Origin of the sequence: Duganella sp. (assembly GCF_039595735.1) — a bacterium.
Taxonomy (GTDB): domain Bacteria; phylum Pseudomonadota; class Gammaproteobacteria; order Burkholderiales; family Burkholderiaceae_D; genus Rugamonas.
Map to the genome: position 1 here is coordinate 903,095 of NZ_JBCNLB010000001.1, position 57,289 is coordinate 960,383.

A 57,289-nucleotide genomic window follows, 5' to 3' on the forward strand; every position below is an offset into this window, starting at 1 on the left:
GCGTCTCCTGAAAGAAAAGTGAAACCCATTCTATTCAGCAGCCCTGTCAATTCCTGTCAGTAGCCTGCAGTCAGCCGCGCGCCGTGTGGAAGGTGATGGCGTAGCCGTCAGGATCGGCGGCAACAAAGAAACGGCCGAAGGGGCCGTCCGCCAGCGGGCTGAGGATGGTGCCGCCGCGCTGCACGATCAGGTCGTGCAGCGCGTCGGCGTCGGCGCAGGCAATCCACAGCACCATGCCGGTCCCCAGCGGCCCCGTTTCGGGCAGCGGGCGCAGCGGCTCGCGCAACGCCAGCGGGACCGGCGTGGTCTGGAAAATCACCGCGCCCGGCGGGCAGTGCGACGAGGCTTTGAAACCGAAGGTCTCCAGATAGAACTGGCGGGAGGCGGCCAGGTCGCGCACCTGCAGGGCGATGAAGTCGGGGCCGATCGGGGTGATGGTGGTCATGGGGGATTCTTTCAAGTAATATCAGCACCCTGATACTAATGTAAGGCCCCTGATATGTCAACGGAGAAAACCGCACCGCGGCGCGGCGCCGACTGGATCGGCTATAACCTGAAGATCACGCAGCACCGGCTGCGGCAGCGGCTGGATGCGGAACTGGCGCGGCTTGGCATCACGGCGCCGCAGAACGCGGTGCTGCTGGCGGTGGCCGGCAATCCGCGCATCTCGAACGCCGAGCTGGCCCGTGCGGCGTTCGTCACGCCGCAGACCATGCAGGGAATACTCGTCAATCTGGAGCGCGGCGGCCTGATCGTGCGCAATCCGCACCCGGAACATGGCCGGGTGATCATGACCGAGCTGACGCCGGCCGGTCAGAAGGCGGTTGCCGATGGCGCGCAAGCGGCTGACGCGGTGGAGCGGCAGATGCTGTCCCGGCTGTCCGCCGACGAAGCCAGGCAGCTGTGCGAACTGCTCAAGCGTTGCGCCGCCGCCCTCGACGATTAAAAGGTGATGTGCACCGACGGCGCGCTGCGCCTGGCGTCGCCGTGGAAGACGGCTTCAATGTTGTTGCCATCCGGGTCGAGCACGAAGGCGGCGTAGTAGCCGGGGTGGTAGGGGCGTTCGCCGGGGCCGCCGTTGTCCTTGGCGCCATGGGCCAGTGCGGCCTGGTAGAAGGCGTCCACCGTGGCGCGGTCCTTGGCCTGGAAGGCCAGATGATGGCGCCCGGTCAGCACGCCTTGTGCCGCCTGGCTGTCTGCGCTGGAGACGAATAATTCATCGGCCCAGAAATAGTCAGCGCCGGTGCCGCCGATGGGAATATCCAGCACTTCAAAAACAGCCGTGTAAAACTTTTGCGATGCGGGCAGGTCGCGCACCACCAGTTGAATGTGATCAATCAAACGGCCGCGATGCAGTTCTTGCGTTTCCATGGCGTCTCTCCTTGAGTGAGGGCCGCCCATTCTAGCTCAGAGGGATTTTTGGACGCGCCACGCTAGCGGCAGCGTGAGTAGCAGGAGGGCAGCCAGCGACAGCAAGGCCACCGGCACGCCCATCACGTCGCCCACGCGGCCAAACAGCACCGGCGACAGGGCGCCAGCGCCGATGGTGCCGGTGTAGAACAGGGCAAACGCCTGCTCGCGCCTGCCCGGCGCCGCCAGTTCGGGCACGGCGCCGTACAACACGGATGAGGTGCCGTTCAGCGCCAGGCCCAGCAGAGGCAGCATCGTCATCACACCCGCCAGCGGCAGCAACACCGCCGCCACAATGCAGGCGGAAGTGGCGGACTCGGTCAGCCACACGGTCTTCATCATGCCGATGCGCGCGCCCAGGTAGCCGCACAGCAGCTTGCCAAATGCGCCGCCCACAAACAGCAGCGACAGCGCGACGCCGATGCCGGCCGTGCCGGCGCCCTTGCTTTTCAACAGGAAGGGCAGAAAGGTCAGGAAGCCCATGCGCACCGTGCTGTCCAGCGTACCGGTGGCCAGCAGCGCGCGCAGGCCGCCCGCCGAGCCGCTGCGATTGCCACGGCCGGCCGCCGCTTTGACGCGGTGCGCGGCAGACGCGGGCTGCGCTGCCGGAATGAGCCACCACAGCAGCAATGCCGCCGCCAGCCCGAGCAGGCCGATCAGGGTGACGCTGGTTTGCCAGCTGACCACCAGCAGCAGCAGGCCGACCGCGCCGGGTATCAGGGTCTTGCCGATATCGCCGGCAAAATTGTACTGCGACAGCGCCTGCTTGACGCCGCCGCCAGGCTCGTACGCATCCGTCACCAGCGACGAGGCCAGCGGATGCTGCGTGCTGGCACCCAGTCCGCCCAGCATCAGGGCGATCAGCAGCGTGGCCAGGCCGCCGGCCTGACCGGCGATCAGGTAGGCCACGCCGGCCAGCGCGGTGCCGCCGATCAGCATGCGCTCGCGGCCCCAGCGCCTGGCAAGGCGGCTGGCCAGCAGCTGGAAGCCCGCCATCACGCCCGAATACGAAGCGCGCAGCAAGCCGATCATGGCGTAGCTGATGGCAAACTGGGCCTGCCAGATCGGCAGTAAAACGTAAATCAGATCGGTGAGGCCGTCGTGCACAGCGTGGGCGCTGCTGGCGGCAAGGAGGGCGCGTTTGCGGGAGGACATTCCGTGAGTGTAACAAAAAAGCCCGCGCGGCCGAGGCCTGCGCGGGCTTTCCGATTGGCTGGCTGAAGCAGCCGGCCGGCAGAATTACATCATGCCGTCCATGCCGCCCATGCCACCCATACCGCCCATGCCACCCATACCGCCGGCTGGCTTGTCTTCCACCACTTCAGCGATCATGCAGTCGGTGGTCAGCATCAGGCCGGCGATCGAGGCGGCGTTTTGCAGTGCCGAACGGGTCACTTTGGCTGGGTCCAGCACGCCCATTTCAACCATGTCGCCATAGGTGCCGTTCGATGCGTTGTAGCCGAAGTTGCCTTCGCCTGCCAGCACAGCGTTCACCACCACCGACGATTCTTCGCCGGCGTTCTGCACGATCATGCGCAGTGGCTCTTCCATGGCGCGCAGCACGATCTTGATACCTGCGTCCTGGTCGGCGTTGTCGCCTTTCAGGTCTTTGATCTTGGCGCGGGCGCGCAGCAGGGCGACACCGCCGCCTGGCACAATGCCTTCTTCCACGGCAGCGCGGGTCGCGTGCAGGGCGTCTTCCACGCGTGCTTTCTTCTCTTTCATTTCGACTTCGGTGGCAGCGCCAACCTTGATCACGGCAACACCGCCAGCCAGCTTGGCCACGCGCTCTTGCAGTTTTTCACGGTCGTAGTCCGAGGTCGCTTCTTCGATCTGCACGCGGATTTGTTTCACGCGGGCTTCGATTGCAGCGGCCTGGCCGGCGCCGTCGATGACGATGGTGTTTTCCTTGCCGACTTCGATACGCTTGGCCTGGCCCAGTTCTTCCAGGGTCACTTTTTCCAGGGTCAGACCGACTTCTTCCGCCACCACCTGGCCGCCGGTCAGGATCGCGATGTCTTCCAGCATGGCTTTGCGACGGTCGCCGAAGCCAGGGGCCTTGACCGCCACGGTCTTCAGGATGCCGCGGATGTTGTTCACCACCAGGGTGGCCAGTGCTTCGCCTTCGATGTCTTCAGCGATGATCAGCAGCGGACGGCCCGACTTGGCGATCTGTTCCAGGATCGGCAGCAGGTCGCGGATGTTCGAGATTTTCTTGTCGCACAGCAGAACGAATGGGTTGTCCAGAGCGGCAACCTGCTTGTCCTGGTTGTTGATGAAGTATGGCGACAGGTAGCCGCGGTCGAACTGCATACCTTCAACGATGTCCAGCTCGTCGTTCAGCGACTTGCCGTCTTCCACGGTGATGACGCCTTCCTTGCCGACTTTTTCCATCGCTTCAGCGATGCGTTCGCCGATCGACGAATCCGAGTTGGCCGAGATCGCGCCGACCTGGGCGATTTCTTTCGAGGTGGTGGTTGGCTTGGCGATTTTCTTCAGTTCTTCCACCGACGCGGTGACGGCCTTGTCGATGCCGCGCTTCAGGTCCATCGGGTTCATGCCGGCGGCAACGAACTTCATGCCTTCGCGCACCAGTGCCTGAGCCAGCACGGTAGCGGTGGTGGTGCCGTCACCGGCGTTGTCCGAGGTTTTGGAAGCGACTTCCTTGACCATCTGGGCGCCCATGTTCTGCAGCTTGTCTTTCAGTTCGACTTCTTTCGCAACCGACACGCCGTCCTTGGTCACGGTTGGGGCGCCGAACGAGCGCTCCAGCACCACGTTGCGGCCTTTCGGGCCCAGGGTGACTTTGACTGCGTTAGCCAGAATGTTAACGCCTTCAACCATTTTGGCGCGCGCTGCGTCGCCGAAGATTACTTCTTTAGCTGCCATGTTATTTACTCCTGTGAGGTATTAAGTGGGATCGGCTCGACCAATTACTTGGTGACGATCGCCATGATGTCTTCTTCGCGCATGACCAGCAGTTCCTGGCCGTCGATCTTGACGGTCTGGCCGGCGTATTTGCCGAACAGGACGCGGTCGCCTGCTTTGACATCCAGCGGACGCACTTTGCCGTCGTCCAGGATCTTGCCATTGCCAACGGCCAGGACTTCGCCTTGATCCGGTTTCTCAGCAGCCGCATCAGGGATGATCAGGCCGGACGCAGTTTTGGTCTCTTGGTCCAGACGTTTGACGATAACGCGATCGTTCAAAGGGCGAAGGTTCATACAAAACTCCTTAATTTTTTAGCAATGGTACAGTATGTTGGTAGTTGGGCGTGCTGTTAGCACTCTTCCCTAACGAGTGCCAATTATAGGGACGACCTTGGGGTATTTCAAGGCAAACGCTTTGAGGAAAAGCAAAAAAGGCACGCGCACCAGCAAAAAAACCAACTCCGGGGTCAGGTCCGCCATTTCTACACGGCCTCAACCGTAGCGGACGCTACGGTTGAGGCCGTGTAGAAATGGCGGACCTGACCCCGGAGTTTTGTTACTCGTGGTACAACTGGGAGCGGCCGCCGTCGATCAGGATGTCGGTGGCGTTGATGAAGGGGGCTTCGTCACTGGCCAGGAACAGGGCGGTGGCGGCCACTTCTTCCGGTTTGCCCAGGCGCTTGCACGGCAGCAGGGCGGCCTGGCGGGCGCGCTCGGCTTCAGGATCAGGCTGGGCGGCGAAGTGGCGTTCGATCATGTCGGTGACGATCAGCCCCGGCGAGATGGAGTTGACGCGGATGCCGCGCGCCGCGTACTCCAGCCCCAGCGCGCGTGTCATGCCGATCAGGGCGTGCTTGGCCACCGGGTAGGGGAAGCAGCCGGGGATGATTTTGTGGCCGTGCACGGAGGCGATGTTGACGATGCTGCCGGCGCCCTGCGCCAGCATCGCCGGCAGCACGGCGCGCGCGCCGTTCCATGCGCCTTCCAGATCGACCGCGAAGCAGCGCTTCCAGTCTTCTTCACTCAGCGCCAGCGGATCGTCGAAGACGTTCATGCCGGCGTTGTTGATGAGGATGTCGACTTTGCCAAAGCGCTCGATGGTGCGCGCGGCCAGCGCTTCCATGGCGGCGCGGTCGGCCACGTCGGCGTGCACGAACAGGCTGCGTTCGGGGCCGAGTTCGGCGCTGATGGCGCGGGCAGCTTCGTCTTCGCGGTGGCTGTTGAGGGTGACCAGCGCGCCTTCCGCCGCAAAACGGCGGGCGATGGCCAGCCCGATGCCTTGCGTGGAGCCGGTGACGATGGCGACTTTGCCTTTGAGGCGTTCAGACATGGCGGCTCCTAAGGCGTGACGCGCAGTTGATAGACCGGGATGACGCTGACGCCGCGCACGGTGGCGATCTGCTTCGCGCCGCCGAAGTCGGGCCGCGCTTCCCTGGGCAGGTAGATCGGCGCGTCGGCGCGCAACGGCAGCACGGAGACGGTCAGCGGCTGGTCGAGCAGGGCGGCTTGCTGGCGCAGGCCGATCTGCCACTGGTAGCCGCTGTAGTACCAGTCGTCCAGCAGGCGGGTGCCGGCGTACAGGCGGCCGATGTCGCCGACGAAGTCGATTTGCAGCAGGGCGTCGTCCAGGCCTTTCAGCTGGTGGCGCGGGATGCTGATCTGCCAGGCGCCGGCGGCTTTGAAGTTTTCCGGCAGCGGCTGGATCGCGGCCTTGGCAGTGCCGCCGATGACGATCGCCGCAGCTTCCTGCGCTGCGCGCGTTGGCGTGATGCTGGCTTTGACTTCGCTGGCAGGAAGCGATGCTTCGAAGACCTGGAAGATGCCATCGTTGCCGCCCGCCCGCACGGCAACGGTGGCGGCGGGGGCGTCGCCAGCCGCGTTGGCGCCAGCGTTGCTCGGCACGGCGGTCTGTGCGGCGGCGCGGGCTGCGGCGCGGCCTGGCGCGACGCCGGTGGCGCTGTTCGCCGCGGCGGCCGGGCTGGCTGCGGCGGATGGGCGGACTGCGGCGTTTGCGGCGCCTGCGCGAGTCGCGGCGGCCCATGCGGCGGCGGTGGTCGTCGCTTTCGGCGCGGCGGCCAGTGCCGGGTAGATGGCGAAGCGGAATTTGCTGTCGCCGACCGAGCGCATTTGCAGCGCGTTGCCGTCAACGTAGGCCTGGTCGGCGGACAGCAGCAGGCGGCGCTGGCCGGCCAGCTGCACTACGCTCAGTTGCTGCGATTGTTCAGGCGTCAGCACGACGATGGTCAGCGGGCGCTGGCCGTCGCGCTGCACGGTCATTGCCGCGCCAGCGCCAGGCTGCACGCCGGTGATCAGCGTGTGGCCGCCGGCCGTGGCGATCTGCGCGCCGGCCGCACCAGCCGCGCCGGCGAGCGACACGCGCGCGCTGGCGTCGAACGACAGCTCGACCGGCACGCCGGCGCTGGCGGCAAACACGGCCACCACGCCGGCCTTGCCCTGATCGAGCAGCGTCAGCGGCTGCGCGGTGGCGTAGTGCAGGTTGGTGCCGTCGAGATCCAGATTCAGCGGCCAGATGAAGTAGGCGCCATCCGCGATGTCCACCGGCTTGCTGGGCAGTGTCATGCTCTGCCCTTGCAGCTGGACCGCAAACTGCGTGCCCTTCTGCGCCGCCATCGGATACTGGCGCACGTGGTTGTTCACGAACAGGAAGCCGCGATCGCCGTCACTGCGCACGGCAAAGCGCGCGGTCGACAGATCATCCGGCTTGGCCGGCGATACCTCCGGCTTGCGCACCGTCATCGGCGCCAGACGCGAGCCGAAGTCATGCAGGAACAGGTGGAACGGACGCAGCTTCTCCAGCACCTTGCGCTGCTGGCCATCCGGCCCCAGCGGCGCCTGGAAGTCGTAGCTGATCATGGTGGTGTCGTTGTAGCCGCCACTGAGGGTGCTTTCTTCCATGCCGGTGCCGCCCAGGCTGAGCGGATTGCGGCCGCCATGGAACATGTAGTAGCCCATCAGGTTCACGCCCGAGCCCAGCTGCACCGGCAGCATGGAGGCGATATCGTCGGCCGACACCACCGTGCGGCGGCGATACATGAACGGCAGGCCGGCGCCATATTCCGCGCCGAGGAAGGGTGTCACGTCCTTGTCGGTTTCGGCGGTGCCCGGCGCATGGGCGGCGGTCTGCGCACCGAGGTCGCCGCTGACGCGGGTGTCGAAGCGGAAGGCGTAGGTTTCTTTCGGCGGCAGCTCTTTGGTGCTCACGCCCCACGGCTCGTCGGGATAGCCGCCAAACACCGGCGTCACTTCGCCGGTCGGATAAATCGTGCCGTCCCAGCCGGTGACGGTGTAGTAGGGCACATCCATGCCCGCTTTCAGCGCCAGCTTTTTCAGCGCGGCGATGTGGGCCGCGCCCTTGCCGGGACCATCGAGGTTGTATTCATTCTCCAGCTGCAGGCCGATCACGCGGCCGCCGTCTTTCCACAGCTGGCCCTTGATCTGCTGGCCGATCTGCTGGTACAGGCGCTCGACGAACATCATGTATTGCGGATCGTTGGCGCGGGTCGGCATGGCGTTGACCACCCAGTCCGGAATGCCGCCGTAGCGCACTTCCGCGTGCGCCCACGGACCGACGCGCACCACCACATCCAGTCCGGCCCTGGCGGCCAGTTGCACATAGCGGCGCAGGTCGCGGTTGCCGGACCAGTCGAATTTGCCTTCGACTTCTTCGTGGTGATTCCACATGACGTAGCTGGCCACGATGTCGATGCCGGCCGCTTTCATCTTGCGCAGTTCCGCTTCCCACTGCGAGGCGGGCGTGCGGCTGTAATGGAATTCGCCCATCACCGGCAGCCAGGGGGCGCCGTTGCGGGTCAGGTAGCGCGCGTTGGCGCCGAGGGTGTCGCCGTTGGGGGCGGTGGCGCTGCCGAGACGGAGCGCCGCTTTCAGCGGCGCGGGATTGGGGGCGCTGGCATCGATGGCGAGCATGGCGGCGCCAGCGACATTTGCCGCCAACGCACCCGCAACCAAAGCCGCGCAGGTGCGCAGGCGGAAGATCATCGTATTACCACTCCGCGACGCTGCCGTCTTCGTGGCGCCAGACTGGATTGCGCCAGTCCGGGGCGTTCTTGCTGGCGGCGATGACGCGTTCCTCGTCCACTTCCACGCCCAGGCCCGGCTTGGTCAGCGGATTGCAGTAGCCGTCGACGATCTTGAAGTCATCCTTGTTGATGACGTAGTCCAGCAGCTCGCCGCCCTTGTTGTAGTGGATGCCCATGCTTTGTTCCTGCAGCACGGCGTTGTACGACACGAAGTCGACGTGCAGGCAGGAGGCCAGCGCCACCGGCCCCAGCGGGCAGTGCGGTGCCAGCGTGACGTCGTAGGCTTCCGCCATCGCGGCGATCTTCACGCATTCGGTGATGCCGCCGGCGTGCGACAGGTCGGGCTGCACGATGGCCAGGCCGCCGGCCGCAAACACATGCTTGAACTCGAAGCGCGAGTACATGCGTTCGCCGGCTGCCAGCGGGATCGAGGTCATCTCGGCCAGGCGCGGGTAATATTCGGCCTGCTCGGCCAGCACCGGTTCTTCCACGAACAGCGGACGGTACTGCTCCAGTTCGCGCAGCAGCGTCTTGGCCATCGGCGCGGCCACGCGGCCGTGGAAGTCCAGGCCAAACTCGATGGTGGTGCCGAAGGCTTCGCGGATCTCGGCCACACGGCGCACCGCCTCGTCGACCTTGGCCGACGTGTCCAGCATGCCCAGCTCTTCGGTGGCGTTCATCTTGAAAGTATTGAAACCGCCTTTTTGCAGGGTGCGGATTTGCTCGATGATGTCGGCCGGACGATCGCCGCCCACCCAGCTATACATCTTCATGCGGTCGCGCACCAGGCCGCCCAGCAGTTCGTAGACCGGCTTGCCCAGCACTTTGCCCTTGATGTCCCACAGCGCCTGGTCGATGCCGGCGATCGCGCTCATGAAGACGGCGCCGCCGCGGTAGAAGCCGGCGCGGTACATGGTCTGCCACAGGTCGTTGATGCGGGCCGGGTCCTGGCCGATCAGGTAGGTTTCCAGTTCCTGTACTGCCGTCTCCACGGTGCGGGCGCGGCCTTCGATGACCGGTTCGCCCCAGCCGACGACGCCTTCATCGGTTTCGATTTTGAGCAGCATCCAGCGCGGTGGAACACGGTAGGTCGTCAGTTTGGTGATTTTCATAGGATCAGGTCAGGGTGTGGTGGTTCAGGGAACAGCGCTCAGTCTAAAGCGGGTGGCTAGACTGGAAATATGATTAATTCGCAACGACCCATATCAATATCGGATAGCAGCCGCCTGCCGCCCAGCTATCCGATATCTGCATGGCTGGTAGCGGTTTATTCATAGCAGCGGTGGCAGGGGCTCGCTTAGACTGGCAGCTGTCAAAATATCATCAGGAGCCGTATGAATTCCGCCAGTGCGACCGTCACCTCCACGCCCGGTGTCATGCTCGTCCGGGTGGGGCAGGCCGGCTGTGCGCTGCGCTGGGATGTTCAGCGGCAATGCTGGCGCTGGCCGGACCCGATTGGTAGCCAACTATACGCCTGGCCGGCGCCGCCGGCGATGCCAAGCGGCGTGCGTATGTTAGAAACCGCACGCGTGATCGCATGTTGCAGTTCCGGGCGGGTGCTGCTGGGCCTGGGGAAGCGGCTGGGCCTGCTGGAATTGCCACAGCCCGGCCAGCCCAGCCGTCCGCTGCAGGCCCAGGTGCTGGTCACGGTCGATGCCGCCGAGCCGCGCACCAGCGTCAGCGACGGCTGCACCGACCGTCACGGCAATTTCGTCTTTGGCACCGCCAACACGGGGCAGGACCGGCGCCCGATCGGCAGTTTTTACCAGTATTCCCAGCGCCATGGCCTGCGCCGGCTGGCCTTGCCGGCGGTGGTCAGCGCCAGCGCCATTGCCTTCAGCCCGGACGGCCGCCGCATGGTGTTTGCCGATGCCGCGCACGGCGGCCTGATGCAATGTGACTACGATCCGGAGCGCGCCAAGGTGAGTGGTGTGAAACCGTTTTCAGCTCTGCTGGAACCCGGCGCCGGCGCAGCCATTTTCGATCGCGACGGCCAGCTGTGGAGCGTGCAGGGCGGCGTGCTGGTGCAGTATGACCGCGCCGGCGCCGTGCTGCAGCAGGTGGTGCTGGCGCGTGAGCCGGCCGCCAGCGTGGCGTTTGGCGGCGCGGCACTGGACCAGTTGCTGGTGCTGGGCGCGCAGGGCGGTCTGTACGGCTTGCCGCCGGACTTGCTCAAGGGCTTGGCAGCGGGCGTGGCCGATACCTTGTTTATTGATAGCGGGAGCGCTTCCAGCGTGGTTTCCCGCGTGTAACCACGATTGACGATGGTCGAGCCCGCATTTATGATGGGCAATCAACCTTGATGCCCATATGAATGATTCCCGTTCGGATCGCTTTGTTCGTTCCCACCTGAAAACCCGTCACCTCGTCTTGCTGGTTGAACTCGGCCGGCATGGCTCCATCGCCCACGCCGCCCAGGCCGCCAACCTGACCCAGCCGGGCGCCTCCAAGTTGTTGGGCGAGCTGGAGCATGCGCTCGGCGTGCAATTGTTCGAGCGCCTGTCGCGCGGGGTGTCGCCGACCTGGTACGGCAAGGTGCTGATCCGCCGTGCCGGCGCGGCGCTGGCGGAGATGGACGCGGCGCACCAGGAAGTGATGGAACTGCTGTCCGGCCTGCGCGGCCGGGTCGGCATCGGCACCGTGCTGGCGCCAGCCACCGGGCTGGTGCCCAAGGCGATCAACCTGCTCAAGGAGCGCCATGCGCGCGTGCATGTGGCGGTGACCATGTCCACCAGCAAGGTGCTGGTGGAACGCCTGCGCGGCGGCGAGCTCGACCTGGTGGTCGGCCGCATTCTCGATACCGAGGCCGCCGATGAATTGAATTTCGAACCGCTGACCGACGAGCCGCATTTGCTGATCGCGCGCGCCAGCCATCCGCTGATGGAGCGCAGCGCGCTGCAGCTGGAAGACTTGATGGAACAGTGCTGGATCCTGCCGCCGGCCGGCTCCATCCTGCGCGACCGCCTGACCGCGCTGTTCCTGTCGCACGGCCTGGAGCAGCCGGCCGAGACCATCGAGACGCTGGACATGCCGGTGGTGGCCAGCCTGCTGCTGAACAACGACATGATCGTGGCGCTGCCGGCGGAAGCGGTGCAGCCGTATCTGGATGCCGGCCTGTTGAAAGTGCTGCCGTTCGATCTGGGTGTCAGCATGGATTCCTTCGGCATTGTGACGCGCAAGCGACACCAGCTCTCGCCGGGCGCCGATGCCATGCTGACCGCGCTGCGCGATGCCGCAGTCAGCATCTATCCTCACTATCGCGCACCTGTCTGAAGCGCAATCTTGTTTGATATACGAACTTGGTATGGCGCAAACTAAAATAGCTATTGGTGAGTAATTTGGTGTTTCGTTAGCATCCCGTTATCCGTCCACATCTTCATCAGAGACGGAACACATACAACACTGGAGATGCACAATGAAACACAAAAAAATGAGCTGGCTGATTGCCACGCTCTTCACCGCGCCGCTGCTGGTCCAGGAAGCCTTTGCCCAGGAGGCTGCCGCTGCAGGTGAGATTCAACAGGTAAACGTGACCGGCATCCGCGCATCGGTACGCAATGCGCTGGCGGCCAAGGAAGCTTCCAACAGTATCGTGGAAATGATTTCGTCGGAAGACATCGGCAAGCTGCCCGATACCACCATTGCTGAATCGCTGGCGCGTCTGCCAGGCCTGTCGTCCGGCCTGGATCGCGGCAACGCTTCGCAGATCGTGGCGCGCGGCATGGGCCCGCGCTTCATCGGCGCCACCCTGAACGGCCGGGAACTGGCATCGTCGGAGCCCAACCGCGCCGTGCGTTTCGAGCAGTTCCCGTCGGAGTCGCTGAGCGGCGCCACCGTCTACAAGACGCAGCAGGCGGATGTGGTGGAAGGCGGCATCGCCACCACGATTGATTTGCAAACGGTTTCGCCGCTGAAGATGAGCGGCCGCCAGGTGGTGCTGCGCGCTGACGCGCTGTACTACCCGCTGGCCAAGGACATCCAGGGCGCCGACAAGAGCGCGCCGCGTCTTGGCGGCGTGTATGTCGACCAGTTCGCCAACAAGACCCTTGGCGCGGCGCTGGCGTTCAGCTACCAGGACCAGCCTTCGGTGCAGAAGAACAAGCGCCACTGGGGCTTCAACGAAACCAACTCGGTCGACGTGAGCGGCGACGGCAAGATCGACAAGCTGCCATGGGGCTTCCAGGACGAAGCGCGCCAGGGCAAGGACAAGCGCGGCAGCGTGCTGGGCAAGATCGAGTGGAAGCCCAACAACGACGTGCAGATCACCGCCGACACCTACTATGCGGAAGCCAAGATCAAGGAACGCGGCCTGCAGCACTGGGTGGATGGCGTTGGCAACTGGGATGGCGGCAACTCGGCCAACTACAGCAACCTCGACGTGCGTGATGGCTACGTGGTCGGCGGCACCATCAGCAACGCCAGCCTGATCAACAACGACTTCATCTACGTGCAGGACACCAGCGTGGCCGCCAGCGGCCTGAACGGCAAGTTCACCGCCGGCGACTGGAAGATCGACGCCGACCTGTCGACCTCGCATGCCCGCCGCGGCAGCGCCTGGCGCGACCTGCGCCAGTATGCCAACAACAGCGTGCCGGTCACCTGGTCTTTCCCTGGCGACGAAGTGCAGAACTACAGCTTCGGCATCGACAGCGGCAAGGTCGCCAACTTTGGCGCGCCGTCGCTGTACATCGACAACGATGGCCACGTGAAGGACAAGCTGAACGCCGTCAGCCTGAGCGCATCGCGCCAGCTGGACAACAGCATCATCAGCCGCATCAAGGTGGGCGTGCGCGCCACCGACCGCGAGAAGAGCTACCACCAGACCACCTGGACCCTGCAGCCGACTTCGGCAATTCCAGCGTCGGCCTACCAGACCGTGAACGTGGACGGCTACCCGGCCTTCATCTCGCTGAAAGACTGGGACAGCACCATCGCCAGCGCCTTCGGTCCGAACGCCTTCAACCCGAACGGCCAGAAGCAGGAAGACTGGCAGATCCGCAACGACGCGCTGGCCGGCTGGCGCGTCAAGGAGCGCAGCTCGTCGGCCTTCGTGCAGGGCGACCTGGATGGCGAAGCGCTCGGCAAGACCTACCGCGGCAACGTCGGCGTGCGCCTGGTGCACACCAGGCAGACCGGCTACGGCATGCAGTCGATCAACAACGCCGCGCCTACGCCAACCGAAGGCGGCACCTCGTACACCGAGATCCTGCCGAGCCTGAACCTGGTGTTCAATATGGACGAAGCGCAGGAACGCCAGGTGCGTTTCAGCGTGGCCCGCGCCATGTCGCGCGCGCCGCTGGATGAAATGCGCAGCTCGCGCAACCTGAGCGTCAACACCGACACCAGCCAGCCGGTGACCGGCAGCGCCGGTAACCCGGAACTGAAGCCGATGATGGCCAATCAGGTTGACCTGTCCTATCAGTGGTACTTCGGCAAGGGTTCGCTGCTGTCGGCTGGCGGCTTTTACAAGAAGGTATCGCGCTACATCGCCATCGAAAGCGACACCACCGTGGTCAATGGCCGCAACGCCACCATCACCCGTTCGGTGAACGGCGAGGGCGGCGACATCCGCGGGCTGGAGCTGGTGTACCAGCAGGCCTTCACTTCGCTGCCGGCGCCGTGGGATGGTCTGGGCATCTACAGCAGCTATGCCTACACCACCAGCAACATCAAGGAGCAGACGCCTGCGGTCAATCCGTATCCGATCGAAGGCCTGATGAAGTCCAACGGCGGCGTGACGGTGTGGTACGAGAAGGCCGGCTATGAAGCCCGCCTGTCGGCCAACTATCACAGCAAGTTCGCGCGCAACCCGACCTGGGGCGCCGGTCAGCTGATCATGAACGAAGCCGAGACTTATCTGACCCTGAACCTGGCCAAGCAGTTGACGCCGCAGATCCAGCTGCGCTTCGGCATCGACAATCTGACCAACCAGAAAGCGGTGTACACCAGCGCGAACATTCCAGGACAGCAGGAAGTCACGGAATTTGGCCGCCGCTTCAACCTGGGCCTGACCTTCAAGCTGTAAGCACACGTTCATCCTTTTTATCGTGGTTTTGCGGAGCGGTGCGTGATGGCGCTGCTCCGTTTTTTTTTAATCAGGGAGACGATTTTGAAAACAAGACTGATCGCCACCATCCTGCTGATGCTGGCCTGTGTGGGCGCGAACGCGGCGCCGCGCGAGCGCCTGTCGCTGGACCGCGGCTGGCTGTTCCACCAGGGCGACCTCGTGGAGCCGCCCATCGTCGGGCACGAAGAATCCTACAGCAACGCCAAGGCCGGCAACGCCGCCGGCGCCGCCGGCAACGAGTACGACGACTCCGACTGGCGCCGCCTCAACCTGCCGCACGACTGGGCGGTGGAAGGTCCGTTCGATCCGAAGGCCAATGTCTCGCAGGGCTATCGCCCGCGCGGCATCGGCTGGTATCGCCGCTATTTGAAAGTTGATCCGTCGGATCGCGGCAAGCATTTTGAGTTGCAGTTCGACGCCATCGCCACCCACGCCACGGTGTGGGTGAACGGTAATGTGGTGAACCGCAACTGGTCCGGCTATAACGCCAGCTATATCGACATCACGCCCTTCCTGCGCTACGGCGATGCGATGAACACGATTGCCATCCGCGTCGATGCGGAAGCGATGGAGGGCTGGTGGTATGAAGGCGCCGGCATGTACCGCCACAGCTGGCTGGTCAAGCGCAATCCGGTGCACGTGGTGACCGATGGCGTGCACGCCACCCCGCGTCTCGTGAAAGACAAGCAGTGGAGCATTCCGGTTGAAGTCACGCTGAATAACAGCGGCAAGGCCGCCAGCGACGTGATCGTGGAAGTGACGGTGTACGACCCGTCCGGCAAGCAGGTGGCGCAGCGCACCGCGCCGGCACGGGTGGGCGTGCTGGCCACCAGTGCCGTGAAAGTGCCGGTCACCATCAACAACCCGGCTCTGTGGTCGATCGAGAAAACCAATCTGTATCGCGTGACCACGCGCGTTCTGCAGGCCGGCAAGGCGGTGGATGAGACTTCGCTCAGCACCGGCTTCCGCACCATCCGCTTCGACGCGGCGCAAGGCTTCTTCCTGAACGGCGTGCACGTCAAGCTGCAGGGCGTGTGCATCCACCAGGATCACGCCGGCGTCGGCGTGGCGGTGCCGGATTCGGTGTGGGAATATCGACTGCGCCGTCTGAAGGAGATGGGTGTGAACGCGATCCGCTTCTCGCACAACGCGCCGGCGGCCGAAGTGCTGGACATGGTGGACCGCATGGGCTTTGTAGTGATGGACGAAAACCGCAACTTCAATCCATCGCCGGACTACATGAAGCAGCTGGAGTGGATGGTCAAGCGCGACCGTCATCACCCGGGCATCATCCTGTGGTCGGTGTTTAACGAAGAGCCGGTGCAGGCGACCGAGGTCGGTTACGAGATGGTGCGCCGCATGTCGGCCGTCGTGAAGGCGCTGGACGATACCCGTCCTGTCACCGCCGCCATGAACGGCGGCTTCCTGACCGAGCTGAATGTGTCGCACGCGGTGGACGTGGTGGGCTCCAACTACCAGGTGAAGGACTATGACCGCTTCCACAAGGCGCATCCGGACAAGCCATTCACCAGCTCCGAAGACACCTCCGCCTTCATGACGCGCGGCGAGTACCAGACGGTCAGGGATAAAAACCTGATCGCCAGCTACGACGACGATGCGGCGCCATGGGGCAACACCCACCGCGAAGCGTGGGAAGCGATCGACACGCGCCCTTATGTGGCGGGCGGTTTCGTCTGGACCGGCTTCGATTATCGCGGCGAGCCGACGCCGAACGAATGGCCTTCGGTCAGCTCGGTGTTCGGCATCATGGACCTGAACGGGTTTGCCAAGACGGCCTACTACATCCACCAGGTGCAGTGGATCAAGGACAAGCCGCTGATTCACATCGCGCCGCACTGGAACTGGAAGCAGGGCGAGAACGTGCGCGTGATGGTGATGGCCAACGTCGAGCGTGTGCAATTGCTGCTGAATGGCCGCGCGCTGGGCGAGCAGAAGGTCGATCCTTACCGCATGAACTACTTCAACGTCGCTTACGAGCCGGGTAAGCTGGAAGCCATCGGCTACAAGGGTGGCAAGGAAGTGGTGCGCACCGCGGTGGAAACCACCGGCGCGCCGGTCAGGCTGGAACTGGTACCGGACCGCGCGGGCCTGAACGGCGACGGCTACGACGCCATGCCGCTCACCGTGCGCGCGCTGGATGCGCAGGGCCGCGCCGTGCCGCTGGCGAACAATGAAGTGACCTTCGCCGTGACCGGCGGCGGCCGCTCCATCGGCCATGGCAACGGCGATCCGAATTCGCACGAGGACGAGAAGGGCGCGACCCGCCGTCTGTTCAACGGCCTGGCACAGCTGATCGTGCAGACCAATTACGACAGCAAGGACGCCATCACCGTCACCGCCACCGCGCAAGGCCTGCAGGCCGCGCAGGTGACGATTCCGGTGAAGCAGGTGGCCGCCGTGCCTTACGTCGACCTGGCCGACGCGCCACTGAGCTTTGTGCGCAGCTGGCGCATCGCGCCGGACGGCGATGCGCGTCCCGACCCGAACCAGACGCTGGCCGGCTTCGACATGAATACCTGGGGCTGGGGTTCGCCGCCGATGCGCGCCGCCGCCGGCAAGAAGTATCATTTGTACCGCTCCAGCTTCACGCCGCGCAAGAACCTGGCGGATGGCACTGGCCGGCTGCGGTTTGCCGCCATCACCGGCAAGGCCGAGATCTGGCTGGACGGCAAACTGATCGGCAAGAAGGACAGTTACGCCTCGGCGCCGCTGGACGTCACCTTGCCGGCCGGTGCGGGCAAGCGCGAGATCAATGTGCTGATCGAAGCGGAGCCGGGGCAAGCCAGCGGCATCGAAGGCCATGTCACCATCGAGCCGGGATTGTTGGTAAGCAGTAAATAAATCGTGTGCTTGTTGGTTGCAAATACGCGATTCGGTTGACGGCATCCCGCCCGCTCCCTATAGTGGCGGGATGATTTCAGAATTCCAAGACCTCTCCGATAAAATCGACCAGTTGGCCGAGATGACGCAAGCGCTGCGTCGCGAAAACGCCCAGCTGCGCCAGGCCAATGCCGCTCTTGTGGCGGAGAACATGGGCTATCAGCGCCGCCTGGGCGAAGCCTCCGGCCGCCTTGAAGCTTTGCTGGGTAAGATTCCAGGGCTCGACAGTGCGGACACCGACGACACGCTGCCTGAAAACGAGGAAGCACGATGATCCAACTGGATGTGACCATCATGGGCCAGTCCTACAAGCTGGCCTGCAAGGAAGACGAGGAAGCGGCGCTGCGCAAGGCGGCCGCTTTCGTCGACCGTAAAATGTGCGCGATCCGCGACGCTGGCAAAGTCAAGGGCACCGACCGTATCGCCGTCATGGCGGCACTCAGCATGGCCGGTGAATTCCTGACGGTGAAAGCGCCACAGGGACCGTTGTCTGACATGTCCATGCTGGAAGTGCAGACCAAGATGGCCGCCATGCACAAGGTGCTGGACGCCGCGTTGACGCCGCAGGAAGCGCTGTTTTAATCGATTTTTAATTTGTGCAGCCCTTCCTTTGCGGCGCACAAAAGAGTAAACTTCGTTTCACCCTGCAGTGTTCGAGACTTGTCATATATTCCTTGAACCATTCTTTTGCACCGGTTACGGAAATTTGTTCGATGGGCGAGAGCGTCGCTAGTCCGATGAACCCGAAATTGAACTAACTGTGACCACCTGAGCCATTTTGGTTCGGGATGCCGGCAAGACGGCACAGGCGGGGCCTTATACACAAAGAAGCGGTTGTTAGCATGTGAATGCGCAGCCGCTTTTTTTCGTCTGGAGAATCCGATGCAATACTGGTTGATGAAGTCCGAGCCGGATGAAGTGAGCATTGATGACGTGATGGCATCGCCCAGGCAGACTACCGCGTGGTTCGGTGTGCGCAACTACCAGGCGCGCAATTTCATGCGCGATCAGATGCAGGTCGGCGATGGGGTGTTGTTCTATCACTCCAGCTGTCCGGAGCCCGGCATTGCGGGCCTGGCGGAGATAGTGAGCACTCCTTATCCGGACGCCTCGCAGTTCGACGCCAAGAGCAAATACTACGATCCCAAGGCCACGCAGGAAGCGCCGCGCTGGATTTCCATCGATGTGAAGGGCACGCAGAAAACGCGTTTGCTGTCGCTGGCGGAGATGCGCACCATCCCGGCGCTGGAAGACATGGTGGTGCTGCAGAAGGGCAGCCGCCTGTCCATCACGCCGGTGACGGCGGCGCAATGGAAGACGATCGTCAAGCTGTTGAAATAACCCCGCACTGCGCTCCGCTGGGGTCTGACCCCGGCGGGGTCAGACCCCGGTTTGCCGGGGTTGAGGCGCGCGGCCCTTTTGCTTTGTTTTGTAGGCCCACACCAGCATCAGAATGCCGCCGGCGATCATCGGCAGCGACAACGCCTGACCGGAGGTGATCGGCACGCCGGCGATCACGCGTTCCCAATCCGGGGTGCGGAAGTATTCGGTGAAGAAACGCGCGCAGCCGTAGAGCAAGGTGTAGAAGGCGCCCGCCGCCAGCCGCGGGCGCTCCTTGCGCGCGTACAGCCACAAAATCACAAACACGATCAGGCCATCCACAATCAGCTGGTACAGCGGCGATGGATGGCGCAGGCCTTGCAGGAATACCGGGTCCGGATGCAGCGGGTAGCGGATGTCCGGCCACAGCATGGCCCATGGCAGCGATTGGTCGCTGACCACGCGGCCCGGCAGTTCGGCGTTGATGAAGTTACCCAGGCGGCCGGCCGCGTAACCGAGCGGCACCAGCGGCGCGATGAAGTCGTACACGTCCAGCAGGTTGCGGCCCGCCTTGCGCGCCCAGATCGACATCGCCACCAGCACGCCGATAAAGCCGCCGTGGAAGGACATGCCGCCGTGCCAGACCTTGAAGATTTCAATCGGATCGGCAAAGTATTTGGCAGGCTCGTAGAACAGCACTTCGCCCAGGCGGCCGCCGATGATCACGCCCATCATGCCGTAGAACAGCATGTCGTCCAGATCCTCTTTCTTCCACTGCTGCGCGGCGATGTGCGGCTGCTTGATGCGCACGCGGCCCAGCGCGATGAACATGGCAAACGCCAGCACATACATCAGGCCATACCAATGAATCGCGACAGGCCCCAGTTGCAGGGCGATGGGATCGGGCATCGGGTGTATCAGCATAGGGTGTTCTTTCGTAGGAGTTCCAAAAAGCCGTGCAGCACCGGCGAGCTGTTATCGCGCCGCCATGCGAGACCGGTTTCGACCAGCGGCGTGGCGTCGGCCAGCGCCCGGTATTCTACCCCGGTCCGCATCAGGTTGGAGACGGACTGCGGCACCAGCGCCATGCCGATGCCGGCCGAGACCAGGCTGACGATGGTTTGCATCTGAATCGCTTCCTGGCCGATCTGCGGCGTGATGCCGGCTTCGCGGAATACGGACAGGATGGCGTCATGCAGCGCCGGTGCGATCGCGCGCGGGAAGATGATCAGCGGCAGCGGCGGCAGGCCCGCGAGTTTCAGCTTGCCTTTCTTCTTCAGCGCCGGCAGGCCGGACGGCAGGGCCAGCACCAGCGGCTCGTTCAGCACCGGCAGATAGTCGAGTTCCTGGCGCGCTTTGTCGGGCAAGGGCGGGATCAGCAGGCCGGCGTCGATACGGTTGTGCAGCAGATCGTCCAGCTGCAGATCCGAGGTGGCTTCCTGCAGCGTGATCTGGACCTGCGGATAGGCGGCGCGGTAGGCGCGCAGAAAGGGCGGCAGCACGCTGTAGTCGGCTGAGGAGACGAAGGCCAGCGTCAGCCGGCCCACTTCGCCGGCGGCGGCGCGCTGCACCAGCTGCGGCAGTTCCTGCGCCTGCGCCAGCAGGCGGCGCGCTTCCGGCAGCAGGGCACTGCCGGCCGGGGTCAAGGTGACGCCACGGCGGTTGCGTTCAAACAGCGCGGCGCCCAGTTCCTCTTCCAGCGCCTGGATGGTCTGCGACAACGGCGGCTGCGTCATGTGCAGGCGTAGCGCGGCCTTGCCGAAGTGGAGTTCTTCGGCCACGGTGACGAAGTAGCGGAGTTGGCGCAGTTCCATATGGTTAACTATGTAATTTAAGTCCTGTGATATTTTATACGACTCACAGCAGCGGAAATCATATATTTGACACGGTGGCAGGGTAGTCGCACACTCTTAGGCTAGCCTTACCATTGGAGAAACATCATGCCGCAATACCGTTCCCGTACCACCACCCATGGCCGCAACATGGCCGGCGCCCGCGCCCTCTGGCGCGCAACCGGCATGAAGGATGGCGACTTCGATAAACCGATCGTCGCTGTGGTCAACTCCTTCACCCAGTTCGTGCCGGGCCACGTGCACCTGAAGGATCTGGGCCAGCTGGTGGCGCGCGAGATTGAAAAAGCGGGCGGCGTGGCGAAAGAATTCAACACCATCGCAGTCGATGACGGCATCGCCATGGGCCACGGCGGCATGCTGTACTCGCTGCCGTCGCGCGACCTGATCGCCGACTCGGTGGAATACATGGTCAACGCGCACTGCGCCGACGCCATGGTCTGCATCTCCAACTGCGACAAGATCACGCCGGGCATGCTGATGGCCGCCATGCGCCTGAACATTCCGGTGGTGTTCGTGTCGGGCGGCCCGATGGAAGCGGGCAAGGTGGTCAAGGTGGTCAACGGCGGCCAGAAGGTCATCAAGCTGGATCTGGTGGACGCCATGATCAAGGCCGGCGATACCACCGTCAGCGATGCCGACGTGGCCGAGATCGAGCGCTCCGCCTGCCCGACCTGCGGTTCGTGCTCGGGCATGTTCACTGCCAACTCGATGAACTGCCTGACCGAAGCACTGGGCCTGTCGCTGCCGGGTAACGGCACCATCGTCGCCACCCATGCCGACCGTGAACAGCTGTTCCTGCGCGCCGGCCGCCTGATCGTGGAACTGGCCAAGCGCCACTACGAGCAGGACGACTACAGCATCCTGCCGCGCGCCATCGCCACCAAGTCGACCTGGGAAAACGCCATGGCGCTGGACGTGTCGATGGGCGGCTCGACCAACACCGTGCTGCACTTGCTGGCCGCGGCGCAGGAGGCGGGCGTGGACTTCACCATGGCCGATATCGACCGCATTTCGCGCAAGGTGCCATGCCTGTGCAAAGTGGCGCCGATGACGGACAAGTTCCACATCGAAGACGTGCACCGTGCCGGCGGCATCATTGCGATTCTGGGCGAACTGGCGCGTGCCGGCTTGCTGGATACCTCGCGCCCAACCATACACGCGCCAACCCTGGCCGAGGCGATCGAGCGCAACGACATCAAGCGCAGCGACGATCCCGCCGTGCATCAGCTGTTCCGCGCGGCGCCAGGCGGTGTGCCGACGCAGGTGGCGTTCTCGCAATCGGAGCGTTATGAGGCGCTGGATCTGGACCGCAGCACCGGCTGCATCCGCGATCTTGAGCATGCGTATTCCAAGGACGGCGGCCTGGCGGTCTTGTACGGCAACCTGGCGCAAAACGGCTGCATCGTGAAGACGGCAGGCGTGGATGAGAGCATCCTGAAGTTCAGCGGCAAGGCGCGGGTGTTTGAATCGCAGGACGCGGCGGTTGAGGCCATTCTGGGCGATACCGTGCATGCCGGCGATGTGGTCATCATTCGCTACGAAGGTCCGAAGGGCGGTCCGGGCATGCAGGAGATGCTGTATCCGACGTCGTACATCAAGTCCAAGGGCTTGGGCAAGGCGTGCGCGTTGTTCACCGATGGCCGCTTCTCGGGCGGTTCGTCGGGCCTGGTGATTGGCCACGCGTCGCCGGAAGCGGCGGAAGGCGGCGCCATCGGCCTGGTGGAAGAGGGCGATATGATCGATATCGATATTCCGAACCGTACCATCGGCCTGCGCATCAGCGACGAGGAACTGGCGGCGCGTCGCGCGGCCATGGAAGCCAGGGGCGCCGATGCGTGGAAGCCGGTGAACCGCGAGCGTTATGTGTCGCAGGCACTGCAGGCTTATGCGGCGCTGACCACCTCCGCCGACCGTGGCGCGGTGCGCGACCTGTCGCAGCTGCGGAAGTAAAACACGTCGTCCCGGCGGAAGCCGGGACCCATGCTGAGCATCTGCTCATGCATCCTATGGATTCTGGCTTTCGCCGGAATGACCATCATTTTTTGTCGAAGGTCTTGCTGACGCGTTCCTTGCGGCGTTTCTCGTCTTCATTGTGGGCTTTGCGCTTGTCAAAGCCCAGCATCGGTTCCAGGAACTCGAACCACAGGAAAGCAATCACCATAAGGGCGCCGATCGCCCACCAGGATAGTTCGGCAAACTTCCATACTTCAAAGTAGCGCAGTGCAACCAAAGCAACGATCAATAGGATCAGTGGCATGATTTCCTCCTCTCCCCTCCATCTTACAAGCAATAATCCAGTTTAAGTCAACGTTTACTTGACCTAAGCGTTAAATGCATCAAGGCAAAACGCGGTAGAATGGCCGGCGGAATTTAGTAGCAATCACCTGGAGAACACAATGAAACGACATTTGATGATGGTTGGAGTAGTACTGGCGTCGGCTTTCGCTTCGCAGGCCGCCATGGCGGATGCGGGCCTGGACCTGGCCAAGGCCAAGAATTGCATGGCCTGCCACGCGGTTGCCACCAAGCTGGTCGGCCCGGCTTACAAGGACGTTGCCGCTAAATATGCTGGCCAGAAAGACGCGGAAGCCAAGCTGGTGACCAAAGTGATCAAGGGCGGCTCGGGCACCTGGGGCGCGATCCCGATGCCGGCCAATCCGCAAGTCAATGAAGCGGAAGCCAAGACCCTGGTGAAATGGGTCCTGTCGCAGAAATGATGTAAAAAGAAAGCGCCGTAAGGCGCTTTTTTGTTAGTGAATCACTTCGATCTTGGTCTTCTTGCCGTCGGTGTACGTGAACAGGGTCAGGGCGCCGTCCTTGATGTCGCCCTTGTCGTCAAACGAGATCAGGCCGGTCACGCCCTGATACTTGATCTTCTGCAGGAATGGCAGGTACTTGGCCGGTTGCGCCGAGTTGGCCTGCTGCATGGCGGTGGCCATGGTCATGACCGCGTCGTACACGTATGGCGAGTAGATCTGCACGTCGGCGTTGTACTTCTTCTTGTAGCGCGCCACGAAATCATCCATGCCTTTTTGCTGCTCGGCGGTGACGCCGCCGGCTTCCGCGCAAGTGACCACGCCATTGGCAGCCGCAGCGCCAGCCAGCTTCGGCAGCGATTCGGTGCAGATGCCGTCGCCGCCCATGTACTTGGCGTTGATGCCCAGCGCCTTCATCTGGCGCAGCAGCGGGCCGCCCACCGAGTCCATGCCGCCAAAGAACACCAGGTCCGGATTCTTGGCCTTGATCTTGGTCAGGATGGCGTTGAAGTCGGTGGCCTTGTCATTGGTGAATTCCTTGGTGAACTCGACTTTCGGACCGGCTTTCTTGGCGGCCTTGATGAATTCGTCGGCCACGCCCTGGCCGTAGGCGGTGCGGTCGTCGATCACAGCGATTTTTTTGGCGCCCAGCTTGGTGATGGCGTAGTTGCCCAGCGAGCCGCCCAGCTTGGCGTCATTGGCCACCACGCGGAAGGCCGACTTGAAGCCTTGCTGGGTGTATTTGGTCTGGGTGGTGGCCGGCGAGATTTGCGGGATGCCGGCATCGTGGTAAATCTTGGAGGCGGGGATGGAGGTGCCGGAGTTCAGGTGGCCGATCACGCCGTTGACCTTGGCGTCCACCAGCTTCTGCGCAACCGCCGTGCCTTGCTTGGGATCGCTGCCGTCGTCTTCCAGCTGCAGCACGAACTTGACGGGTTTGCCGTCGATCTTGATGCCTTTGGCATTCAAGTCTTCGACTGCCATCTTGGCGCCGTTTTCATTGTCCTTGCCGAGGTGAGCGGACGGGCCGGAGACTGGACCGACGTGACCGATCTTGATCACTTCTTGCGCACCAGCGCTGCCGGCGAAAGCCAGGGCAATGGCGAGAGGAATGAATTTGAACTGCATGTGCAATCTCCAAAGTTGTATGCAAGGCCACCAAGGTACAACAAATTTTTGACGGCGCAAAGCGTCCAACCGGAGGTTTTGTACTTTTTTGGAGCGCTTCCCTGATTTGATGCAAGGATGCTTCAGGGCGGTGCGGCCCGCGCACCACGGTGGATGCGCGGACCAGGGGCGGGGCTTACTTTTTCTGCGCTTGCAGATGGGTCAGTTCCTGGGCGACCGCGCGCGACACAATCTTTTCGATGGTGTCGTGCAGGCCGATGCGGATCTCGTTGGTCAGGTCATGCAAGGCATGGCTCAGCACTTCGGCCATGCTGTCCTTGATGCGCTGCTCCAGCACAAAATCCACGCGCGACTGCAGCTGGTGCATGATGCGCACCGACAAGCGGTGCTCCATCATCGCCCATTCCGCTTCGGTCCAGCCGTCGATGGCGGCGGCTTCCAGCTGGGCGGCGGCCGACGCCGGCGGTGGTGCGGATGGGGCTGCTGCCTCGTCGCTCAGCGGCTCCGCTTTCAGAACTTCCGTCAATACAGGGATACTTGCGTCAAACGATGCTTGGCTCATGATTTTCCTGCGACAAAGTGGGTCAGTGGATAGTCTTGCTGCTTGTATGCGACATAACGCTTGCGGCCGGCGGCCGCATCCTCCTCTTGCGAGGAAATCACTTCGATCATGCGCGCGAACTGCGTCACGTTGCGGGGCGCCCGGCGCGATAAATTGACCAATAATTCTTTGTGCGTGTGTGGTAATTCCGCCTCATCGTTGTCCGTCAACAGGATCGGCGTGTGCGCCGCCAGCGCATCGTCCGCCAACACGTGCGGCAGGAAGTCGGTGGCGGAAAATGTCCACATCGCCGCGTTAAGTTCTGCCAGCTGCACTGCATCGTCGGTCATCAGCACCACGCGGTTGTTGGCGGCCCAAGCCTTGCGCACGAGGCGGCAGGCGTAGGCTACTTTGTCCGGTACATTGGTGTGGAAGTCGATGCGTGTCATGGTGAATCCAGTGTATGCGAAATCGCCGCAAGCCGCTGGCACCGAGTTTGCTACCGTGCGGCTTGCGTGATGGGGAGATGGTGAATCGTTACGCGGCCATGCCGCTGTGCCGTAACAGTGCGTCGATGCTCGGCTCACGTCCGCGGAAGGCGGTGAACGATTCCAGCGCCGGACGCGAACCGCCGACCGACAGGATTTCCTTCAGATAGCGCTTGCCGGTTTCCGACACGGCGGCCGGGCCCAGCTTCTGTGCTTCTTCAAACGCGGCGTAGGCATCGGCCGACAAGACTTCCGCCCACTTGTAGCTGTAGTAGCCGGCCGCGTAGCCGCCGGCGAAGATGTGGCCGAAGGAGTTCTGGAAACGGTTGAACGCTGGCGGGATCACCAGCGCGAACTTGCTGCGCACTTCATCGATCAGCTGCTGCACGGTCTTGCCGGTGCTGGCGTCGTAATCGTAGTGCAGGTGCATGTCCAGCAGCGAGAACTCGACCTGGCGCAGGGTCTGCAGGCCGGACTGGAAATTCTTGGCGGCCAGCATCTTGTCGTACAGCGCGCGCGGCAGCGGCTGGCCGGTGACGGCGTGCGCGGTCATGTGCTCCAGCACTTCCCATTCCCAGCAGAAGTTTTCCATGAACTGCGACGGCAGTTCCACCGCATCCCATTCGACGCCGGAGATGCCGGACACGCCCAGCTCGTCCACCTGGGTCAGCATGTGGTGCAGGCCATGGCCGAATTCGTGGAACAGCGTGATCACTTCATCGTGGGTGAACAGCGATGGCTTGGTGACGCCGTCTTCCACCGCAGGTTCGGTGAAGTTGCAGGTCAGGTAGGCAACCGGTGTTTGCACATTGGTGGCGTCGGCGCGGCGGCCGCGGGCGTCGTCCATCCAGGCGCCGCCGGACTTGCCGGGGCGGGCGTACAGGTCGAGGTAGAACTGGCCGATCAGCTTGCCGTCGCGCTCGATGCGGAAGAAGCGCACGTCCTTGTGCCACACCGGCGCCGCGTCCGGCTTGATCTCGACGTTGAACAGGTTCTGGATCTGGCGGAACAGGCCGTCGATGACCTTGTGTTCAGGGAAGTACTGCTTCACTTCCTGCGCCGAGAAGGCATAGCGCGCTTCCTGCAGTTTTTCGGAAGCGTAGGGGATGTCCCAGGCCTTGAGATCGTCGATGCCCAGCTCTTCCCTGGCGAACTGCTTGAGCTCCGCCAGGTCTTTTTCCGCGAACGGACGGGCGCGCCTTGCCAGGTCTTCCAGGAAGGCGATCACTTCGTCCGGCGACTTGGCCATCTTCGGCACCAGCGAGACTTCGGCAAAGTTGTTATAGCCGAGCAGCCTGGCTTCCTCGTCGCGCAGCTTCAGCAGGGTGACGATGTTCTGAGTGTTGTCCCATTCATCTTTCTTGCTGAAGACTTCGCCTTGTTCGGAAGCCTTGGTGGCGTTGGCGCGGTAAATGGTGTCGCGCAGTTCGCGCTTGTCGGCAAATTGCAGGATCGGGTAGTAGGACGGGAAGTGCAGCGAGAATTCCCAGCCTTGCTTTTCGGATTTCTCGGCGGCGGCGCGGGCGGCGGCCTTGACGTCTTCCGGCAGGCCGGCCAGGTCGGCTTCGTCGGTCACCAGCAGCTTGTAGTCGTTGGTGGCGTCCAGCACGTTTTCCGAGAAGCGGGTCGAGGTTTTGGCGTGCTCTTCCTGGATGTCGGCAAAGCGGGCTTTCTTATCTTCCGGCAGTTCGGCACCGCCCATGCGGAAATCGCGGATGGCGTTTTCAATGATGCGCTTGCGGGCCGGCGACAGGGTGTCGAATTCGGCCGAGGCGCGCAGCGCCTTGTATTTGGCGAACAGCGCTTCGTTCTGGCCGAGCTCGGTCCAGAATTCGGTCACTTTCGGTTGGTTCTCGTTGTAGACGGCGCGCAGTTCCGGCGTGTCCACCACGTTGTTGAGATGACTGACGATGCCCCAGGCGCGGCCCAGCAGTTCGGTGGCGTTTTCCAGCGGCGTGACAAAGCTGTCCCAGCTGGCGGTGTCCGACGGCGCTTGCAGCTGCTCGACCACGGCGCGGCTTTTGGTCAGCAGCTCGTCGATGGCCGGGGTGACGTGCTCCGGCTTGATGGCGTCAAAGCGCGGCAGGCCGCTGAAGTCGAGCAGGGGATTTTTGTCAGTCATATTCGTTCCAATCAAATCAGCGTCATCCCGGCGAAAGCCGGGACCCATGCTGAGCATGCGTTGTATGGGCACCGGCCTTCGCCGGTGCGACGATCAGGTGCGCTCGGCCGCTTCCACCGTGTTCATCAGCAGCATGGTGATGGTCATCGGCCCCACGCCGCCCGGGACCGGCGTGATATGCGATGCCACTTCCTTGATGCCGTCGAAATCGACGTCGCCGCACAGCTTGCCCTCATCATTACGGTTGATGCCGACGTCGATCACGATCGCGCCTGGCTTCACCATATCAGCAGTCAGGGTGTTGCGGCGGCCGGTTGCGGCCACGACCACGTCGGCCTGGCGGGTGTACACGCCAATGTCCGGGGTCGCGCTATGGCAGATGGTGACGGTCGCGTTGGCTTGCAAGAGCAGCAGCGCCATCGGCTTGCCGACGGTATTGGACCGGCCGATCACCACCGCATGCTTGCCGCGCAGATCCACGCCGGTGCTTTCGATCAGCTTCATGCAGCCGTATGGCGTGCATGGGCGGAAACCGTCCAGGCCGGTCATCAGTTCGCCGGCGCTCAGCACGGCGTAGCCGTCGACGTCCTTCTTGACCGAAATCGCTTCAATCACTTTGTGGGCATTGATGTGCCTGGGCAGCGGCATCTGCACCAGAATGCCGTGGATCTTTGGATCGGCATTCAGCGCGGCAATGCGGTCCAACAGGGCGGCCTCGGTCAGATCGGCCGGGTATTCTTCTTTCAGCGAGTAAAAGCCGGCGTCCTCGCAAGCCTTGACCTTGTTGCGCACGTAGACGTGGCTGGCCGGGTCGTCGCCGACAATGATCACCGCCAGGCCGGGTTGTTTGCCTTGGGCGGTGAGGGTTGCGGCACGTGCAGCAATTTCAGCACGCAGTTTTTTGGAGAGGGCGACGCCGTCGATCAGTTGAGCAGTCATGATTTACACGTGATGGTAGAGGGAAAGCAGGATTATAAGGCCGCAGGGCGCATCCCGCCGTGTTTTTGGCGGCCGGCGCATGCTGCGCTGCACAAGTTTTTCATAGGGAAATTTCATAATATAAAATGGCTTATCGTAATTTGAAAAAGCCAAAATAGGCTGCTAGAATCCCCACACGTCATTGAAGTATTAGTAAATAATCAGCGAACTCTCAACTCTGGAGACTTATTACATGTCAGCTCAACTTGACCAGGTAACGGCATACACCGACCCTGATTCGCAAGAAACCAAAGAATGGTTGGATTCCCTGGCCGCAGTGCTGGAACAAGAGGGCCCTGACCGTGCTCACTACCTGTTGGAGCGGTTGATTGATCTGGCGCGCCAGAGCGGTTCCGATATTCCGTTCTCCGCCAATACTGCATACGTCAATACCATTCCGGCCGACCAGGAGCAGCGCTGCCCTGGCAACCTGGAATACGAAGAAAAACTGCGCTCGTGGATGCGCTGGAACGCCATGGCGATGGTGGTCAAGGCCAACCGTTTCGACGGCGACCTGGGCGGCCACCTGTCCTCGTTTGCCTCGCTGGCCAATATGCTGGGCATCGGCTTCAACCACTTCTGGAAAGCCCCGAGCGACACCCACGGCGGCGACCTGCTGTACATCCAGGGCCACTCCTCGCCGGGCGTGTACGCCCGCGCCTTCCTGGAAGGCCGCCTGACCGAAGACCAACTGCTGCACTTCCGCCGCGAGGTGGATGGCAAGGGCCTGTCGTCGTACCCGCACCCGAAACTGATGCCAAACTTCTGGCAATTCCCGACCGTGTCCATGGGCCTGGGCCCGCTGATGGCCATCTATCAGGCACGCTTCCTGAAGTACCTGCACGCGCGCTCGATCGCCGACACCACCGACCGTAAAGTCTGGGCATTCTGCGGCGACGGCGAGATGGACGAGCCGGAATCGCTGGGCGCGATCGGCATGGCCGCGCGCGAGAAGCTGGACAACCTGGTCATCGTGGTCAACTGCAACCTGCAGCGCCTGGACGGTCCGGTGCGCGGCAACGGCAAGATCATTCAGGAACTGGAAGGCGAATTCCGTGGCGCCGGCTGGAACGTGGTCAAAGTCATCTGGGGCCCGGGCTGGGATGCCCTGCTGCAGAAGGATAAAGAAGGCATCCTGCGCAAAGTGATGATGGAAACCGTCGACGGCGAATACCAGAACTACAAGGCCAAAGACGGCGCCTACGTGCGCAAGCACTTCTTCGGCAAGCATCCAAAGTTGCTGGAGATGGTTGCCAACATGACCGACGACGACATCTGGCGCCTGACCCGCGGCGGCCACGATCCGCACAAGATCTACGCTGCCTTCAAGGTCGCGCAGGAACACAAGGGCCAACCGACCGTCCTGCTGGTGAAAACCATCAAGGGCTTCGGCATGGGCAAGCACGGCGAAGCACGCAACACCGCGCACAACACCAAGAAGCTGACCGACGAAGCCGTGCGCGAAATGCGCGACCGCTACTCGATCCCTATCCCGGACGACAAGCTGGCCGACATCCCGTTCTACAAGCCAGCCGATGACGCGCCTGAAATCAAGTACCTGCACGAGCGCCGCGCCGCGCTGGGCGGCTACCTGCCGGCCCGTCGCCAGCAGGCTGACGAAAAGCTGACCGTGCCGCCGCTGTCGGCGTTCCAGAACGTGCTGGACGCGACCGCCGAAGGCCGTGAAGTGTCGTCGACCCAGGCGTACGTGCGTATCCTGACCACGCTGCTGAAAGACCCGAGCGTAGGTCCGCGCATCGTGCCGGTGCTGGTGGATGAATCGCGTACCTTCGGTATGGAAGGCCTGTTCCGTCAGGTCGGCATCTTCAACCAGCAAGGCCAGTTGTACGAGCCGGTCGACAAGGACCAGGTGATGTACTACCGCGAAGACAAGGCCGGCCAGATCCTGCAAGAGGGCATCAACGAAGCTGGCGGCATGAGCTCGTGGATCGCCGCGGCGACTTCGTACTCGACCAACAACCGCGTGATGGTGCCGTTCTACACCTACTACTCGATGTTTGGCATGCAGCGTATCGGCGACCTGGTATGGGCCGCTGCCGACATGCGCGCCCGCGGCTTCCTGATGGGCGGCACCGCCGGCCGCACCACGCTGAACGGCGAAGGCCTGCAGCACGAAGACGGTCATAGCCACCTGTTTGCCGCCGCTGTGCCGAACTGCATGCCGTACGACCCGACCTTCGGCCACGAATTGGCAGTGATCATCCAGGATGGTATGCGCCGCATGGTGGAAGAACAGGAAGACGTGTTCTACTACATCACCATCATGAACGAGAACTACCCGCACCCAGGCATCAAGCCGGGCCAGGAAGAGGGCATCCTGAAGGGCATGTACCTGCTGCAGGAGGGCGACAAGAAAGCCAAGCAGCGCGTGCAGCTGATCGGTTCGGGCACCATCCTGCGCGAGTCGATCTTCGCTCAGGAACTGCTGCTGAACGACTGGGGCATCGCTGCCGACGTGTGGTCCGCGCCGTCGCTGACCCTGGTGGCGCGCGACGGCCAGGACGCCGAGCGCTGGAACCTGGTCAATCCTACCCAGCCACAGCGCGTGCCTTACGTCGCCCAGCTGCTGAAGGATACCCAGGGTCCGATCGTGGCAACCACCGACTACATGCGTGCGTTTGCTGAACAGATCCGCGCCTTCATTCCGAAGGACCGCACCTACCGCGTGCTGGGCACCGACGGCTTCGGCCGCTCGGACAGCCGCGCCAAGCTGCGCGAGTTCTTCGAAGTGAACCGCTACTACATCACCGTCGCCGCGCTGAAATCGCTGGCCGAAGAAGGCAAGATCGACGTGAAAGTGGTTGAGCAGGCCGTGGTCAAGTACAACCTCGATCCGAACAAACCAAATCCGGTGACCCAATAATTAGAACGGAGCAAACGCTATGAGCATTGTGGAAGTTAAAGTCCCGGATATCGGTGATTTCAAGGAAGTTGAAATCATCGAGCTGATGGTAAAAGTTGGCGATACGATTAAAGTGGACCAGTCCCTGATTACCGTTGAATCGGACAAGGCATCGATGGAGATTCCATCGTCGGCGGCAGGCGTGGTCAAAGAGATCAAAGTGAAGGTCGGCGACAAAGTGGCCGAGGGTTCGCTGGTGCTGCTGCTGGAAGGTGATGCCGCCGCGGCCGCGCCGGCGCCTGCCGCGGCTCCCGCACCGGGCGCCGCGCCTGCGCCAGCACCGGCTGCTGCCGCTGCACCGGCGCCGGCGCCTGCCGCCGCCGTCGGCCCGGTCGAAGTCAAAGTGCCGGACATCGGCGACTTCAAGGAAGTGGAAGTCATCGAAGTGATGGTCAAGGTTGGCGACACCATCAAGGTCGACCAATCGCTGATCACCGTTGAATCGGACAAGGCTTCGATGGAAATTCCATCGTCGCACGCCGGTGTGGTGAAAGAGATCAAGATCAAGGTGGGCGACAAGGTTGCCATGGGCTCGATCGTGCTGGTGGTTGAGGCCACCGGCGGTCCGGTTGGCGCGGCTGCCGCACCGACCAGCGCTGCACCATCGCCTGCAACTGCTGCTGCACCGGCGCCTGTGCCGGCCGCAGCGCCGGCACCAGCGCCTGCTGCTGCCGCCTCTGCGTCGCAAGGCTCGGTACAAACCGGCAAACTGGCACACGCATCGCCATCGATCCGCAAGTTCGCGCGCGAACTGGGCGTGGACCTGGGCAAGGTGCCGGGCTCCGGTGCGAAAGGCCGCATCACCCAGCAGGACGTGCAGAACTACGTCAAGGGCGTGATCGCCGGTACCGTTGCATCGCCGGCTGCCGCTGGTGGCGCGGTCGGTGGCGGCGGCAACTTCAGCGTGCTGCCATGGCCGTCGCTGGACTTCAGCAAATTCGGTGAAACCGAGCTGCTGCCGCTGTCGCGCATCAAGAAGATCTCCGGTCCCAACCTGCACCGCAACTGGGTGCAGATCCCGCACGTCACGCAATTCGACGATGCCGACATCACCGACCTGGAAGCCTTCCGCGTTGAATCGAACAACGCCAATGCCAAGAACAAGGACGCCACCAAGCTGACCATGCTGGCGTTCGTGATCAAGGCATCGGTGGCCGCGCTGAAGAAATTCCCGACCTTTAACTCGTCGCTGGACGAAAAGGGCGAGAACCTGATCCTGAAGAAGTACTACAACATCGGCTTCGCAGCCGACACGCCGAATGGCCTGGTGGTCCCTGTGATCAAAAACGCCGACCAGAAATCGGTGACCCAGATCGCCAAGGAGATGACCGAACTGTCGGCACAGGCGCGCGAAGGCAAGCTGAAACCGACCGACATGCAAGGCGCGACCTTCACCATCTCGTCGCTGGGCGGCATCGGCGGCACGCACTTCACGCCGATCGTGAATGCGCCGGAAGTGGCGATCCTGGGCCTGTCCAAGGCATCGACCAAGCCGGTCTGGGATGGCAAGCAGTTCCAGCCACGTCTGATGATGGGCACCTCGCTGTCCTACGATCACCGCGTGATCGATGGCGCGATGGGCGCCCGCTTCTCCGTGTACCTGAGCGAAGTGCTCGGTGACATGCGCAAAATTCTGCTGTAAGGAGCCCCTATGAGCACCGAAGTAAAAGTGCCGAATATCGGCGACTTCAGCGAAGTGGAAGTGATCGAAGTGATGGTGAAGGTTGGCGATACGATCAAGGCTGACCAATCGCTGATCACCGTGGAGTCGGACAAGGCCAGCATGGAAATCCCATCGTCGCACAGCGGCGTGGTGAAGGAACTGCGCGTCAAGGTCGGCGACAAGGTCAAGGAAGGCGTCACGCTGCTGGTGGTGGAAGAAGCCGCCGGCGCGGCGGCGGCTCCTGCGCCGGCGCCGGCCCCCGCGGCCGCTGCACCGTCGCCTGCGGCTGCGCCGGCCGCACCGGCCGTCGCGCCGATCGGCGGCAGCTACAGCGGCCAGGTCGACGTCGACTGCGACATGATGGTGCTGGGCGGCGGCCCTGGCGGCTACTCGGCTGCCTTCCGCGCCGCGGACCTGGGCATGAACACCGTCATCGTCGAGCGTTACGACACCCTGGGAGGCGTGTGCCTGAACGTGGGTTGCATCCCGTCCAAGGCACTGCTGCACGTGGCGTCTGTGATCGACGAGACCGCGCACATGTCCAACACCGGCGTCACCTTCGCCAAGCCGAGCATCGACATCGACCAGGTACGCAAGTACAAGGAAGGCGTCATCAAGAACATGACCACCGGCCTGGCCGGCATGGCCAAGGCGCGCAAGACCCAGATCGTGCAGGGCGTGGGCCAGTTCCTGAGCGCTAACCACATCGAAGTCACCGCCAAGGATGGTTCGAAAAAAGTGGTGCAGTTCAAGCAGGCCATCATCGCTGCCGGTTCGTCGGTAGTGAAGCTGCCGTTCGTGCCGGAAGATCCGCGCATCGTCGACTCGACCGGCGCGCTGGAACTGCGTCAGATCCCCAAGCGCATGCTGGTGATCGGCGGCGGCATCATCGGCCTGGAAATGGCCACCGTGTACTCGACCTTCGGCGCGCGCATCGACGTGGTCGAAATGATGGACGGCTTGATGCAAGGCGCCGACCGCGATGCGGTCAAAGTCTGGCAGAAGTACAACGAAGCGCGCTTCGACAACATCATGACCAAGACCAAAACCGTTGGCGTTGAAGCGCTGCCGGAAGGGATCAAGGTCACGTTTGAAGCGGCGGAAGCCGGCGCGCCGGCACCTGCACCGCAAGTGTACGACCTGGTGCTGGTGGCCGTAGGCCGCAGCCCGAACGGCAAGAAGATCGCTGCCGAAAAGGCCGGCGTGATCGTCACCGATCGCGGCTTCATCCCGGTCGACAGCCAGATGCGCACCAACGTGCCGAACATCTTCGCCATTGGCGACCTGGTGGGCCAGCCGATGCTGGCGCACAAGGCGGTGCACGAAGGCCACGTGGCGGCGGAAGCGGCAGCGGGGCAGAAGTCGCACTTCGACGTGAAGGTGATTCCATCGGTGGCCTACACCGATCCGGAAGTGGCATGGGCCGGCATCACCGAAGACGAAGCGAAAGCCAAGGGCATCAAGGTCGAGAAGGGCCACTTCCCATGGGCTGCGAGTGGCCGCGCCGTGGCCAACGGCCGCGCCGAAGGCTTCACCAAAGTGCTGTTCGACGCTGAGACCCACCGCATCATCGGCGGCACCATCGTCGGCACGCACGCGGGCGACATGATTGGTGAAATCGCGCTGGCCATCGAAATGGGCTGCGACGGCACCGACATCGGCAAAACGATTCACCCCCACCCAACCCTGGGCGAATCGATCGGCATGGCTGCGGAAGTCTACGAAGGCACCTGCACCGACCTGCCGCCGCCGCGCAAGCGCTAAGTACAGCAGCATCACGAAAGCCGGGACCAGTTCCCGGCTTTTTCAATTCGGGGTCAGCTCTGACATTCGGACATGCACGCATCTTCTTTGCGGAATATCAATACGACCGCCCCTTATACGCGCTACCGCAAATGTAGGATTGCTGCTGTGCCAGACTGGCATTATCTATAGCGCATTTTGAGCCACATCAAAAGTGCGAGCTGCATGTCCGAATGTCAGAGCTGACCCCGAATTTAGCGGGTCAGGCGGTAGAGCAGGATGGCGGTGCGGATGGTGGCGCGTTCGATCGAGGCGATTTCGAGGTCTTCGTCCGGCGAGTGGGCGCCGTTGCCGGTGGCGCCCAGGCCGTCCAGGCTGTCAAGCAGCGGGGCGACGAATTGCACGTCGCCGGCGCCGCGCTGGCCAGGCGGCAGGGCCGGGATTTCGCCCAGGCCCGCGTCCTTGCTGGCCTGCGAGTAGGCCTTCAGCACCGCCAGGTTGCCCGGCGTGGGCGACATCGGCGGGTAGGCGTCATGGAAGGTGATGCTGGCGCTGGTGCCCGGCAGGTTCTGCGCGACGATGGCTTTCATTTTGGCGTGCGCGCGGTCGCGCTGTTCGTAGCTCAGGTAGCGCAGGTCGCCTTCCACCATGGCGGTACGGGCGATGACGTTGCTCTTGCCGGCCGCCTGGCCCGCCGTGCCCAGCGCATCGGTGCTGGCCTCGGTGCCGCCCACAATCAGGCCGGGGCTGAAGGTCAGGTCCGGCTCCATCACTTGCTGGCGGAAGCTGTCGACTATGCGCGCCGCTTCGTAGATCGCGCCGTAGCCCGCGTTCTCTGTGAAGATGCCGCTGGAGTGGCCTTGTTTGCCGCTCACCTTCAATTCCCACGATGACGAGGCGCGACGGCCGATGGTGCCGGTGTCCTTGCCGTCCTGGTTGCGCACTGTGGCCTCGAAGGCGAGCGCGATGTCACTGCGCCTGGCGGCGTTGACCATGTCCGCGCGCGAGATTTCAACCGGCGAGCCGGCATTTTCCTCATCGCCGCTGAAGACCACTGTGATCGTGGTGTTGTCCAGCACGCCCACGCGATGCAGCGCACGCAGCGCTTCGATGATGATGACGTCACCACCTTTCATGTCGTTGACGCCCTGGCCGCGTACGCGGTCGCCGTTGCGCTGCCACAGCTGCACCGGGCTGTCTTTTTCAAACACGGTGTCGAGGTGGCCGATCAGCAGCAGGCGCTTGCCCTGCTTGCCCTCGCGCGTGGCGATCAGATGGCCGGCGCGCTGCATGGCGGCCGGCATGTCGGACCAGCGGGTGGCAAACCCCAGCGCCGCGAACTGCTCGCCAAACAGCTTGCCCACCGCGCGCACGCCTTCGTGATTCATGGTGCCGCTGTTGATGTTGACTGAACGCTCCAGCAGTTCCAGTCCCTGCGCCGAATGCGCTTTGACTTCCGCGACGATCTTCTGCTCGGCGGCCGACAGCCCCTCGGCCCGCGCCGCGCCCCACATCAAGGCCAGCACCGCAAACGCGAACGGTTTCAACTTCATGCGACATTCCTCCGTGGATGGTATGCCGACGATTGTAGCTCAGCCCTGCGCAGATGCGGGCAGGCCGAACACGTGGTCGAAGGCGAGGCTGAAGAGGTAGGTGTAGATCATGAAGAAGATCAGCAGCCCGATGTCCAGCACCAGCGCTTCCCATAGCGAGATGTTGAGCCACCATGCGAACAGCGGCACCAGCACCAGCAGCAAGCCGCCTTCGAAGCCGATGGCGTGGGCGGCGCGGCGTTTCCAGTCGCGCCCGCGCTTGGTCTGGCGCGCTTCCCATGCTTCAAACATGGTGTTGAAGGCGAAGTTCCAGATGATGGCGATCAGCGAGGAGGCAACGGCGGCGGTGCCCGCATGGCCTGCATCGTGTCCGCCCATGAGCATCAAACCACTGCTGGTGAGGCCGATGGCGATGGTTTCAAACAGGGAGACGTAGACGACTTTGCGTTTCAGGCCTTGCATGGTGTTCCTCTTCTTGGTGACAACGCTGCGCATGATAGGGGTGTTTTGCTGATTGAAAAAGTCAGCAGCTTTCAGTTTTTCTGATAGGATGGCCGGCATGGCTTTCTCATCCGATAACATTGCGATTTTTCTGGCGGTGCTGGACCACGGCTCCTTCTCGGCGGCGGCGCGTGCGCTGGGCCGGGTGCCGTCGGCGGTCAGCATGGCGGTCGCGCAGCTGGAGGCGGAGCTGGATCTGACGCTGTTCGAGCGCAGTTCGCGCGAGGTGCGGCCGACCGAATCGGCGCGCGCGCTGGAGGCGGAGTCGCGCCAGTTGGCGGGGCAGCTCAGGCGCCTGCAGGCGCATGCGCTGTCGCTGCATCAGGGACTGGAACGGCGCCTGACGCTGGCGATCGCGCCCGAGTTGTTGTCGGCGCCGTGGAGCAATCCGCTGGCGCAGCTGGCCGAGGAGTTTCCCGCGCTGGAAGTGGAGGTGCTGTCGGCGCCGCAGGAGGATGCGCTGCGCATGCTGCATGAAGGTGCGGCCCAGCTGGCGCTGATGTATGAGCGCCCGGGCGTGGACGAGCATGAGAGTTTTCAGGAACTGGGCAGCGAGGTGCTGGTGCCGGTGATTTCACCGCGCCACAAGCTGGCGCTGGAGCGCAAGGACAATATCCGGCTGGAGGATCTGCTCGATGTGCGGCAGGTCGCCATCGTCAGCCGCGACATGGCGCAAGCCGATCAGCGCGTGCTCATCTCGCGCAAGCTGTGGCGCACCGACAGTCATCTGGCCACATTGAGCCTGGTGCGCGCCGGCGTCGGCTGGGCCTATCTTCCGCTGCGCCAGGTGGCGCCGCTGCTGGAACGCGGCGAGTTGCTGCACATCGGCTTTGCGCACATGAGCAATGAGCTGCGGCTGTGGGTTGACGTGGTGTGGCGCAACGACCGGCCGCTGGGCCTGGGCACCAGGCGCCTGATCGCGCTGATGCAGGATATCGCCGGTTTGGAGGCGCGACCGCCGCAGAAGTGATACTCTGCTGTCTTTGCCCAGTTAGAGGAAGATTTATGCGTTTGCTGAAGATTGCCCTGGTAGTGGCCGGCCTGTGCGCCGCCACCGCGTTCGCCTCGCCTACCGCGCCGCGCAACGGCGCCGAGTACACCACCCTGAAGAACCCGCAGCCGGTGCAGGCGCAGGGCAAGAAGGTCGAGGTGATCGAGTTCTTCATGTATCACTGCCCGGCGTGCTACGCGCTGGAGCCGGCCATGCTGGAGTGGGTGAAGAAGCAGGGCGATAACATCAGCTTCCGCCGCATCCACCTGCCGCTGACCGGCGAGAACGATCCGGAAGCGCATATGTTCCTGACGCTGGAAGCGATGAAGCTGGAGGAGCAGCTGCACGCCAAGATCCTCAACACCTGGCACGTCGAGCGCAAGCGCCTGAAGAGCGATGCCGATAATATCGACTGGGCGGTGAAGAACGGCATCGACAAGGAGAAGTTCACCGCCACCTACAATTCGTTCGCTGTGATGACGCGCCTGAAGGGAGCCGGCCGTGTGGCGGCTGCGTATGAAGTTACCAGCACGCCGACGCTGGTGGTGGCAGGCCGTTATGTGACCAATCCAACCATGGTGGACGCCAGCAATCCTGGCATCCCGCGCCCGCAACTGGGCGCGGCGACGCTGCAGGTGCTGGATGCCCTGGTGGCGCAGGCGCGCGGCAAGTAAGTCTGTCTATAAGCGGCATTGGTACAGGTGGGAGGTGCGATCCTCGCCATTCACCTGTACCACCTGCGGCGCGGCCAGCGGGTCGCGCGTGAAACCGCATTTTTCCGCGACCAGTCGCGAGCCGATGTTCTGCGGCGAGATCCATGCGCTCAGCACGCGCAGACGGTACTGTCCGCGCGCCAGTTCCATCAAGTGTTCCAGCGCCCGGCAGCCCAGCCCCTGGCGCGCTTCGCTGCCGGCGATGCGATACCCCACTTCGCCAGTGCCGGCCTCACGATCGATCTGACGCAGGTTGGCGCGGCCGATGATGGCGGCGCCGTCGTCGCTGGTCAGCACGCACGGATGCATGGTGCCGGCATGGTGGCTGTCGAGGTAATCCGAAATGTGCGCGCCCACGCCGGCCGCCGAGTAGAAGGCCGGACTGCGCGCTTCCACGTGCTGCTCGAACCAGGCGCGGTTGGCCAGTTCAAACGCCAGCAGGCGCGCCACATCATCGGCCTGCAGGGTGCGGATTTTCATGGGTGGGCGGCCAGGTAGGCCAGCATGTGCTGGTTGAACAGCGCCGTCTGCTCCATCTGCGGCAGGTGGCCGGACTGGTCGATCTCGGTGTAGCTCACTGCGGGCATCGCCTGGCGGATGCGCGCCGCCTGCGCCACCGGGATCACCGGGTCCTGCTTGCCCCAGATCAGATGCACCGGCGTGCCGGCCCTGGCGATGCTGGCGTAGATGGCGTCAAAGTTTTCCCGCGACAGGCTCAGACGCGATCGGTACAAGGCGCGGCCGAAGCCGTAAAACTGCATCTGCGGACGATAGCGCTCGGCCCAGCCGGGGAATCGTTCCGGGTGTAGAAAGTCGCTGCTCTGGTTGTCCGCCATGGTGGGCACGGCGGTGGTCTGGAACAGGTAGGGGCCGAGCAGCGGCGCCGCCAGCTGCCATGGAATGGCCGGCGCGGTATTCGATGGATCGACCAGGTTCAGGGTGCGGATGCGCAGCGGATGCGTGGACGCGTAGTGTGCGCTGACGTAGCCGCCAAAGGAGAGCCCAAACAAGTCGATCTTGCCATCCACTTTGAGCGTCTTGAGCAGCTCGTCCAGCTGGCGGTCGTAGAAGGCGCCGTCATAGGCGGCATCCGGCCGGTCGGACATGCCGCGCCCGAACAGGTCGTAGCGGATCACGCGGTAGCCGGCATCGCGCAGGGCGGCAAAGGTGGGGTCCCAGATGTAGGACGGCACCGAAAAGCCGTGCACCAGCACGGCCACGCGGCCGTCATCCGGGCCGGCCGCTTCGTAATAGGTCACGCCGTCGCTCAGGGGGGCATAGGCGCCCGGCGAGCCGTCGTGCTGACGCACAGCCGCGGTCAGCGCGCGCCGCTCCGGATTGCGGTCGTGGTAATAGCCCGTGAGGCCGGCCATGGCCAGCACCACGGCCAGCAAGAGCCAGCGCAGCCGGGTCATGTCAGTTGACGGTGAAGCGGGCCGGAATTTCAATGCCGCCGTTGCGCGCCGCCTCGGCGTACGCCTGCAGTTCAGCGATGACAGCGTCCAGTTGCTCCTGGCCGGGATTGGCCTGGAAGTGTTTGATGCGCTCGTTCATGAGCGTGATTTGCTTGCTCCAGTCCAGACGATTCGTTTTGCTCATGTGTACTCCGGTTTGTAAAAAATCAGTATAGAGCAAATGGCAAAATTTTGGAGCGTTTTAGCGTTTCACGCCGCGCAGGAACAGGTCCAGCCCTTCGGTGGCGCGCACGCGCAGCTCATCCATGGTGGGCGGCTGGGTGATGGGGAACAGCAGGCGTGACATCTGGTCGCCCATGATGCAGTTGAGCAGGAACACCGGCAGCAGTTCCGGCCGCACGTCCGGGCGCAGCTGGGCGCGGATGTCCGGACGGGCGAAGAAGCGGTTCAATTCCTCGCGGGTGCGCTGCGGACCGGCGTTGAAGAAGGTCTCGGCCAGTTCCGGCGTGCTCTTGGCTTCGGCCACCACCATGCGGTGCAGGCTGCAGAAGGTGGGCAGCGAGATCAGTTCCAGGAAGCGCAGCGAGAAGTCGCGCAGGATTTCTTCCATCGGGCGCGGATCGGTTTCCATATTATCCATGCCGCCGAAGAAGCGCGCGCGGCCATCGGCAATCACGGCGTTCAGCAGTCCGGCCTTGCCGCCGAATTTGACATAGATGGTGCGCACCGCCACGTGCGCTTCGCGCGCAATCATTTCCAGGCTGACCTTGCTGTAGCCTTTTTCCAGGAACAGCTGGCCGGCCGTGTGCAGCAGGGCGGCACGGCGGGCGGCTTTGTCGGCCGCGCGCGGGCGGCCGGCGGCCTTGCCAAAGCACGGCGAATCAGGCGGGTAATTGCCTTCCGGGCAATCTTGCTCGTCCAGCGCGGCGTCGGTCAGGTCGGTGGTGGTGTTCATGGCGGTGAATGATAACGAATGCCGACATGCTAGTCCAAAAAAAAATGAAATGCAATCGTTTCATTTCTTGACTTTGGCCGGAAACTGGCGATAATGCTCCTATCTCATTTCATTTTCTGGAGCTCCTTCATGTCCACCCAAGAACAAAAACTCAGTGCCGTGCCTGCCGCTCCAGCCGCTGCGCCGGCCGCGCCGGCGCAGCAACCGAACCGCCGCGTGCTGGTGGTGGCCGCCATCATTGCGCTGGCCGCCCTGGCCGCCGGCGGCCGCATGTGGTATCGCAGCCATTTCTATGTCGAGACCGAGAACGCCTATGTGGCCGGCCACGTGCACCCGGTATCGACCCGCATCGCCGGCGTGGTTACCAAAGTGCTGATTGACGATAACCAGCTGGTCAAGGAAGGCGATGTGATCGCCGAGCTGGATCCGTTCGATCAGGGCGTGAAAGTGGAGCAGATCCAGGCGCAGATCGCCTCGGCCCAGCAGCAGGTCACGCAGGCTGACGCGCAGATCGCGCAGGTGCAGGCCCAGGCCAGCGCCGCCGCCGCCCAGGTGGCGCAGTCGGAAGCGCAACTGGTGCGCGCCAGGCAGGATGCCGAGCGTTTCGGCCAGCTGTATAACAGCCAGATGAAAGCCGTGTCGAAAGCCGAACTGGATGCCGCTGTCGCCGCCCGCGCCAGCGCCACCGCCGACGTGGCCGCGCGCAAGGACAGCGCGGCCGCCGCCAAAGCGCAAATCGCTTCGGCCAAATCGGCGCGCGAAGTGCTGAACGCGCAGATCGCCGTGCTGCAGGTGCAGCTGAAGGACGCCAGACAACAACTGGCGTACAACAAGATTCTGGCGCCAGTGTCGGGCCGCATCGGCAAGCGCACTATCGAAGTGGGCCAGCGCGTGCAACCGGGCCAGCAGCTGACCGCCATCGTGCAGGAGAATGTGTGGCTGACCGCGAATTTCAAGGAAACCCAACTGGCGGACATGAAGGTCGGCCAGGAAGTCAAAGTGACTATCGATGCGCTGCCGGGCAAGGAACTGATCGGCAAGGTGGACAGTTTCTCGCCAGCGTCGGGTGCGCAGTTCGCGCTGCTGCCGGCGGATAACGCCACCGGTAACTTCACCAAGATTGTGCAGCGCGTGCCGGTCAAGATCACCTTCAAGCCGGAAGATGTGAAAGCCCTGAGCGGCCGCCTGGTGCCTGGCATGTCGGCGATCGCTGAAGTGGCGATCAACCAGAAAGAAGCTCACTAATCCAGGGAGCCTCTCATGGCTAGTACTACTTTTGTCCCGCCGATGCCGAGCGAGAAGGTCTCCGCACGCACATGGATGGCGGTTGCCGCCGGCATGCTGGGGGCCTTCATGGCGGTGCTGGATATCCAGATCACCAACTCGTCGCTGAAGGATATTCTCGGCACACTGTCCGCCACGCAGGAAGAGGGCTCCTGGATCGCCACTGCCTACCTGGTGGCGGAAATCATTGTGATTCCGATGACCGGCCTGTTTGTGCGCGTGTTCACCATGCGCGGCTACATGATGGGCACCACCGCGCTGTTCCTGTTGTTCTCCACGCTGTGCGGCTTCGCCTGGAATCTGCCCAGCATGATCGCCTTCCGCATGCTGCAGGGCTTCACCGGCGGCGCGCTGATCCCGATGGCGATGACGCTGGTGATGGCCAAGCTGCCGCCGTCGAAACGCGCCACCGGCATGGCGATCTTCGGCCTGACCGCCACGCTGGCGCCATCGATGGGCCCCACGCTGGGCGGCTACTTGAGCGAGCTGTATGGCTGGCCGTCGATCTTCTACATCAACTGGGTGCCTGGCCTGCTGCTGATTGGCGGTATCGCGCTGGGTCTTGATGAGGAGAAGCCGAATCTGTCGCTGTTGTTCAGCGCGGACTGGCTGGGCATCGGCTTCATGGCGATGGGCCTGGGCAGCCTGACCATCTTCCTGGAAGAGGGCAACACCAAGGACTGGTTCGATTCCGCCTTCATCAATACCTTTGCCGCGCTGGCGATTGTCGGCCTGCTGGGGTGGGTGGTGACCAGCACCATGCGCAAGCAGCCGTTCGTCAATCTGGGCTTGTACGGTCAGCGTAACTTCGCTGCCGCCACCGCGCTGTCGATGGCGATGGGCATGGGGCTGTATGGTTCTGCGTTCATCCTGCCGCTGTTCCTGGCGCAGATTCCGGGCTACTCGCCGATGCAGATCGGTGAAGTGATCATGTGGGCCGGCCTGCCGCAGCTGTTCATCATGCCGTTCGTGGCCAAGCTGTCGTCCAAGATCGACAACCGCATCCTGTGCAGCTTTGGCTTGCTGCTGTTCGGCGGTTCATGTCTGATGAATGCCTACATGGACGCCACCACCGGCTACGACCAGCTGCTGCTGTCGCAAATTGTGCGCGCGCTGGGCCAGCCTTTTGTGATGCTGACCCTGTCGAACTTTGCGATGAACGGCATTCAGCCGAAGGACATACCATCGGCATCGAGCCTGATCAACATGACCCGCAACCTGGGCGGTTCGATCGGCATCGCGCTGCTGGCCACCGCGCTGACCAACCGTGAGCATTTCCACTCGGCGCGCATCGGCGAATCGGTGAGCAATTTCGCACTGGCGACGCAGGAGCGTTTGAGCGCGTTGACCTCGTCGTTTATCGCCAAGGGTTTCGACAGCGCCACGGCCTCGGACATGGCCCTGAAAGCGGTCGACGGCGTGGTGCGCCGCGAAGCGTATGTCATGGCCTATAACGATGGCTTCTTCCTGGTGGCGATGGTGCTGTTTGCCTGCATCGGCGTGCTGTGGTTATCGGACAAAGTCAAAGCTCCTTCGGGGGGCGGCGGCGGTGCCCACTAAAGAGTGCAAGCTGTCATTCCGGCGCAAGCCGGAATGACGCGGATAATGTTTTATTTGAGAGGTAATCATGTTGAATTCAGCTTTGAAGCGCCTGACGCTCGCTGTTTCTGTCACCCTGGCCGTTACCGGCTGCGCCACTGTCGGCACGGACTTCAAGGCGCCGGCCAATGTGGCTGATGCGTCGTTCCGCCATGTGCCGCAGGCCGGCGCCAGCGAAGCACACCTGCCGGCCCAATGGTGGACCGTGTTCAATGACGCCACCCTGAACCGCCTGGAAGAGACGGCGCTGCGCGACAACCCGAGCGTGAAAGCGGCCGCTCAGCGTCTGGTGCAGGCGCTGGAGCAGGCCGGGGTGGCGCGCGCCAACGAGCAGCCGCAGTTGAGCGTCAACGCCGGCATTTCGAACTCGCGCACCTCGGCCGAGACCTCGCAAGGCCTGGCGCTGGGTCATCGCTCGATCAAGGGTAACAACTACTCGGTGGGTTCCAGCTTCTCGTATGAAGTGGATCTGCTGGGCCGCGTGCGCCGTCTGGTGGAAGCCTCGGACGCGCAAGCGCTGGCAGCCGAAGCCGATCGTGACGGCGTGCTGCTGATGCTGTCGTCGCAGCTGGCGACGACCTACTGGCAGCTGCGCGGCCTGGATGCCGAAATCGCCATTCTGAAAGGCGCGCTGGATACCCGCCGTGAAACCGAGGACCTGGTGACCGCGCGCTTTGACGCCGGCCTGTCGAATGAACTGGACGTCTCGCGTGCCCGCATCGAGCGCGCCAATGCGCAGGCGGATCTGCACGAAGTGCAGCGTCAGCGCAATCTGCTGGAACACAGCCTGGCCACACTGGTCGGTGCCTCGCCATCGTCGATGCTGACCGCGGCCAATGCGGATGCCGCCGTGCTGCCGCAACCACCGGCGATTCCAGTCGGCTTGCCGGCCAGCCTGCTGTCGCAGCGTCCGGACCTGGCCGGCAGCGTGGCGACCCTGCGCGCCACCAATGCGCAGATCGGCGTGGCGGAAGGGGCGTTTTATCCCTCGTTCTCGCTGACCGGTAACTTCGGTTTTGCCTCCGAGAGCCTGAGCAACCTGGCCAAGGGCGACGCGCGCCAGTTCAGTGTTGGTCCGCTGGCGCTGTCGCTGCCGATCTTTGACGGTGGCCGCAACAAGGCCAATCTGGCGATCGCCAAGGCCCGTTACGAAGAGGCGCTGGCCAATCATCAGACCAAACTGCTGACCGCACTGCGCGAAGTGGAGGATGCGCTGTCGGACGTGCAGCAGCGTCAGATGCAGGGCGAGGCGCAGCAGGCCTCGCAGGTGGCGGCGGCGCGCGGCTACCTGGTGGCGCGTGCGCGTTACGAGCGTGGCGTGTCGACCTACCTCGACGTGACCGATGCCCAGCGCAGCGCGCTGGCGGCCGATCGCGCGGCGGTACAGATCAACACCCAGCGCCTGCTGGCCGCCGTCTCGGTGGCACGTGCGCTGGGTGCCGGCTGGCAGCCGTCGGCGCAGTTGTCGCAGGTGGCGCAGAACGGCACCATCAGAGCGCAGTAAGTCACTCTCATTTCACTACCCATTACGCGGAAGAGGCCAGCGGCAGATGTGCCGCTGGTCCGAAGCGTTGTCTCTCCTCCCTTCCATACTCTCTGCCACGCAACAGTCGGGACGTCCCGCTTGCGTTGACGAACTTACGCGTGGCATGATGTTCCGACTGCATCCGCATTGCTTCTTCCGTCGGCATTGATCTACTGGAGAGATTATGTTCACGAACATGAGAGTGGCAACCCGCCTGGGTCTGGGTTTCGGGATCGTCGTTCTGCTGTTGTTGATACTTTCGGCAGTCAGCATCAGCAAACTGTCATCCATCAACAGCGCCATGCAGCTGATCATGGAAGACCGCTATCCGAAAATTGTCCTGGGCAATGAGGCCATCAAGCTCACCATCGACAATGGCCGTCAACTGCGTAGCATGTTGCTTGCCACGAGCGATGCCGAGCGCGATAAATTCCGCAACAACGTTGAAGCGAACCGCCACAAGGTGGCCGAAGCGCTGGCGCGCATGGATAAACTGATCAGCACTGAACGCGGCCGTGAACTGTTCAAGGAAATCACCGCCAAGGGCGACGCGCTGAATCCCAAATATGAACAGGCGTATGAACTGGTTCGCACCGACAGCAAGCGTGGCGCGGAATTCGTGCGCAATGATTTTGCCGCGGCCAATAATGCTTACTGGGCTTCGCTGGAGGCGCTGTCCAAGCTGCAGAGCAGCTTGATGGACCAGAGTGCCAAGGATGCGCGCGATACCTATGAGTCCACACGCAACGTGGTGATCATCCTGGCGTCGGTGGCCTTGCTGCTGTCGGTCGCGATTGCGGTGCTGATTACGCGTAACCTGATGCGCAGCCTGGGCGGCGAGCCTGCGTATGCGGCAGAGATCATGCAGCGGATTAGCAACGGCGATTTGAGCGGCGAAGTGGTCACGCGCAACGGCGATCACACCAGCATGCTGTTCGCGGTGAAAAACATGATCAGCAAACTGCGGCAGGTGATCGACGGCCAGCGCCTGGTGGTGGCTGCCGCCAACCGCGGCAATTTCGATGCGCGGGTGGACCTGAACGGCTTGCAGGGCTTCCAGCGCGAGATGGGCGAGGGCTTGAATCAGTTGGCCATCACCACCGGCGCCAGCATCGGCGACGTGGTGCGCGTGATGGGGGCCATGTCCGAAGGCGATCTCACGCAAAGCATCGACAAGGATTACGAGGGGGCTTTCGCCGAGCTGAAGTCCTATGCCAACAACACCATGGTGCGGCTGGCGCACGTGGTCAGCGAAGTGAATGCCAATGCGGAAGCGCTGGCGGCGGCCTCGGAAGAAGTCAGCTCCACGGCGCAGTCGCTGGCGCAGGCAGCCAGCCAGCAGGCGGCCAGCGTGGAAGAGACATCGGCGTCGGTCGAGCAGATGACGGCGTCGGTATCGCAGAATACCGAGAATGCCAAGGTCACGGACGCCATTGCCTGCAAGGCTTCCGGCGAAGCCACCGAAGGCGGCGAGGCGGTCAAGTCGACGGTGGCGGCGATGAAGCAGATTGCCGCCAAGGTGGTGATCATCGACGACATCGCCTATCAGACCAATCTGCTGGCGCTGAACGCGGCCATCGAGGCGGCGCGCGCCGGCGAGCATGGCAAGGGCTTTGCCGTGGTGGCGGCCGAGGTGCGCAAGCTGGCGGAGCGCAGCCAGGTCGCGGCCCAGGAAATCGGCCAGGTCGCCTCCAGCAGCGTGGATCTGGCCGAGCGGGCCGGCCATATGCTGGACGAGATGGTCCCCAGCATCAAGAAGACTTCCGACCTGGTGCAGGAAATTACCGCCGCATCGGAGGAGCAGTCGAGCGGTCTGGCGCAGATCAACTCCGCCATCACGCAACTGAGCCAGACCACCCAGCAGAACGCGGCCGGCTCGGAGGAGCTGGCCTCCACTGCGGAAGAAATGAGCACGCAGGCCAGCGAACTGCAAACGGCGATGGGCTTCTTCAAGGTGGGGGCGCTGGATGCGGCCAACCAGGCCGTGCGCAGTGCGGCACGCGAGACGCGTCAGCGTGCGGCGCAGGCGCCGGCCACGCGCAGGCAGCATAACGAACGTTTCGTCAGCAACGTGGACGAGGCCAATTTCGTCCGCTATTGAGGCTGCCGCCTGCATTACAATGTGGTCCTCACTCCACAAGAGGACCACATGAAAACAATCCTGCTTCCGCTGGCCCTGGCGATCGCCTGTGCCACTGCCTGTGCCGCACCGGCCGACGTCCATCAACTCAACAAAATGAGCCAGCGTTACGCGCCGATCGCGCTGACCGCGGACACCAGCCATCTCTCCGCCGGCGACAAGAAAGCCATCGCCAAACTGATCGAAGCGGCCAAGATCATCGACGTGCTGCAGCTGCGCCAGCGCTGGTCCGGCAACGAGGCTCTGTGGGCCGCGCTGAAGAAGGACACCACGCCGCTGGGCAAGGCGCGCCTGAACTACTTCTGGCTGAACAAAGGCCCGTGGTCCATCCTCGATGATCACCAGTCCTTCCTGCCCGCCGAAGTGGCCGGCATCAAGGTGCCCGGCAAGAAGCCGGAAGGCGGCAACTTCTATCCGGAAGACGCCACCAAGGCCGAGCTGGAAAAATGGATGAATGCCCTGCCGGCGGTGGACAAGGAGCAGGCGCAGTGGTTCTTCACCACCATCCGCAAGAACAAGGATGGCCTGTTCACCACCGTGAAGTATTCGGACGAATACAAGGCCGATCTGGAAAAGGCCGCCGCCCTGCTGAAGCAGGCCGCCGCCGATACCGATAACGCCTCGCTGAAAAAATTCCTGGAACTGCGCGCCGACGCCTTCCTCAGCAACGACTACCTGGCGTCCGATTTCGCCTGGATGGATCTCGACTCGCCGGTCGACATCACCATCGGCCCTTACGAGACCTACAACGACGAGCTGTTTGGCTACAAGGCCGCGTTTGAAGCCTACGTGAATATCCGCGATCAGAAGGAAACGCAAAAGCTGGACTTCTTCGCCACGCATATGCAGGAGCTGGAAGACAATCTGCCGCTGGATGCGCAGTACCGCAATCCCAAGGTCGGCGCGCTGGCGCCGATGGTGGTGGTGAACCAGGTCTACGGCGCCGGCGACGGCAATATGGGCGTGCAAACCGCCGCCTACAATCTGCCGAACGATGAGCGCATCATCAGCCAGCGCGGCTCCAAGCGCGTGATGCTGAAGAACGTGCAGCAGGCCAAATTCAAATCGACGCTGACGCCGATCGCCAGGCTGGTACTGCGTCCGGCCGACCAGAAGGACGTCGACTTCGATTCCTTCTTTACCCACATCCTGGCGCATGAAATCACGCACGGCCTCGGCCCGCACATCACCAAAAACGATGGCAAGGAATCGACTCCGCGTCAGGATCTGAAGGAAGCCTATTCGACCATCGAAGAAGCCAAGGCCGATATCACCGGCCTGTACGCGCTGGGCTACATGATGGACAAGGGCCAGCTGAAAGGCACGCTGGGGCAGGGTGAGGCAGCCGAGCGTAAGCTGTACACCACCTTCCTGGCATCGGCGTTCCGCACGCTGCACTTCGGCCTGACCGATTCGCATGCGCGCGGCATGGCGATCCAGGTGAACTACCTGCTGGACAAGGGCGGTTTCATCTCGCATGGCGACGGCACCTTCTCGGTGGACTTCGGCAAGATCAAGCAAGCCGTGATCGACCTGGACCGCGAGTTCCTGACCATCGAAGCCACCGGCGACTATGCGCGCGCCAAGGACATGATGAGCAAGTACGTGGTCATCCGCCCTGATGTGCAAAAGGCTTTGGATAAAATGAAAGCTGTACCAAACGACATCCGTCCGGAATTCAAGACCGCCAACACCTTGTTGGGCAAGTAAGCATTCCTCTTTTTCTACGTAGTAATAAAACTGCCGCCGGGCAATAATTCTTGCCCGGCGCGTGCTACAGTTTGATCACCATGATCAAACGCGCCTTCCTCCCCCTGCTGCTGTTGACGTCCTCGCTGGCTTCCGCTGCCGATTTGACCGAGATGGAAATCCGCTGGCTGAAAGCCGGTTCCGCCGTGCTGGCCTACGCCAAGCAGGAGCTCAAGCTGCCGCTGGATATCACGGTGCAGCCGCAGGCGCGCCCGACCGACGTGCCGCTGGCGCTGGGCTACGACAACGGCCGCTGCAAGCTGGTGCTGTCGATGCGCGGCAACCCGAACGCGGAAGACATTCTGGACACCGTCCCGCCAGCGCAACGCGCGCTGATGATTGAAGCCATGGTGGCGCACGAGATCGGTCATTGCTGGCGCTACGCGCAGGGCAACTGGCATGCGGTGCCGGCCGGCTTTGAGGAGCAACCGTCGCAAGCTGCACGCCACGCGCTGCGCGATACCCGCCGCGAGGAAGGCTATGCCGACCTGGTGGCGCTGGCGTGGATACAGCAACGTCATCCGGAACAGTATGCCGCCGTGGCCAGCTGGATGCGCCAGGTGCGCCAGCCCTCGCCAGCCAGCGGTTCGCACAGCACCCTGACCTGGCTGCAACTGGCGCCGACCGGCGCCGCCTTCGCGCCCGGCCTGCCGCTGTTTGAACAGGCCGATCGCCTGTGGCAAAAAGGGCTGTTGCAGGACCAATAAAATCCCGAACTGTGTACGTTTCCGCACGGAGTGCTCGGCTGTGCAGGCGTTTAATGTGTCCACCAACCACCACAAGAGGGACACATCATGAATAAGTTACTCTGTTTCGTGCTGGCCACTGCGGCCAGCGCTGCCTTCGCCGCCACTCCAAATAACGACACCGTGGCGTACAAAGCGGCGATCAACAAGTCCGACGCCGACTACAAAACTGCCAAGGCCGCCTGCGATGCACAATCGGGTAATGCCAAGGATGTCTGCCAGGAGCAGGCCAAGGTCAATCGCGCCAACGCCGAATCGACCGCCGCCATGCAATACAAGAACGACAAAAAGTCCATCGAGAAAGCGCAAATCAATGTGGCTGACGCCCAGTACGACCTGGCCAAAGCCCAGTGTGCCGCCAAGTCCGGTGCTGACAAGGACAGCTGCCTGAGCGGCGCCAAGGCGCAGCACACCGCATGGGTGAATGACGCCAAGGCGGGCAAGAAAGCCGCCGATACGGCACAGACCGGCATCGACTGCAGCGCCCTGACCGGCACCGACAAAGCCTCGTGCGAAGCCCGTTCCAAAACCGAGCTGGCCAAGGATGCACTGGCAGACACCGCCATCACCACCAAGGTCAAAACCGAGCTGATGGCCGAGCCGGCGCTGAAATCGCTGGACGTGCATGTGGAAACCACCAACGGCACCGTGATGCTGAGCGGCTTCGTGCCATCGCAGGCGGAAGTGGACAAGGCCGTGGACGTGGCACGTAACGTCAAGGGCGTGAACAAAGTTCAAAGCTCGCTGCGCATCAAGTAAAGGGCAGGCGGGCTCACCCCCACGCCCGCCCACCCTGGCGCCCGCCCGCGCACCCCTGACGCGGCCGGGCGCCACCTTTTTGCTTGTATTCATGATGATCGTAATCTAAAATGGCGGAAAGCGTGCCCTCCGGCGCGCATCGCCATCGTGAGGATCTTCATGTTTGCACAAGCTTTATCCAACTGGCTGCAGCGGCGTGGCCTGCATTTTTCGTGGGTGATCGTCACCCTGACGTTTTTCACCGGGCTGTCCTCGGCAGCCGCGCTGGGCTTGCCGGGAGCGCTGCTGCAGCCGCTGTCCAGGGAGTTTGGCTGGGACGTGGAGCAGATCTCGTCCGCGCTGGCGGTGCGGTTCGCCCTGTTTGGCCTGATGGGGCCGTTTGCGGCCATCTTCATGGAGCGCTTTGGCCTGCGCAATGTGGTGGTCACCGCGCTGACGCTGGTGGCGGCCGGCATGGCGCTGGCCACGCAGATGACGCAGTTCTGGCACCTGGTGCTGTTCTGGGGGATCATGCTGGGCGTCGGCTCCGGCATGACGGCGCTGGTGCTGAGCGCGGTGGTGTCCAACCGCTGGTTCGACAGCCATCGCGGTCTGGTGGTCGGCATCCTGACGGCCAGTTCGGCCACCGGGCAGTTGATCTTCTTGCCGGTGGGCGCCTGGATGATCGAGCACATGGGCTGGCGCATGGCCGTGCTGCCGGTATTCCTGGCGTGCGCGGTGATGGCGGTGGCGGTGTACCTGCTGATGCGTAATCGTCCGGGCGATGTCGGCCTGGCGCCCTATGGCGCGGCGCCCGGTACCGCGCCGGCCGCGCCGGCGGCAGCCATGCGCGTCACGCTGGCGACGCCATTCAAAATTCTGGCGGAAGCCTCGCGCAGCAGCGTGTTCTGGATTTTGGCCGGCACCTTCTTCATCTGCGGCCTGAGCACCAACGGCCTGATTCAGACCCACTTCATCTCGCTGTGCGGCGATGCCGGCCTGGGTCCGGTGCCGGCGGCGTCGGTGCTGGCCATGATGGGGGCGTTCGACCTGGTTGGCACCATCGGCTCCGGCTGGCTGTCGGACCGCTATGACAACCGCAAGCTGCTGCTGATGTACTACGGCTTGCGCGGCTTGTCGCTGCTGTGGCTGCCGTATTCCGAATTCACGCTGTATGGCTTGTCGACCTTTGCCATGTTCTACGGCCTGGACTGGATCGCCACCGTGCCGCCGACCGTGCGCCTGACCGGCGCCACCTTCGGCAAGGAAAAAGCCGGCATGGTGTTTGGCTGGATCTTTGCCGCCCACCAGCTGGGCGCGGCGGTGGCCGCGTATGGCGCCGGCCGCATCCGTACCTTGCTGCTGACCTACAACCCGGCGCTGTTTGCGGCTGGCGCGGCCTGCCTGATCGCGGCCGCCATCGTCATGATGATCCGCAAACCGGCGGTGGCCGGGGCCGCGCAACCGGCTGCGGCCAAGGCGGCATAAAAAAACTGGGAGCGCTTCCAAAATGTAATCAGGCTGTCATTTGCCGGTGCAACAATGCGCCGACTTTTAACCAGCCTGACGGAGTTTTGTATGCGTTTAGTGTTACCTGCGGCGGCGTTGACGGCCGCCGCTGTCGCCGCCTTGCTGGCGGCCTGCGGCAGCGATGGCGTGCCGGTTACCGAAACCAACCCGGGCGACGGTTTCAACTCCACCGCCGTCGCCTTCCTGAGCGACGTGCACTTCGAGAACATATACGGCGATCTGAAAAGCAGCCAGTTTGCCGGCATCCCCACCAAGGATGGCAAGAACGCCACCATCCGCACCATGTACGCGCAACTGACCTCGACGCGCCTGTTCAACGAAAACTACTTCGCCTTCCGCGCCGCGCTGGATGATGCGTATGGCAAGGGCATCCGCCTGGTGGCCATGCCGGGCGATATCTCGGACGACGCCCAGCCGATCAACATCGACGGTCTGGCCGACATCCTGCACGAATACCAGGCCAAGGGCATGCGCTTCTTCATCGCGCCCGGCAACCACGATCCCAACGAGCCGTATGACGATGACGAGGCGGGCAAGAACGACTTCCTGACCAAGGATGGCAAGGAGCAGAAAATCTACGCCGTCAACAACGCCGCCTGCAAGGCCAGGGACCCGGCCGTGGTCTGCACCAACCAGCTGATGGAGCAGGGCTACGAAAAGCTGATGAGCAAGCTGGGCGAATTCGGCTACGCGCCCAACAAGAGCGACATCTACTGGGAAACGCCGTTCAGCAGCTACGCCGACGGCAAATACAGCTACGAGGCGGCCAGCGCCGCGGCCGACCTGAGCAAGCGCCAGTTCGAAATCTGCACCGAAGGCGAGGGCGGCAAGTACAAGGTGGCGGGCAAGACCTACAGCCGCTGCGTCAACATGGTCGACGCCAGCTACCTGGTGGAGCCGGTGAAAGGCATCTGGCTGCTGGCGCTGGACGGCAATGTGCACGCGCCGAATGCCAACTTCGATCCGGCCAACCCGAAATACTTCAAGGGCTATGACAATGCCGGCGACGCGGGCTGGAACAAAATGCTGACCCACAAGATCCACCAGATCGAGTGGATCAAATCGGTGGCGGCGCGCGCCAAGGCGCAGGGCAAGCAGCTGATGTCGTTCTCGCACTATCCGACCATGGACTTCTACGCCAACCAGACCGATGCGATGAAAGCCGTGTTCAAGCCAGGCGCGTTCCAGGTCTCGCGCATGCCGGCCGCGGCCACCACGGCGGCGCTGGCGGCCACCGGTCTGCCGCTGCACGTGGGCGGCCACATGCACTTCAACGGCACCAACGATTACAAGGATAGCGCCGGCAATTACCTGGTCAACGTGCAATCGCCGTCGCTGGCGGTGTTTGGGGCGGCGTACAAAATCGTCAGCTACCAGAGCAAGGATCTGATCGACGTGCAGACCGTCGGCCTGAGCAACGTCGCGCGCCACAACGAACTGTTCCCGCTGTACCAGGTGGAGTATGACTATCTGCAGGGCAGCAGCGCGGCCGGCGATATCGCCAAGCGCTGGAACCGCGGCATCCTCGACAGCAAATCATATGGCGAGTTCACGCGTACCTACTTTGGCGAACTGTCGCGCCTGCGCTTCATGGGGGACTACTGGCCGTGCGAAATGAAGGAAGCGGCGATGTCGCTGGACGCGCGCCAGATGCTGATCCTGTCGCAGCTGCAAACCAGGGTCACGCTGGCGCAGCTGAAAGACAATCCGACGGTACTGCCGCTGACGGCTGGCTGCGCTGCCAAAGGCACGGTAGCGGCTGGCGGCGTGGCTGCCAGCCAGCTGACGGCCGACTGGGCGGCAGCGGCCGCCAAAGCCGAGCAGATCGCCGCAGCTGCGAATCTGAAACTGGCCGACTTCGCCAAGATCAGCGCATATGAATTCTACGGCGACTTCCACCGCACCGTGTACGCCGGCGAACTGGCGCTGCGCGACATGGGCGCCGAGCGGGTGGCGCAGTACAAAGTGTTGATGAATGCGTTCCCGGCATCGCCGGCGGCGATCATCAAGGTGGGGGATCAACTGTCTGACCAGAACCCGGTGCATGTGGCGTTCCAGTCGCAGTTCAAGCAAGTATTCGCGATCCTGAAAGGGCTGGGCTCCGGCAAGCCAAGCGACCACTTCACCATCGACCTCAAGGCGCAAAAGCTGAACAACGCCAGCACCAGCGGCCTGAGCTTCAACTAAACAATCCGGGGTCAGGTCCGCCATTTCTACACGGCCTCTGCCGTAGCGCAAAGCTACGGCAGAGGCCGTGTAGAAATGGCGGACCTGACCCCGGAGTTTGATTACTTCAGGTATTTCGCCAGCCAGCCGTGCACTTCGTTGTAGAAGTAACGGCTGTTTTCGCCTTTGAGGATCCAGTGGTTTTCGTCCGGGAAGACCAGCAGTTTGCTCGGGACGTTCAGGCGCTGCTGGGTGGCGAAGTTCATCAGGGCGTTGTTGGCCGGGACGCGGTAGTCCAGCTCGCCCACCGAGATCAGGATCGGCGTCTTGAAGCCGGTGCCTTTCTCGTGGTTGCCCGCCTGAAGCACCGGGCTCTGTTCGCGCCACACGGCTTTGTCGCCCCACACCGGGCCGCCGCTGTTGACTTCGCGCCCCCAGACGCTGTCGCTGGTGCCCCATTGCATGATGAGGTCCATTTCGCCGGCGTGCGAGACGATGGCTTTGTAGCGCGTGGTGGTGGCCTGCAGCCAGTTGGCCAGGTGGCCGCCGTAGCTGGCGCCGCCCGCGGCCAGTTTGCTGCCGTCGATGTAGCTGTATTTTTTGACCGCTTCGTCAACCGCTTCGTTGACTTCGTCAGCCGGGCCTTTCAACGGATCGCCCTGGATGGCGCGGGCGAATTCTTCGCCGTAGCCGGTCGAGCCTTTGTAGTCGGTCAGCAGCACCACGTAGCCCGGCTGCGCCAGCAGGTGGTAGTTCCAGCGGATGACGAACTGGTCGCGCCACATATTGGCCGCGCCGCCGTGGATGACGGCGAACAGCGGGTACTTTTTGTCGGGGTCAAAGTTGGCCGGCTTGACGAGCATGTTGTGGATCATGCGGCCGTCGCTGGCCTTGAACCAGAAGTGCTCCGGCGCTTGCCAGTCGATGCTGGCCGCGCGTTCGGTGTTGAACGAGGTCAGCCGCTTGGGCGCGCCGTTGCCGAAGGCGTACACCTCCGGCGGGTTGATCGACGATTCCCATACGCCCACCAGCGCCTTGCCGCCCGCGTTCAGCGAACCAATGCTGCCGGTCGGCAGCGAGGGCTCGTCGCGCAGGTCGCCGCCGTGGTAGTTGATGGAGTGCAGTTGCTCCAGGCCGGCGTGCTCGAAGCTGAAGATCACCCGGTTGCTGCCGGCCGGCAGGGCGTAGCGCGAGATCGAGCGGTCCAGCGACGCGGTCAGGATTTTCGGCGTGGCGCTGGTCACCGGCCACGACAGGCTGGCCAGGCGGCTCAGGTCGTACACCTTGCCCGGTTCTTCGGCTTCGGTCAGGGTGAACAGGGTTTTGCCGTCGGCGCTGAACTTGAGGTTGCTGTAGCTGCGCTTGTCGGCGGTCAGCTGGGTCGCTTCGCCGCCGGCCACCGGCAGGCTGAAGATTTGCGTGTAGCCCGAGGCGCGCGCCAGCTCGTCGCGGTTGATCGAGGCGGAGAACACAATGGACTTGCCGTCCGGCGCCCAGATCGCATCCAGCGATTGGCCTTCGTCGCCCTGGCCGCCGCCAAAGCCGGGCAGGGCGGCCAGTTTGGTCGCGCTCAGCAGGTCGCGCGGCTTGGCGCCGAGCTCGGCGTCCATCACGAACAGGCGCACTTTTTTGTCGTCCAGCCATTTGTCGAAGAAGCGCGGCGGGAAGGTTTCGTAGGCGCGCACGTTGTACTTGCGGTCCTTGCGTTCCTTGGCGGTTTTCTTGACGTCCTCTTCGCTGGTGTTGCCAGGGTAGATGTCGCTGACGAACAGGATCTGTTTGCCGTCCGGGCTGAACTTCGGCTGGCGCGCGCCCAGGGTCAGGGTGGTCAGGCGCTGCGCTTCGCCGCCGCCCGCCACGTCGATGCGGTAGATCTGGCCGGCGTCGTCGCCGTCGCGCCTGGCGATGAAGATCAGCTGCCTGCCGTCCGGCGACCAGTTGACCGAGCCTTCGCCGCCTTTGCTGAAGGTCAGCCGGCGCGCCGGGGCGTCGTCGGTCAGCGATTTGATCCACAGGTCCGACCATTGTTCCTTGCTGTCGTACGCCGGATCGGTGACGGAGAACACGGCCCAACGCCCGTCCGGGCTGGGTTGGGGCGCACCCACGCGCTTCATCAGCCATACATCCTCGTGAGTGATGGCGTGCTTGGCCGCCGCGGTGTCAGCCGCAAAAGCCTGGCCCGTCAATTGGGCCGTTATGATGAAGGCAAGAAGAGAAAGTCGCGGTATAGTCATGGCGAGTTCGCTTTAGAGTCAGTGAAACAAAGATAGTGGCCATAACCGTCATTGCTGTCAATCAAGTTTTCCTTCTTTTCAGATCACGGAGACAACATGCAGACCATTACCAAGGTTCACAAAGTTGCAGCTTTCACCAGCGGCGACGCTGGCGGCAATCCGGCCGGCGTGATGATACGCGCCTCGCTGCCGGAAGAACCGGCCATGCAGCGCATCGCCGCCGAGATGGGATATTCTGAAACCGTGTTTGCCGCGCCGCATGAGGATGGCTGGCGGGTGCGCTATTTTTCGCCGGACGGCGAGGTGGCGTTCTGCGGCCACGCCACCATCGCGCTGGGCGCCGTGCTGGCGCAGCAGAATGGCGATGGCATTTTTCCGCTGACCACCAACCACACCCGCGTGACGGTGGAGGGCCGCGCCCATGGCGACGGCGCCACCGCCGCGCTGCAATCGCCGGCCACCTCCAGTTCGCCGGCCGCGCCGGCCCTGGTGCAGGAAGCCTTGACGCTGTTCGGCTACACCGTGGCCGATCTGGATGACCGTATTCCGCCGGCCATCGCCAATGGCGG

Annotated in this window: 48 protein-coding genes and 1 other RNA gene (1 of these 49 only partly in view); 26 read left to right on the forward strand and 23 right to left on the reverse strand. The window is 63.1% G+C overall.

From position 1 onward, the window contains the following. Positions 1–70 precede the first annotated feature (70 nt). Positions 71–445, reverse strand: coding sequence for a VOC family protein (locus tag ABDW57_RS04150; protein WP_343728939.1), 375 nt, complete (start codon positions 443–445; stop codon positions 71–73). Positions 446–499: 54 nt separating this feature from the next. On the opposite strand from ABDW57_RS04150, the gene ABDW57_RS04155 reads away from it, so the two are divergent. Next, on the forward strand, positions 500–946 hold the full coding sequence (locus tag ABDW57_RS04155) for a MarR family transcriptional regulator (protein WP_343728940.1): 447 nt from the start codon (positions 500–502) through the stop codon (positions 944–946). On the opposite strand, the gene ABDW57_RS04160 is transcribed toward ABDW57_RS04155, so the two are convergent. The 7 genes from ABDW57_RS04160 to dgoD all read right to left on the reverse strand — a co-directional run bounded on the left by ABDW57_RS04160 (position 943) and on the right by dgoD (position 9,510). Then, positions 943–1,371: a VOC family protein gene (locus ABDW57_RS04160; RefSeq protein WP_343728941.1), complete on the reverse strand. Its 429-nt coding sequence runs from the start codon at positions 1,369–1,371 to the stop codon at positions 943–945. The genes ABDW57_RS04155 and ABDW57_RS04160 overlap by 4 nt on opposite strands. A gap of 36 nt (positions 1,372–1,407) precedes the next feature. After that, positions 1,408–2,565 carry an MFS transporter gene (locus tag ABDW57_RS04165; protein ID WP_343728942.1) on the reverse strand — a complete coding sequence of 386 codons (1,158 nt, stop codon included), beginning with the start codon at positions 2,563–2,565 and terminating at the stop codon, positions 1,408–1,410. Between the two features lie 84 nt (positions 2,566–2,649). After that, positions 2,650–4,299, reverse strand: coding sequence for a chaperonin GroEL (gene groL / locus ABDW57_RS04170; RefSeq protein ID WP_343728943.1), 1,650 nt, complete (start codon positions 4,297–4,299; stop codon positions 2,650–2,652). 44 nt (positions 4,300–4,343) lie between these two features. Further along, positions 4,344–4,634 (reverse strand): co-chaperone GroES, encoded by a 291-nt coding sequence (gene groES, locus ABDW57_RS04175; RefSeq protein ID WP_343728944.1) that lies wholly within the window; start codon positions 4,632–4,634, stop codon positions 4,344–4,346. A gap of 262 nt (positions 4,635–4,896) precedes the next feature. Beyond that, positions 4,897–5,670, reverse strand: a complete 774-nt coding sequence (locus ABDW57_RS04180) for an SDR family oxidoreductase (protein WP_343728945.1) — start codon at positions 5,668–5,670, stop codon at positions 4,897–4,899. 8 nt (positions 5,671–5,678) lie between these two features. Beyond that, complete coding sequence (locus tag ABDW57_RS04185) at positions 5,679–8,285, reverse strand: beta-galactosidase (RefSeq protein ID WP_343728946.1); 2,607 nt, start codon at positions 8,283–8,285, stop codon at positions 5,679–5,681. A 76-nt stretch (positions 8,286–8,361) separates the two neighbouring features. After that, a complete protein-coding gene (gene dgoD / locus ABDW57_RS04190; protein ID WP_343728947.1) occupies positions 8,362–9,510 on the reverse strand; it encodes a galactonate dehydratase in 1,149 nt (382 codons plus the stop codon). Between the two features lie 264 nt (positions 9,511–9,774). Between dgoD and ABDW57_RS04195 the strand changes: the two genes are divergently transcribed. The 8 genes from ABDW57_RS04195 (at position 9,775) to ABDW57_RS04230 (ending at position 18,707) form a co-directional block, all read left to right on the forward strand. Next, positions 9,775–10,650, forward strand: a complete 876-nt coding sequence (locus ABDW57_RS04195) for an SMP-30/gluconolactonase/LRE family protein (protein WP_343729111.1) — start codon at positions 9,775–9,777, stop codon at positions 10,648–10,650. Between the two features lie 58 nt (positions 10,651–10,708). Continuing rightward, positions 10,709–11,671: a LysR substrate-binding domain-containing protein gene (locus ABDW57_RS04200; protein WP_343728948.1), complete on the forward strand. Its 963-nt coding sequence runs from the start codon at positions 10,709–10,711 to the stop codon at positions 11,669–11,671. A 142-nt stretch (positions 11,672–11,813) separates the two neighbouring features. Then, positions 11,814–14,423: a TonB-dependent receptor gene (locus ABDW57_RS04205; protein WP_343728949.1), complete on the forward strand. Its 2,610-nt coding sequence runs from the start codon at positions 11,814–11,816 to the stop codon at positions 14,421–14,423. Between the two features lie 84 nt (positions 14,424–14,507). Next, a complete protein-coding gene (gene galA, locus ABDW57_RS04210; protein ID WP_343728950.1) occupies positions 14,508–17,327 on the forward strand; it encodes a beta-galactosidase GalA in 2,820 nt (939 codons plus the stop codon). A gap of 70 nt (positions 17,328–17,397) precedes the next feature. Next, positions 17,398–17,640 (forward strand): hypothetical protein, encoded by a 243-nt coding sequence (locus ABDW57_RS04215; protein ID WP_343728951.1) that lies wholly within the window; start codon positions 17,398–17,400, stop codon positions 17,638–17,640. After that, positions 17,637–17,948, forward strand: a complete 312-nt coding sequence (locus ABDW57_RS04220) for a cell division protein ZapA (protein ID WP_343728952.1) — start codon at positions 17,637–17,639, stop codon at positions 17,946–17,948. Before ABDW57_RS04215 ends, ABDW57_RS04220 begins: the two co-directional genes overlap by 4 nt. A 56-nt stretch (positions 17,949–18,004) precedes the next feature. Then, positions 18,005–18,185: non-coding RNA, 6S RNA (ssrS, locus tag ABDW57_RS04225), on the forward strand. A gap of 63 nt (positions 18,186–18,248) precedes the next feature. Next, positions 18,249–18,707 (forward strand): EVE domain-containing protein, encoded by a 459-nt coding sequence (locus ABDW57_RS04230; protein ID WP_343728953.1) that lies wholly within the window; start codon positions 18,249–18,251, stop codon positions 18,705–18,707. A gap of 39 nt (positions 18,708–18,746) precedes the next feature. Here the strand turns inward: ABDW57_RS04230 and lgt are convergent, their stop codons facing one another. Further along, the gene (gene lgt / locus ABDW57_RS04235; RefSeq protein ID WP_343728954.1) at positions 18,747–19,610 is read right to left on the reverse strand and encodes a prolipoprotein diacylglyceryl transferase; all 864 of its coding nucleotides are present in this window, start codon (positions 19,608–19,610) and stop codon (positions 18,747–18,749) included. Continuing rightward, complete coding sequence (locus ABDW57_RS04240; protein ID WP_343728955.1) at positions 19,604–20,500, reverse strand: LysR family transcriptional regulator; 897 nt, start codon at positions 20,498–20,500, stop codon at positions 19,604–19,606. The genes lgt and ABDW57_RS04240 overlap by 7 nt, the downstream gene beginning before the upstream one ends. A gap of 126 nt (positions 20,501–20,626) precedes the next feature. Here ABDW57_RS04240 and ilvD point away from each other — a divergent pair, with 126 nt between their 5' ends. Then, a complete protein-coding gene (ilvD, locus tag ABDW57_RS04245) occupies positions 20,627–22,489 on the forward strand; it encodes a dihydroxy-acid dehydratase (protein WP_343728956.1) in 1,863 nt (620 codons plus the stop codon). A gap of 85 nt (positions 22,490–22,574) precedes the next feature. On the opposite strand, the gene ABDW57_RS04250 is transcribed toward ilvD, so the two are convergent. Further along, positions 22,575–22,796, reverse strand: coding sequence for a TIGR04438 family Trp-rich protein (locus ABDW57_RS04250; RefSeq protein ID WP_343728957.1), 222 nt, complete (start codon positions 22,794–22,796; stop codon positions 22,575–22,577). Between the two features lie 139 nt (positions 22,797–22,935). Here ABDW57_RS04250 and ABDW57_RS04255 point away from each other — a divergent pair, with 139 nt between their 5' ends. Further along, on the forward strand, positions 22,936–23,256 hold the full coding sequence (locus ABDW57_RS04255; RefSeq protein WP_176645325.1) for a c-type cytochrome: 321 nt from the start codon (positions 22,936–22,938) through the stop codon (positions 23,254–23,256). Positions 23,257–23,289: 33 nt separating this feature from the next. On the opposite strand, the gene ABDW57_RS04260 is transcribed toward ABDW57_RS04255, so the two are convergent. From ABDW57_RS04260 to folD, 5 genes are all read right to left on the reverse strand, one after another. After that, positions 23,290–24,423 carry a branched-chain amino acid ABC transporter substrate-binding protein gene (locus ABDW57_RS04260; RefSeq protein WP_343728958.1) on the reverse strand — a complete coding sequence of 378 codons (1,134 nt, stop codon included), beginning with the start codon at positions 24,421–24,423 and terminating at the stop codon, positions 23,290–23,292. A gap of 175 nt (positions 24,424–24,598) precedes the next feature. After that, the gene (locus ABDW57_RS04265; RefSeq protein ID WP_343728959.1) at positions 24,599–24,985 is read right to left on the reverse strand and encodes a hypothetical protein; all 387 of its coding nucleotides are present in this window, start codon (positions 24,983–24,985) and stop codon (positions 24,599–24,601) included. Then, positions 24,982–25,413 carry a DNA polymerase III subunit chi gene (locus ABDW57_RS04270; protein ID WP_343728960.1) on the reverse strand — a complete coding sequence of 144 codons (432 nt, stop codon included), beginning with the start codon at positions 25,411–25,413 and terminating at the stop codon, positions 24,982–24,984. Before ABDW57_RS04270 ends, ABDW57_RS04265 begins: the two co-directional genes overlap by 4 nt. 88 nt (positions 25,414–25,501) lie before the next feature. Beyond that, complete coding sequence (locus tag ABDW57_RS04275) at positions 25,502–27,574, reverse strand: M3 family metallopeptidase (RefSeq protein WP_343728961.1); 2,073 nt, start codon at positions 27,572–27,574, stop codon at positions 25,502–25,504. Positions 27,575–27,667: 93 nt separating this feature from the next. Then, complete coding sequence (folD, locus tag ABDW57_RS04280) at positions 27,668–28,513, reverse strand: bifunctional methylenetetrahydrofolate dehydrogenase/methenyltetrahydrofolate cyclohydrolase FolD (RefSeq protein WP_343728962.1); 846 nt, start codon at positions 28,511–28,513, stop codon at positions 27,668–27,670. A gap of 232 nt (positions 28,514–28,745) precedes the next feature. Here folD and aceE point away from each other — a divergent pair, with 232 nt between their 5' ends. From aceE to lpdA, 3 genes are read left to right on the forward strand one after another with little or no spacing between them, the layout of a single operon-like run. Next, positions 28,746–31,436, forward strand: a complete 2,691-nt coding sequence (aceE, locus tag ABDW57_RS04285) for a pyruvate dehydrogenase (acetyl-transferring), homodimeric type (RefSeq protein ID WP_343728963.1) — start codon at positions 28,746–28,748, stop codon at positions 31,434–31,436. 19 nt (positions 31,437–31,455) lie between these two features. After that, on the forward strand, positions 31,456–33,117 hold the full coding sequence (gene aceF / locus ABDW57_RS04290; protein ID WP_343728964.1) for a dihydrolipoyllysine-residue acetyltransferase: 1,662 nt from the start codon (positions 31,456–31,458) through the stop codon (positions 33,115–33,117). Positions 33,118–33,126: 9 nt separating this feature from the next. Then, positions 33,127–34,902 carry a dihydrolipoyl dehydrogenase gene (gene lpdA / locus ABDW57_RS04295; protein WP_343728965.1) on the forward strand — a complete coding sequence of 592 codons (1,776 nt, stop codon included), beginning with the start codon at positions 33,127–33,129 and terminating at the stop codon, positions 34,900–34,902. A gap of 233 nt (positions 34,903–35,135) precedes the next feature. Here the strand turns inward: lpdA and ABDW57_RS04300 are convergent, their stop codons facing one another. Both ABDW57_RS04300 and ABDW57_RS04305 read right to left on the reverse strand, forming a co-directional pair. Beyond that, positions 35,136–36,434: a M20/M25/M40 family metallo-hydrolase gene (locus ABDW57_RS04300; protein ID WP_343728966.1), complete on the reverse strand. Its 1,299-nt coding sequence runs from the start codon at positions 36,432–36,434 to the stop codon at positions 35,136–35,138. Between the two features lie 39 nt (positions 36,435–36,473). Then, complete coding sequence (locus tag ABDW57_RS04305; RefSeq protein ID WP_343728967.1) at positions 36,474–36,896, reverse strand: PACE efflux transporter; 423 nt, start codon at positions 36,894–36,896, stop codon at positions 36,474–36,476. A gap of 97 nt (positions 36,897–36,993) precedes the next feature. On the opposite strand from ABDW57_RS04305, the gene ABDW57_RS04310 reads away from it, so the two are divergent. Both ABDW57_RS04310 and ABDW57_RS04315 read left to right on the forward strand, forming a co-directional pair. Beyond that, positions 36,994–37,905 carry a LysR family transcriptional regulator gene (locus ABDW57_RS04310; RefSeq protein WP_343728968.1) on the forward strand — a complete coding sequence of 304 codons (912 nt, stop codon included), beginning with the start codon at positions 36,994–36,996 and terminating at the stop codon, positions 37,903–37,905. Between the two features lie 35 nt (positions 37,906–37,940). Further along, positions 37,941–38,600 (forward strand): thiol:disulfide interchange protein DsbA/DsbL, encoded by a 660-nt coding sequence (locus ABDW57_RS04315; protein ID WP_343728969.1) that lies wholly within the window; start codon positions 37,941–37,943, stop codon positions 38,598–38,600. A 6-nt stretch (positions 38,601–38,606) separates the two neighbouring features. Here the strand turns inward: ABDW57_RS04315 and ABDW57_RS04320 are convergent, their stop codons facing one another. From ABDW57_RS04320 to ABDW57_RS04335, 4 genes are read right to left on the reverse strand one after another with little or no spacing between them, the layout of a single operon-like run. Further along, on the reverse strand, positions 38,607–39,119 hold the full coding sequence (locus tag ABDW57_RS04320; RefSeq protein WP_343728970.1) for a GNAT family N-acetyltransferase: 513 nt from the start codon (positions 39,117–39,119) through the stop codon (positions 38,607–38,609). Beyond that, positions 39,116–40,054 (reverse strand): alpha/beta hydrolase, encoded by a 939-nt coding sequence (locus ABDW57_RS04325; RefSeq protein ID WP_343728971.1) that lies wholly within the window; start codon positions 40,052–40,054, stop codon positions 39,116–39,118. Before ABDW57_RS04325 ends, ABDW57_RS04320 begins: the two co-directional genes overlap by 4 nt. Before the next feature lies 1 nt (position 40,055). Beyond that, positions 40,056–40,238 (reverse strand): hypothetical protein, encoded by a 183-nt coding sequence (locus tag ABDW57_RS04330; RefSeq protein ID WP_343728972.1) that lies wholly within the window; start codon positions 40,236–40,238, stop codon positions 40,056–40,058. A gap of 57 nt (positions 40,239–40,295) precedes the next feature. Next, entirely contained in the window at positions 40,296–41,009 is a 714-nt protein-coding gene (locus ABDW57_RS04335) for a TetR/AcrR family transcriptional regulator (protein ID WP_343728973.1), read from the reverse strand. A gap of 129 nt (positions 41,010–41,138) precedes the next feature. Here ABDW57_RS04335 and ABDW57_RS04340 point away from each other — a divergent pair, with 129 nt between their 5' ends. From ABDW57_RS04340 to ABDW57_RS04380, 9 genes are all read left to right on the forward strand, one after another. Beyond that, positions 41,139–42,254: an HlyD family secretion protein gene (locus tag ABDW57_RS04340; protein ID WP_343728974.1), complete on the forward strand. Its 1,116-nt coding sequence runs from the start codon at positions 41,139–41,141 to the stop codon at positions 42,252–42,254. 15 nt (positions 42,255–42,269) lie between these two features. Further along, a complete protein-coding gene (locus ABDW57_RS04345) occupies positions 42,270–43,853 on the forward strand; it encodes a DHA2 family efflux MFS transporter permease subunit (RefSeq protein ID WP_343728975.1) in 1,584 nt (527 codons plus the stop codon). Positions 43,854–43,920: 67 nt separating this feature from the next. Continuing rightward, complete coding sequence (locus ABDW57_RS04350) at positions 43,921–45,396, forward strand: efflux transporter outer membrane subunit (protein ID WP_343728976.1); 1,476 nt, start codon at positions 43,921–43,923, stop codon at positions 45,394–45,396. 205 nt (positions 45,397–45,601) lie between these two features. Then, entirely contained in the window at positions 45,602–47,518 is a 1,917-nt protein-coding gene (locus ABDW57_RS04355) for a methyl-accepting chemotaxis protein (RefSeq protein WP_343728977.1), read from the forward strand. A gap of 48 nt (positions 47,519–47,566) precedes the next feature. Further along, a complete protein-coding gene (locus ABDW57_RS04360; protein WP_343728978.1) occupies positions 47,567–49,267 on the forward strand; it encodes a hypothetical protein in 1,701 nt (566 codons plus the stop codon). A gap of 80 nt (positions 49,268–49,347) precedes the next feature. Then, complete coding sequence (locus tag ABDW57_RS04365) at positions 49,348–50,013, forward strand: hypothetical protein (protein WP_343728979.1); 666 nt, start codon at positions 49,348–49,350, stop codon at positions 50,011–50,013. Between the two features lie 87 nt (positions 50,014–50,100). After that, positions 50,101–50,811, forward strand: coding sequence for a BON domain-containing protein (locus ABDW57_RS04370; protein WP_343728980.1), 711 nt, complete (start codon positions 50,101–50,103; stop codon positions 50,809–50,811). Between the two features lie 159 nt (positions 50,812–50,970). Continuing rightward, positions 50,971–52,278: an MFS transporter gene (locus ABDW57_RS04375; RefSeq protein ID WP_343728981.1), complete on the forward strand. Its 1,308-nt coding sequence runs from the start codon at positions 50,971–50,973 to the stop codon at positions 52,276–52,278. Positions 52,279–52,368: 90 nt separating this feature from the next. Continuing rightward, the gene (locus tag ABDW57_RS04380; protein ID WP_343728982.1) at positions 52,369–54,507 is read left to right on the forward strand and encodes a metallophosphoesterase; all 2,139 of its coding nucleotides are present in this window, start codon (positions 52,369–52,371) and stop codon (positions 54,505–54,507) included. 101 nt (positions 54,508–54,608) lie between these two features. Here the strand turns inward: ABDW57_RS04380 and ABDW57_RS04385 are convergent, their stop codons facing one another. Beyond that, positions 54,609–56,600: a S9 family peptidase gene (locus ABDW57_RS04385; protein WP_343728983.1), complete on the reverse strand. Its 1,992-nt coding sequence runs from the start codon at positions 56,598–56,600 to the stop codon at positions 54,609–54,611. A 216-nt stretch (positions 56,601–56,816) separates the two neighbouring features. Between ABDW57_RS04385 and ABDW57_RS04390 the strand changes: the two genes are divergently transcribed. Further along, positions 56,817–57,289 carry the 5' portion of a PhzF family phenazine biosynthesis protein gene (locus ABDW57_RS04390; RefSeq protein ID WP_343728984.1) on the forward strand. Its footprint extends 373 nt past the window's final position, so the window shows 473 of its 846 coding nt (coding positions 1–473); its start codon is at positions 56,817–56,819; its stop codon lies beyond the right edge, outside the window.

Bases quoted from the DNA above. Each gene is read 5' to 3' on its own strand.
- ABDW57_RS04270 (WP_343728960.1), bottom strand. From the start codon at position 25,413: ATGACACGCATCGACTTCCACACCAATGTACCGGACAAAGTAGCCTAC.
- ABDW57_RS04375 (WP_343728981.1), top strand. From the start codon at position 50,971: ATGTTTGCACAAGCTTTATCCAACTGGCTGCAGCGGCGTGGCCTGCAT.
- dgoD (WP_343728947.1), bottom strand. From the start codon at position 9,510: ATGAAAATCACCAAACTGACGACCTACCGTGTTCCACCGCGCTGGATG.
- ABDW57_RS04205 (WP_343728949.1), top strand. From the start codon at position 11,814: ATGAAACACAAAAAAATGAGCTGGCTGATTGCCACGCTCTTCACCGCG.
- ABDW57_RS04275 (WP_343728961.1), bottom strand. From the start codon at position 27,574: ATGACTGACAAAAATCCCCTGCTCGACTTCAGCGGCCTGCCGCGCTTT.
- ABDW57_RS04265 (WP_343728959.1), bottom strand. From the start codon at position 24,985: ATGAGCCAAGCATCGTTTGACGCAAGTATCCCTGTATTGACGGAAGTT.
- ABDW57_RS04165 (WP_343728942.1), bottom strand. From the start codon at position 2,565: ATGTCCTCCCGCAAACGCGCCCTCCTTGCCGCCAGCAGCGCCCACGCT.
- groES (WP_343728944.1), bottom strand. From the start codon at position 4,634: ATGAACCTTCGCCCTTTGAACGATCGCGTTATCGTCAAACGTCTGGAC.
- ABDW57_RS04370 (WP_343728980.1), top strand. From the start codon at position 50,101: ATGAATAAGTTACTCTGTTTCGTGCTGGCCACTGCGGCCAGCGCTGCC.
- aceF (WP_343728964.1), top strand. From the start codon at position 31,456: ATGAGCATTGTGGAAGTTAAAGTCCCGGATATCGGTGATTTCAAGGAA.
- ABDW57_RS04255 (WP_176645325.1), top strand. From the start codon at position 22,936: ATGAAACGACATTTGATGATGGTTGGAGTAGTACTGGCGTCGGCTTTC.
- ABDW57_RS04200 (WP_343728948.1), top strand. From the start codon at position 10,709: ATGAATGATTCCCGTTCGGATCGCTTTGTTCGTTCCCACCTGAAAACC.
- ABDW57_RS04355 (WP_343728977.1), top strand. From the start codon at position 45,602: ATGTTCACGAACATGAGAGTGGCAACCCGCCTGGGTCTGGGTTTCGGG.
- ABDW57_RS04195 (WP_343729111.1), top strand. From the start codon at position 9,775: ATGCTCGTCCGGGTGGGGCAGGCCGGCTGTGCGCTGCGCTGGGATGTT.
- ABDW57_RS04300 (WP_343728966.1), bottom strand. From the start codon at position 36,434: ATGAAGTTGAAACCGTTCGCGTTTGCGGTGCTGGCCTTGATGTGGGGC.
- ABDW57_RS04180 (WP_343728945.1), bottom strand. From the start codon at position 5,670: ATGTCTGAACGCCTCAAAGGCAAAGTCGCCATCGTCACCGGCTCCACG.
- ABDW57_RS04215 (WP_343728951.1), top strand. From the start codon at position 17,398: ATGATTTCAGAATTCCAAGACCTCTCCGATAAAATCGACCAGTTGGCC.
- ABDW57_RS04380 (WP_343728982.1), top strand. From the start codon at position 52,369: ATGCGTTTAGTGTTACCTGCGGCGGCGTTGACGGCCGCCGCTGTCGCC.
- ABDW57_RS04345 (WP_343728975.1), top strand. From the start codon at position 42,270: ATGGCTAGTACTACTTTTGTCCCGCCGATGCCGAGCGAGAAGGTCTCC.
- lgt (WP_343728954.1), bottom strand. From the start codon at position 19,610: ATGCTGATACACCCGATGCCCGATCCCATCGCCCTGCAACTGGGGCCT.
- ABDW57_RS04220 (WP_343728952.1), top strand. From the start codon at position 17,637: ATGATCCAACTGGATGTGACCATCATGGGCCAGTCCTACAAGCTGGCC.
- ABDW57_RS04155 (WP_343728940.1), top strand. From the start codon at position 500: ATGTCAACGGAGAAAACCGCACCGCGGCGCGGCGCCGACTGGATCGGC.
- ABDW57_RS04360 (WP_343728978.1), top strand. From the start codon at position 47,567: ATGAAAACAATCCTGCTTCCGCTGGCCCTGGCGATCGCCTGTGCCACT.
- ABDW57_RS04320 (WP_343728970.1), bottom strand. From the start codon at position 39,119: ATGAAAATCCGCACCCTGCAGGCCGATGATGTGGCGCGCCTGCTGGCG.
- groL (WP_343728943.1), bottom strand. From the start codon at position 4,299: ATGGCAGCTAAAGAAGTAATCTTCGGCGACGCAGCGCGCGCCAAAATG.
- ABDW57_RS04365 (WP_343728979.1), top strand. From the start codon at position 49,348: ATGATCAAACGCGCCTTCCTCCCCCTGCTGCTGTTGACGTCCTCGCTG.
- ABDW57_RS04350 (WP_343728976.1), top strand. From the start codon at position 43,921: ATGTTGAATTCAGCTTTGAAGCGCCTGACGCTCGCTGTTTCTGTCACC.
- ABDW57_RS04230 (WP_343728953.1), top strand. From the start codon at position 18,249: ATGCAATACTGGTTGATGAAGTCCGAGCCGGATGAAGTGAGCATTGAT.
- ABDW57_RS04150 (WP_343728939.1), bottom strand. From the start codon at position 445: ATGACCACCATCACCCCGATCGGCCCCGACTTCATCGCCCTGCAGGTG.
- ABDW57_RS04240 (WP_343728955.1), bottom strand. From the start codon at position 20,500: ATGGAACTGCGCCAACTCCGCTACTTCGTCACCGTGGCCGAAGAACTC.
- ABDW57_RS04185 (WP_343728946.1), bottom strand. From the start codon at position 8,285: ATGCTCGCCATCGATGCCAGCGCCCCCAATCCCGCGCCGCTGAAAGCG.
- ABDW57_RS04260 (WP_343728958.1), bottom strand. From the start codon at position 24,423: ATGCAGTTCAAATTCATTCCTCTCGCCATTGCCCTGGCTTTCGCCGGC.
- ABDW57_RS04330 (WP_343728972.1), bottom strand. From the start codon at position 40,238: ATGAGCAAAACGAATCGTCTGGACTGGAGCAAGCAAATCACGCTCATG.
- ABDW57_RS04310 (WP_343728968.1), top strand. From the start codon at position 36,994: ATGGCTTTCTCATCCGATAACATTGCGATTTTTCTGGCGGTGCTGGAC.
- aceE (WP_343728963.1), top strand. From the start codon at position 28,746: ATGTCAGCTCAACTTGACCAGGTAACGGCATACACCGACCCTGATTCG.
- ABDW57_RS04385 (WP_343728983.1), bottom strand. From the start codon at position 56,600: ATGAAGCGCGTGGGTGCGCCCCAACCCAGCCCGGACGGGCGTTGGGCC.
- lpdA (WP_343728965.1), top strand. From the start codon at position 33,127: ATGAGCACCGAAGTAAAAGTGCCGAATATCGGCGACTTCAGCGAAGTG.
- ABDW57_RS04315 (WP_343728969.1), top strand. From the start codon at position 37,941: ATGCGTTTGCTGAAGATTGCCCTGGTAGTGGCCGGCCTGTGCGCCGCC.
- ilvD (WP_343728956.1), top strand. From the start codon at position 20,627: ATGCCGCAATACCGTTCCCGTACCACCACCCATGGCCGCAACATGGCC.
- folD (WP_343728962.1), bottom strand. From the start codon at position 28,513: ATGACTGCTCAACTGATCGACGGCGTCGCCCTCTCCAAAAAACTGCGT.
- ABDW57_RS04305 (WP_343728967.1), bottom strand. From the start codon at position 36,896: ATGCAAGGCCTGAAACGCAAAGTCGTCTACGTCTCCCTGTTTGAAACC.
- ABDW57_RS04325 (WP_343728971.1), bottom strand. From the start codon at position 40,054: ATGACCCGGCTGCGCTGGCTCTTGCTGGCCGTGGTGCTGGCCATGGCC.
- ABDW57_RS04335 (WP_343728973.1), bottom strand. From the start codon at position 41,009: ATGAACACCACCACCGACCTGACCGACGCCGCGCTGGACGAGCAAGAT.
- ABDW57_RS04160 (WP_343728941.1), bottom strand. From the start codon at position 1,371: ATGGAAACGCAAGAACTGCATCGCGGCCGTTTGATTGATCACATTCAA.
- ABDW57_RS04340 (WP_343728974.1), top strand. From the start codon at position 41,139: ATGTCCACCCAAGAACAAAAACTCAGTGCCGTGCCTGCCGCTCCAGCC.
- ABDW57_RS04250 (WP_343728957.1), bottom strand. From the start codon at position 22,796: ATGCCACTGATCCTATTGATCGTTGCTTTGGTTGCACTGCGCTACTTT.